Genomic DNA, 55772 nt, shown 5'->3' on the forward strand with positions numbered 1-55772 from the left:
CCTCCTCTCCAAATCGAACCCGCTTGCGCTGGGCTTCGATTTGGTTAGCGGCTTCGCCGCCGCATGCGGGAGAATTTTTTGCAAAGTCCGCTCGGCTCCGTTTCCGCCTAGCGGCGAAAACTACGCCCGCTCCCTTGCTCCTCCTCTCCAAATCGAACCCGCTTGCGCTGGGCTTCGATTTGGTTGGCGGCTTCGCCGCCGCATGCGGGAGAATTTTTTGCAAAGTCCGCTCGGCTCCGTTTCCGCCTGGCGGCGAAAACTACGCCCGCTCCCTTGCTCCTCCTCTCCAAATCGAACCCGCTTGCGCTGGGCTTCGATTTGGCTGGCGGCTTCGCCGCCGTTTGGGAGAAAAACGTCCTGGCTTGGGAAAATTAAAAAGTTGGGACCGTACCGACGCGCAAACGCGCGCCGGTACGGGAGACGCTTACTCGGGAAAAATCAGACCTTCTCCGGCTCGGGGTAGTCCACGCCGAAGGTGTCCACAGTGACCTTCTTCATGCGCTGGGGCTGGCGGGGCTTGTCGTTCCAGTCCCGCTTGGCGGAGACGATGGCGTCGGCCACCTCCATGCCCTCGATGACCTTGCCGAAGGCGGCGTACTGGCCGTCCAGGTGGGGAGCCTTCTCCACCATGACGAAGAACTGGCTGCCGGCGGAGTCGGGGGCCATGGTGCGGGCCATGGACAGCACGCCCCGGTCGTGGACCAGATCGTTCTGGAAGCCGTTCCCGGTGAACTCCCCTTTGATGGAGTAGCCGGGGCCGCCCATGCCGGTGCCGTCGGGACAGCCGCCCTGAATCATGAAGCCGGGGATGACCCGGTGGAAGATCAAACCGTCGTAGTAGCCCTTCTGGACCAGGCTGATGAAATTGTTGACCGTGTTGGGCGCCACATCGGGGTAGAGCTCCGCCTTCATGACGCCGCCGTCCTCCATCTCAATGGTGACGATGGGATTCTGTGCCATGGGAAACACTCCTTTTCTACGGGCGGCCGCGCCGCCCGGCTCAGATTTTCAGTTAATACCGGCTGTTCCGGGACTTCATGGCCCGGTCCATTTCCCGCTTGGCGTCCTTCCGGGCCGCCGTCTCCCGCTTGTCATAGAGCTTCTTGCCCTTGGCCAGGCCGATCTCCAGCTTGACCCGGGGGCCGCGGAAGTAGATGGACAGGGGGATGAGGGAGTACCCGTCCTGCTTGATGCGGGCGAAGAGTTTTAAGATCTCCCGCTTGTGCATCAGGAGCCGCCGCTGGCGCAGAGGGTCCTTGTTGAAGATGTTGCCCTTCTCATAGGGACTGATGTGCATGCCGATGACAGACATCTGCCCGTCCTTGACGATGCAGAAGGAGTCCTTCAGGTTCACATGCCCCTGGCGGATGGACTTGACCTCGGTGCCCGCCAGCTCGATGCCGGCCTCATATTTCTCCTCAATGAAGTAATCGTGGTGGGCCTTGCTGTTCTTGGCCACGATCTTGATGCCCTTGCTCTCAGCCACGGCGGACACCCCCTCTCCTCTGTGCCGTTTTGCGGTATTGTACCCCCATTGGGGTGTTCAGTATAACACAATGCGGGGGAAAAAACAAGGGGGAGGGGGTCACTCCCGGTCCCGTTGGGTGTCCCGGACGAAGTATTCGGAGTTGTCGGTGCCCTCGGTCTTCCAGTCGAAGCGGCCCAGGGCGCGGATCAGCTTGGACAGCTTGGAGAAACCGTAGTTCCGTGGGTCAAAGTCGGGCTGCTTTTTCAGCAGCAGGTTGCCCAGCTTGCCCATGTGGGCGTAGCCGTCCTCTCCGCACACGTCCTCCACCGACTCGGCGATGAGTTCGGCGATGTCGTCGGGGATGCCGGAGTTGTTGGCGGCGCTCTTTTTGCTCTCCTTTTTGGAGGCGTGCTTCTGGGCCTTGGCGTCCGCTTTGGACGGCTCATCCTCGGACTGCTGTGCGGCGGCCTGTTTGGCGGCGGCCCGGATGACCTCGATATAGACGAACTTGTCGCAGGCCACGATGAAGGGCTTGGGGGTTTTCTTTTCCCCCATGCCGTACACCTTCATCCCCGCCTCCCGCAGGCGGATGGCCAGGCGGGTGAAGTCGGAGTCGCTGGACACCAGCACAAAGCCGTCGCAGTTGCCCGAGTATAGGATGTCCATGGCGTCGATGATCATGGCCGAGTCGGTGGAGTTCTTCCCGGTGGTGTAGCCGTACTGCTGGATGGGAGTGAGGGCGCACTCCAGCAGGATGGACTTCCAGGAGGCCATGTTGGGGCTGGTCCAGTCCCCGTAGATGCGCTTGATGGTGGGGGTGCCGTACACGGCCACCTCGGCCATCACATCCTTCATGGCGGTGCGGGAGGCGTTGTCCGCGTCGATGAGGACGGCCAATCGGAGATCGTTTTCGTTCTCAGCCACGGCTCACTCCGCCTTTCCGGAGGATGGCCTCCACCTCCTGGAGCTGTTCCACGGTGTTCACCCCCAGCATCTCGTCGGGGGAGCAGGTGTCGCACAGGCCCACCCGGCCCCCGGCCTCCTTGATGAAGGCGGGCACGTCGGTGAGGTAGAGCTCCCCCTGGGCGTTGTCATTTTTCAGCTTGCCCAGCGAGGAGAGCAGCTCGGGCACGTGGAACACATAGGTGCCCGTGTTCACCTCCCGGATCTGCTTCTGCTCCGGGGTGCAGTCCTTGTCCTCCACAATGGCCCGGAAGGAGCCGTCCGCCTCCCGGAGAATGCGGCCGTAGTTGCCCCCCTCGGGCAGGACGGCGGAGAGCAGGGTGCAGGCGTTGCCCTCCCGCAGGTGGGCGTCCGCCAGGGCCTGGAAGGTCTCTTTCTTCATCAGGGGGGCGTCGCCGCAGCAGATGATCACGTGGCCCTGGAAGCCCTCCAGCAGAGGGGCGGCGCACTGGACGGCGTGGCCGGTGCCGTGCTGTTCGGCCTGGACGGCGTGGGGGTACTGGGGATAGGCCTCCAGTACCGCCTCCTTCTTCCAGCCCACCACCAGGATCACGTCCTCCGGCGGCAGAAAGTCCAGGGCGGAGAGCACATAGTGGAGCAGGGGCTTTCCGTCGGCCAGCCGCATCACCTTGGGCAGGTCGATCCCCTCCGTCTGGAGCCGGGTCCCTTTCCCGGCGGCCAGCACCAGGGCTTTTACGGTATGGTCCATGGTCATTCTCCTTCGTGTTGGATTGGCTCCCGGTTCCACAGCTGGGGCAGCAGGCGGTAGAAGTCCCCCTGCTCCCGCCACATGGCCAGCAGGGCGCCCCTGCGGACGGACACCTGGGCGGGCTGCTCCAGAAACTCGTTGCTGACCCCCAGGGGGAAGTCGGCGGAGATGGTGTGGTCGGTGAGCTCGAATTTCAGATTCCGCAGGGTGACCCCCTCCGCCGTTCCGCTCAGGCAGAAGGCGGACCAGAAGCCGGTGAGGCCGGCGGGGAAGGTCATGGTCTCATCCCGGAGAACGGTGGCCACCGTCCCCTCGCCGGCCAGAACGCCCCGGGCCCCCTGGGTGGTGAGCCAGGAGAGGGCCTGGAGGTTGGCCAGGGTGTGCTCCAGACGGCCCCCCACGCCCCCCAGCAGGACGAAGCGGCGGAAGCCCCGGTCCAGGCCCTCCCGCAGGGCGTACACCATGTCGGTGTCGTCCTTGGCCGAGGGGAGCTGGATCACGTTGGGGTGGCTGGGCCGCCGGCCCAGGGAGTCGAAGTCCCCCACCACCAGGTCGGGGGGCACGCCGTAGGCCTCCAGGGCCTCATATCCCTTGTCGGCGGCAATGACAAAGTCCTGTGCCCCCGGGTGGGGACACAGGGACCAGGACAGGGGCATGGCCCCCACTACATAACAGATCGACCGTTCCAAGAGCGGTCACCCCTTTCAATGGCCGGTCCATAGGCACTCCCGGCCCCAAAATCTCTCTGAGCACCATTATAACACAGGTGGGAGGCGTTGTACCAGTGGGGAGGGAAAAATCCCATTAACTTTCTGTATACGGCAGATGCGCCGCCCCGGGGATGTGCGCAAACAGTCGGGGAGTATCTTGCTCCAAAAAGCTTCTGGAATTTGGGCGGACTGCCTTTGACATGCCTGCCCCCGCGCCTTTTTGGGGGCGGCTCCGCCGCCTTGACTTTCCCCCCGGCGGCGCATACAATAAAAGGTATATTAGGGGGATACGCCCCGCCAGAATCCAAATATCCGAGGTGACGGAGTTTGATCCACTATTTTGACAACGCGGCCACCACTCCCGTGCGGCCCGAGGCCGTCCAGGCGGCGGTGGAGGCCATGACGCAGGGGTGGGGGAACCCATCCTCCCGGTACGCCCTGGGGAGCCAGGCGGCGGAGGCGGTGAAGCGCCACCGGGCCCAGGCGGCCGCCGGCCTGGGGTGCCGGCCCGAGGAGCTCTTCTTTACCTCCTGCGGCACCGAGGGGGACAACTGGGCCATCCAGGGGGCGGTGGAACTGGGCCGCCGCACCGGAAAGCACATCATCACCACCGCCTATGAGCACGCCGCCGTGCTGGAACCCTGCAAGGCCCTGGAGCGGCAGGGGTATGAGGTCACCTATCTCCAGCCTGACCGGGCGGGGAATATCTCCCTGGACGACCTGGAGGGGGCCCTGCGGCCGGACACGGTGCTGGTGTCCATGATGCTGGTGAACAACGAGCTGGGCACCGTCCTGCCCGTGGCCCAGGCGGCCAAACTGGTCCATCAGAAGACCAAGGCCCTCGTCCACTGCGACGCGGTCCAGGGCTTCTTGAAGGTGCCCTTCACCCCCAAAGAGCTGGGGGCGGACCTGCTGACGGTGAGCGGGCACAAGATCCACGCTCCCAAGGGGATTGGAGCCCTGTACATCCGCGGCGGCCTGAAGTTCCCGCCCATGATCCGGGGGGGCGGCCAGGAGAGCGGCCTGCGCTCGGGCACCGAGGCCACCGCTCAGATTGCCGCCTTCGCCGCGGCGGTGGAGGCGGGGGCGGCCTCCCTGGAGGGGGATATGGCCCACATGGCCGCCCTGAAGGAGGAGACCCTCCAGCGGCTCACCGCTCAGATCCCCGGTCTGAAGCGGGTGGGGGAGGGGACCGCCCCCCATATTCTGGCGGTCACCTTGCCGGGCTATAAGAGCGAGGTCATCGTCCGGTTCTTGAGCGACCGGGGGATCTGCCTGTCCTCCGGCTCCGCCTGCCACAAGGGGAAGCCCAGCCATGTGTACGCCGCCCTGAAGCTGCCCAAGAAGGAGTTGGACGGGGTTTTGCGCATCAGCTTCTCCTACGACACCACCCTGGAGGACGTTCAGGCCCTGGCCGAGGGCCTGAAGGCCGCCCAGGAGCAGCTCTTTACCAGCCTGTCCTGAGAACCCCCTTCGAGGGGCGGACGGAACTGAATTTCCCCGCTTGCAACAGATGTGAGAAGAGAGGAGCATCCCCATGAAATTTGTGGTTTTGATGGAAAATACGGCCCCGGAGGGGGCCTGCCTCAGCGCGGAGGCCGGACTGGCCCTTTATATCGAGTACCGGGGGCACAAGCTGCTGCTGGACGCGGGCTCCTCGGGAAAATTTGCGGACAACGCCGCCGTCCTGGGGATCGACCTGAGCCAGGTGGAGCTGGCGGTGCTCTCCCACGGGCACTATGACCACTCCGACGGCCTGCGCCGGTTCTTTGCGGTGAATCAGAGGGCCAAGGTGTACGCCCGCACCACGGCGGGCGGCCCCTATTTCTCCACCTCCCAGGGCTCCCCCCGGTTCATCGGGGTCCACCGGGACATCTGGGAGGGGGAGCGGGACCGCTTTGTCCTCTCAGATGCCCTCTCCCAGCCCGTGGAGGGGGTCTGGCTGGTCCCGGAGACCGTCCACGGCGGTCCCTTTGCCAGCCAGGAGACCAATCTGCTGCGGAAGGTGGGCCAGGACCAGTTTGTCCCCGACGACTTCTCCCATGAGCAGTCCCTGGTGCTGGAGGGGGAGCGGGGGCTGGTGGTCTTTAACTCCTGCTCCCACGGGGGCATCGTGAACATCGTCCAGGGGGTGCGGGACCAGCTTCAAAAGCCGGTGTGCGCCGTGGTGGGCGGTCTGCACATGTTCAGCGCCTCCGCCCCCAGCGGCATGAACTGCACCCCGGAGTACGCCCGCGGGGTGGCAGACGCCCTTCTGGAGCAGGGGGTGGAACGGGTCTATACCGGCCACTGCACCGGTCCGGCCGCCTTTGCTGTGCTCAAGGAGCGCCTGGGGGACCGGCTTTGTCCCCTCTCCGCCGGCCTGTCTTATGATCTTTGAAAGGGCGGGCAGCTGTGTTCTTCGGGTGAAAAGAAAGCCGAGGAGCGTTTCGCCAAGCGTTGCTTCGCCTCTGGGAGGAGGGGACGCAGAGGCCTGCTGCGGAGCCCAAAACGCAAAAAAGAGGAGAACCCCACGGGTTCTCCTCAAAAACGATTCCGGCAGGCCGGGGCAAACGGCTTGAATGTTACCGGCCCAGGACAAAGAGCTGATTGTCTTTGGCGGTAAAGTTCGAGATGCTGTAAAGCACGACAATGGAATCGATTTCATTCTGGGCCGCATACTCCTGTACGCTGTTCAGGTTGTATCTGGGATCAAACAGGTGGATCTCCGAAAAATTCTGGGTCAGGAAGGGGGCCAGACTGTCCGCATAGGAGTCCCGGATGACCAGAACTTTGGGGGCGCCGGTGTGCTCCGTCTCGATGACGCACAGGGGCTTGTTGCCCCCTAGGAAGGAGGAGTACTGGTCCTTGACCTTCAGGTAGCTGTCCACATAGAGGCTGCCCGGCTCCGGCGTTCCGTTGGGGTAGGCGGTGACCGTCACGCCCTCGTCCGAGATATACCGGTCGATGTGGTCGGGAGGCAGCCACCGCACACCGGAGGAGGAGAACAGAGTGCCGTAGAAGTCCTCCGACACTGTGACCTTCTGGCTCTCATCCAGGGGGGCGGCCTCCAGCCCCATGGCGTCCATCAGGGCGGTGTAGCCGTAGTAGGCGCCCAGGCTGGTCCAGTGGTGGTCGGTGCGGTAGTAGAGGTCCTCGTCCTTGTGCTGAGCCAGGGCGGAGTACAGATCCACTGTATGGGTCTGGGCCGCGCTGTACAGGCGGTCAATGATGGCTTTCTCGTCGGCGGTGGGGGCCCCCTCCGGAAGCCGGTCGGACCAGATCTCAGCGGCGGAGGGGATGATGCCGAAATACACCGGCACATCCACATTGTCCACCAGAGCATTGACATATCCGACGCGGGTCTGAAGACCCTGCTGAGCGGGGGTGTCCCCCTGCGCGGGAGTATCCTCCCAGGAGGGGGTGTCCACTCGGCTGATGAGGGTGTTCTCCTTGGCAAAGTAGACCCCGTTGTTCTCCTGCTTGCCGGAGAGGCGCTCGCTCCAGGCCTTCAGGGCCACCCAGAAGTCCCGGCCGATGATCTGGTCGTTTACATAGTCCTCGGCGTCCTCCATAAATTTCCCAGTGTCGATGGCTTCCAGGGAGATCTTGGGGGCCTGTTCCAGATTTCGGTTCTCCAACTGGGAAAATGCACGGTCCGGCAGGATCAGACTGCCCAGGAACATTCCGCCGATAAACAGGCAGAAGAGGACCGTAAGAAGTAGGTTGAAGTTGTGCTGTTTCATGGACGATCCTCCTTCTCAGAATCGGAAATACAGGAAGGGATTGTAGGTTCCGTCCACCAGATATCCGGTGCAGATTACCAGCCCCAGGATCACCAGGGCCGCGCAGACGGCCTGGGAGGTTCTGGGGCTCAACTTTCCGTACAGAACCCGGCCCAGATTGGTGGAGGCCACGGCGGCCGCGCATAGGATGGGCAGGTAGCTAGTAAGGTAGTACCCAAAGGTTCCGTCGGCCAGGGGCACGCCGCCCATACCAAACATGACCTTCAGGTAGGCGCCCAGCTGTCCAAAGTCCTCCAGGGCAAAGATGGCCCAGCTCACCAGCACAAAGAACAGTGTGTACACATGCTGGACCGCTTTGGGAAGCTGGGACAGCAGCCGCCCCAGCCACAGCTTTTCCACCAGAAGAAGGACAAAGAAGTACAGGCCCCAAATCACGTAGTTCCAACTGGCCCCGTGCCAGATGCCGGTGGCCGCCCACACCACGAACAGGTTGAAGACCCAGCGGCCCTTGGAGCACCGGTTGCCGCCCAGGGGGATATACAGGTACTCCCGGAACCAGGTGGACAGGGAGATGTGCCACCGCCGCCAGAACTCGGTGATGCTCCGGGAGATATAGGGGTGGTCGAAGTTGGGCAGGAACTCAAAGCCCAGCATGCGCCCCAGCCCCACCGCCATGTCGGAGTAGCCGGAGAAGTCGAAGTAGATCTGGAAGGTAAAGGCCAGCACGCCCAGCCAGGCCCCGGCTACCGTCAGATCGCTGGCGGCCATGGCCTTATAGCTGTCCCACAGCATCCCCACATTGTTGGCAATGAGGATCTTCTTTCCCAGGCCGATCATAAACATCTGCACCCCGGAGCCAAACTTGTCAATGGAGGTGTCCCGCTGGTCGATCTGATCGCCCAGGTCCTTGTACTTGATGATGGGGCCGGCGATGAGCTGGGGGAACAGGGTGACGAAAGTGCCGAAGTTGATGATGTTCCGCTGGGCCCGGGTATCGCCCCGGTACACGTCGATGGTGTAGCTCATGGTCTGGAAGGTATAGAAGGAGATGCCGATGGGCAGGTGGACGCCCAGCACCGGCATGAAGGTCAGACCCAGCGCCTGGAAGGAGGAGGCCAGAAAGTCCCAGTACTTGAAGAACAGCAGCAGGAGCAGGTTAAAGAACATGGAGGAGGCCACCGCCATTTTGGCGTATTTGAGCTGACCCTTCCCCTTAAAATGTTCCACCAGCAGGCCGTGGGTGAAGTCGATGGCGGTGGACAGGAACATGATAACCACGTAGGTCTGCTCTCCCCAGTAATAGAAGATCAGCGAGGAGATCAGAATGACCACGTTGCGCAGCTTCCGGGGGACCAGGTAGTAGACCAGCAGGGTCAGGACCAGAAAATAGAATAGAAAAACCGGGGTGGAAAAGACCATGGGGCGTCCTCCTTGTGTGGATGCAAATTTGCGGGAAAAGGCGGCAGGCTGGACTCAGGCCTGCCGCCTTTTCCCGATCCAGTATTCCTTAAAACAGGGCGTTGAAGTCGCTGACGATGGAGTCGCAGCTCTCGTGGACTACCATCATGATATAGTTGCCGTTGGACACGATGCGGGAGTTGTTCTGCCAGGCGTCGATGGCGCTGGGATACCAGGCGCCGCCCTCCACCTGAGCGTCAATGCGGCTCTGGAGGATGGACTTCACCTTGTCCACGTCGCTGCTGTTGGTGACCTGCACCAGGACGATCTCGCTGGTATTCATGGTCATCATGTTGATGTAGGGCAGGCACTGCTCCGTGGCGATGTCAAACAGTCCGGGGTAGACATTGGCGGCCAGCTCCGCATCGGCCAGCGTAACCATGCCGAACTCATATTTGCCGCTCTCCGTGGTATAAAAAGCGGAAAGATCCACCTGAGCGGGAGCGGGGGTCTCCGGCGTCTCCGGGGTGCTGGAGCTGCCGCTGTTCCCGCCGCTGGAGCTGGAGCCGCCGCCGTTGGAGGGCTTGCTGTCCTCCCAGCGGCACCGGACGATGCAGGTGGCGGTCAGGTCGCCGGCGGTGACCGTGATCTTGGCGGTGCCGGGGGCCACAGCGGTCACCTTGCCGTTCTGGTCCACGGTGGCCACCTTCTCATTGCCGGAGGTGAAGGTGACCTTCTGGCCGGAGGGCTGGACAGTGGCTTTCAGGGTGTGGCTGGAGCCAGCGGAGAACAGGGTGAAGTCGTTGGTGTCCAGGGACAGAGAGGCCTCGGCCTGGGGCTCATCTGTCACCGCATCGCCGGGGGCCTCCTGGGAGGTGCTGCCGTCGGGGGCGGGCTGCTGAGAAGTGGAGCCGTCGGGCAGGGAGGTGTCCGGGGTGGAGGCGTCCGGCTCGGACTGGTCCTCCGTCTGGCTGGAGGAGACGCCTCCGTTGGACTGAGAGGAACTGCTGTCCGACCCGCTTCCCCCAGCGCAGGAGGTCAGCAGGGAGGCGGACAGAGCCAGGGCCAGCAGCAGGGCATAGGTACGACGTTTCATAATTCAAAAACTCCTTTTGTTCCGTGTGTCAAATTCACCGTTTGAATGGGTTTCTGCATGCTTGGACGGCAGAAAACCGGAAAAGTTCCCTCAACTCGGCGAAAAATTTCACCCGGCGGAGCACTTTGGAGCAACCCATAAAAATGTGAAGGCATTCTCCGCAAAATCTGCATTATTATACCAGGATTTTCGGGAAAATACTACCCAGACTTCCACTTAAAATTCTTAAAACTTTTTTACGATTTGGCCTTGACACCGGTACGCATTGGGAGTAGTATTATCTCACAACATATGAACACTTATTCATATATAAAAGTTTGGAGGGAGACCATGAATCAGGACCGCGCACTGTGCTGTGAGGAGACCGAAGTGCATGAGGACGCTGTGGAGCAGGTCCGCAGCCAGCTGCCCCAGGACGAGGTGCTCTACGACCTGGCGGAGCTGTTTAAAATCTTCGGGGACAGCACCCGGGTAAAAATTCTGTACGCTCTGCTGGAGGCGGAGCTGTGCGTGTGCGACATCGCCAAGCTGATGGATGTGAGCCAGTCCGCCGTTTCCCACCAGCTGCGGGTGCTCAAGGGCAGCAAGCTGGTGAAATTCCGCCGGGAGGGCAAGACCCTCTACTACTCTTTGGCCGACGAACACGTCTTTCGTATTTTGAGCCAGGGCATGGAGCATATTCTGGAAGGTCCGGAGACCCCCTGAGCGGGGCCACCGTTTCTTCGACATACATCCGTACAAAGATTCAGTACTTTGAAAAAGGAGCGATTGTGATGAAAAAGACCTTTAAGATGATTGACCTGGACTGCGCCAACTGTGCCGCCAAAATGGAGGCCGCCATCAAGAAAATCGACGGGGTGCAGGACGCCGCGGTCAGCTTTATGACCCAGAAGCTGACCATTCAGGCAGACGACGCCCGCTTTGACGCCGTCGTGCAGGAGGCGGTGAAGGTCTGCAAAAAGGTGGAGCCCGACTGCGAGATCGTGCTGAAATAAGATTTTGCAAAAGACGGGGCCCCCCGTCTTTTTGCGCTCTAAGGAGGAGTGCTCCCATGACAAAGAAGCAAAAAAAGACCCGGACGCGTATTGTAACGGCGCTGGTCCTGTTTTTGGCGCTGGAGCTGGCGGAGCATCTGGCCCCGGATGTTCTCCCCGGCCTGGCGTGGCCGGTGCTGTATCTGATCCCCTATGGGATCGTCGGCTGGGATGTGCTGTGGCGGGCCGTCCGGAACATCAAAAACGGCCAGGTGTTTGACGAGAACTTCCTCATGGCCGTGGCCACGGTGGGGGCCTTCGGCTGCGGGGAGTACCCCGAGGCGGTGGCCGTCATGCTGTTCTACCAGGTGGGCGAGCTGTTTCAGAGCGTGGCGGTGGACCGCAGCCGCAAGTCCATCTCCGCCCTCATGGACATCCGCCCGGACTACGCCAACATAGAGCGGAATGGAGAATTGGTCCAGGTGGACCCGGAGGAGGTCTCGGTGGGCGACGTGATCGTAGTTAAGGCCGGCGAACGGGTCCCCCTGGACGGCACGGTGCTGGAGGGGACCTCCTCTCTGGACACCGCCGCCCTCACCGGCGAGTCCCTGCCCCGGGACGTGCAGGCAGGGGACGAGGTAATCAGCGGCTGCGTCAACCTCACCGGGGTGCTCCATGTGAAGGTGAATAAACCCTTTGGGGAGTCCACCGTGGCAAAGATTCTGGACCTGGTGGAGAACTCCAGCAGCAAGAAGGCCAAGGCGGAGAATTTTATTACCAAATTTGCCCGGTACTACACCCCTGCGGTGGTTTTCGCCGCCCTGGCCCTGGCGGTGCTGCCTCCCCTGCTGGGGATGGGGCCCTGGCTCATGTGGGTACAGCGGGCCCTGAACTTCCTGGTGGTCTCCTGCCCCTGCGCCCTGGTCATCTCCATCCCTCTGTCCTTCTTCGGGGGCATCGGCGGGGCCAGCAAGCAGGGCATTCTGGTGAAGGGCGGCAACTACCTGGAGGCTCTGGCGCAGGCCGGCATTGTGGTCTTTGACAAGACGGGCACCCTCACCAGGGGCACCTTCGAGGTGACCGCCGTACACCCCCAGCAGGTGGGCGAGGGGGAGCTGCTGGAACTGGCCGCCCTGGCGGAGCGGTTCAGCGACCATCCCATCTCCCGGTCCATCCAGGCGGCCTGCCAGCCCGCCCCCGACCCGGCCCGGGTCACCGACGCCAAGGAGATCGCCGGCCACGGCGTCCAGGCGGTGGTGGACGGAAAGGCCGTCCTGGCGGGCAATCAGAAGCTCATGGACCAGTTCCGTATTTCCTTTGAGGATACCTGCCACCATGTGGGCACCATCATCCACGTGGCGGTGGACGGGGTCTATATGGGCCACATCGTCATCTCCGACCAGGTGAAAGAGGGGGCGGAGGAAGCACTCCGGGACCTGAAGGCGGCCGGGGTGCGGAAGACCGTCATGCTTACCGGCGACTCCCAGGCGGTGGGTCAGGCGGTGGCCGGGCAGCTGGGCCTGGACGAGGTCCACGCGGAGCTCCTCCCCGGGGACAAGGTGGACCAGGTGGAGGGGCTTCTCCAGAACAAGGGGCCCAAGGAGCAGCTGGTCTTTGTGGGGGACGGCATCAACGACGCCCCGGTCCTCTCCCGGGCGGACATCGGCGTGGCCATGGGGGCCATGGGCTCCGACGCGGCCATCGAGGCGGCGGACATCGTCCTCATGGACGACGATTTGAAGAAGCTGCCGGTGGCGGTGCGCATCGCCCGCAAGACGTTGCGCATCGTGCGGGAGAACATCGTCTTTGCCCTGGCGGTAAAATTCCTGGTGCTGATCCTGTCGGCGGTGGGCGTGGCCAACATGTGGTGGGCCGTCTTCGCCGACGTGGGCGTGTCCGTCATCGCCATCCTGAACTCCATGCGCATGCTCAACGCCAAATAACCTACTTTCTTTGAAAAAGAAAGTAGGCAAAGAAATTTTGTGCGAAACTGCGTTTCACCTCTGCGTTTTAAGGGACAGGTCCAAGACCTGTCCCTTCAGCTTGTCGAAAAACCTCTGTTCAGATGAATCCGCCCGAGAGTTGGCGGGGGAGCTCGAGGGGGCGGCAGCCCGCCTCGAGTGGGATCGAATGCCCTGAATGCCTTGCAAGGCAAGGCGTTCAGCGAGCGCAGCGAGGACTTTCCCGCCGCACAGCGGCGGGAAAGTAACGGCATTCTTTCAGTCTGTCGGAAAAGTCCTTAGACTTTTTCGACAGACTGAAGGGACAGGTCCAAGACCTGTCCCTTTCTGTATATAAAAGGGGGGAGAAACCCGCAGGTTTCTCCCTCAAAAAATGGCCTTGGCAGGCTTTTGTTAGACCGGCCCCGAAAACAGCAAAAAGAAACCGCCGGAAACCCTTGGCGCGCAAGGCTTCCCGGCGGTAGACCCGGTAGACATTTGGTAGACTCTATGGATTTATTCCTTCTCAAAGCGATATCCCACGCCGCGCAGGGTTACGATGCGGTCGCTATATGGAGCGATTGCATGGCGGACTTGCTTGATATGGGTGTCGAGGGTGCGCGTATCTTCTGGAAGCTCGCCTCCCCAAACAACATCTAAGATCTTTTTGCGGGAAAACACTACATCTGGGTGACCGGCCAACAGAGCCAGCAGATCAAATTCTTTGGGGGTCAGATTGACGGCCTGTCCGTCAACTGTCACGCGCCGGGCGGTGAGGTCAATGGAAATCCCGTTTCGATTTATATACTGAGGACGCATGGAATCCAGAACAGGGCCGCGCTTTAGAATCACTGCAATCCTCAGCATCAGCTCTCTGGGAGAAAATGGTTTGACCATATAATCATCAGCGCCAAGCTCCAGTCCGCGGATTCGATCGGTTTCATCGCCGCACTCCGACAAAATCAGGATCGGAACCTGAGAAAAGCTGCGTATTGTTTGACAAACTGAAAACCCATCCAACTCTGGCAATAAAATTGCCAGAATCACAAAATCAAAGGCATTCTGCCGGCAGAGGGCGACCGCAGTATAGCCATCGCTGGCTTCCGCAACCTCGTATCCCTCCAGACGGGCATGACGGCCGATCTGGCTCCGTACAGCCATGTCACTATCAACAACCAGGATACGCTTCATGGAAGTACCTCCTATCTGTTTTGAGGGGTTGCCCGCCTACGCCTGCTCCAGAGCTGAACGAAGTTTTTGCCGGTAGGCCTCAACTGCCCGGGCGGGGGCCGTCAGAGTGACGTCCGGCTCCAATGCAAAGAGCCACCCGAAAAACTGAGGACTCAGAACCAGAGGAATGCTGACCGTAAAGTGGTCTGAGCCGTCCGGGACCAGAATGACGTCCAGCCCAAAGCGGTCCAATACCACGCTGGCCATGGAACTCTTTGCCCTCAGAGTGACGGTCATCTCCTCTCCGCTGTACATTCCAAAGTGTTTCTGACCATAGGCGGCGATGTCAAAGGCCGGATATTCATCTGTTCCCTCCCGAGGCAGGCGTGTAACGGTGATTTCTGCCATTTTGTCCACGCGGTAGTGGCGCATTTGGCAATGCTCGCTGTCATAAGCCACCAAATAGTAGTTATCATTGTTCCAGATCAATCCATAGGGAGAGACGGTGTACCGGCTGCCGTTTCGCCGAAATACCTTCTGCCGGTACATGTTGTAGTCAAAATATTGAAAGGTGATGGCGCGTTTGGAGGCAATGGCGGCGTGGAGCTTATCCACGTTATAATAGATGCTCTCATTCATGACCTTGACCCGGCCGCTGACAAAGACCTGCCGCTGAAGCTGGCGGGCCTGATGCACGCTGGCCAATCGCTCCAGCTTTCGGATCAGCGCGTTGCTCTTACGGCGGGTGATGAACCGGGAGGACTGAACCGCATCCACCAGCAGCTTCAGTTCCGGGAGCTCAAAGTCCCGGCTGCCCACAAACCAACCCGGGGAGCGTCCCTTCCGGCACTGAACGTCTACTCCGAATCGTGCCAAGGCGCCCAAATCGTCATAAATACTCTTTCGCTCCGCCTGGATGCCGTACCGCGCCAGCTGGGCAATCAGCTCCTGGACAGACAGCGGATGTTCTTCATCTGTCTGCTCCATCAGAATCCGGCACAGATACAGGAGCTTCAGCTTTTGATTGGCGCTTCGTGCCATGGGGACTGCCTCCTTCCGCCTGCCGTCAACCCGATGACCCGCTCACTGCGAGAGCGGAGGAAAACCAGTTTACTCAGGACCAGGTTTCCCAGATCTGAGGACAGTAGCCCACAGTCGCCTGCTTTCCATTGCGGACGATGGGGGCGATGAGAAGTGAGGGGTCTTCAAACAGGTGGTCCAGCTTGGCCTGGTCGGAGGCCAAATAGGAGAGCATCACCGCGTCCGGATGCTTGGGGTCGATCATCGCCTCCAGGCCCACAGCCTGACGGACGCTGGCCAGTTCTCCCCGGCTCATGCCGTACCGCCTGACATCCACTGATTGGAACTTGATGCGGCGCTCTTTGAACCAGCGCTCGGCTTTTTTGGTATCAAAGCTCTTCGAGGTTCCAAAAATTTGAATATTCATGCCATTGCCCGTTGGAAGAAACCCGGCGGGAGGGCGGTGGCGAAATCTGCCGGCTGGCTCCAACAGCCCGCATTTCAACAGACAGCGGCTGAAATTGCCGCGCAGGATTGTGCTCTTCCATGGGACTCCCTCCCTTCAATCCGTATTTTTCCATAAAAAGTATACCATATTTTGCATGTGGGGACAAGAGGTGATTCAAGAATATGTGTATTTCTATGGAACCCCGGTTTGATGGACAAACTTTTGCAGTTTCCTATGAAAAGGTATACAGACAAAGAAAACTGTGGTATAATACCATTGATTTGATATCCAGAAGCGGCGGATAGACTCTGCCGTACAATTGGATTTATACGCGGGATGCCGGGCGGGACAAGCCCCTCCGCGTTTAAATAGCCGCACAGATCTCAACCGGTAGAAAAACAGACCGGAACGGAGGTGCGGGGCACAGTACAAGAGGACACCGGAGGGCGAAAAGCCGCTACCGACCCACAGCGAGGCAGGGCTGCGGGCAGGGGCCTTTTCGCCTGGTTGTCGTGCGGCCGCACGGCGTCTTGTCTCGTGTTTTCTGGTACGAAATGAATTATGATTGAGAAAATAGACTGAGAAAGGAAACAGATATGGCAGAAAAATTGAAAATCATATCGCTGGGAGGCCTGAATGAGATCGGGAAAAACCTGACCGTCTATGAGTACGGGAACGACATCGTGGTCGTGGACTGCGGAATGGGGTTCCCGGATGACGATATGTACGGCATCGACGTGGTCATTCCGGATGTGAGCTATCTGATCAAAAACCAGAGCAAGATCCGGGGCATCTTTATCACCCACGGCCACGAGGACCACATCGGAGCCATCCCCTATGTGCTGCGGTCCATCAACGCCCCCATTTACGCCACCCGCATGAGCGCGGGCCTGATCCAGCTGAAGCTGGAGGAGCACCACCTGGTGTCCAAGACCAAGATGATCACCTGCGAAGCGGGGGATGTGATCCAGGCGGGCAAGTTCTCCGTGGAGTTCATCCACGTGAACCACTCTATCGCCGACGCGGTGGCCTTTGCCATCAAGTGTCCGGTGGGCACCATCGTCCACACCGGAGACTTCAAGATCGACACCACCCCCATCCAGGGCGGGATGATCGACCTGGCCCGCTTCGGCGCCCTGGGACAGGAGGGGGTGCTGGCTCTGCTGGCCGACTCCACCAACGTGGAGCGCCCGGGCTACACCCGCAGCGAGAGCAGCGTGGGCAACTCCTTCGACGCCCTGTTCAAGGGCTGCCAAGACCGGATCATCGTCACCACCTTCGCCTCCAACGTGGACCGGCTGCAGCAGATCATCAACGTAGCCGCCCGGTACGGCCGCAAGGTGGCGGTCACCGGCCGGTCCATGGAGAACGCCATGAAGGTGTCCACCGAGCTGGGCTATATGAAGATTCCCGACGGGGTGCTCATGGACCTGACCCAGATCAAGTCCCTGCCCAAGCATAAAGTTTGTATTATCACCACCGGCAGCCAGGGGGAGACCATGTCGGCGCTCTCCCGGATGGCCTTCTCCACCCACCGGCAGGTGGACATCCAGCCGGGGGACAAGGTCATCATCTCCGCCTCCACCATTCCCGGCAACGAGAACGCCATGGGCAACGTGATCAACGAGCTCTACCGGAAGGGAGCCGAGGTGGTCAATGAACGGACTTTGCCCCTCCATGTGTCCGGTCACGCCTGCCAGGAGGAGCTGAAGATCATCCACGGCCTGGTGAAGCCCAAGTTCTTCATCCCCGTCCACGGGGAACAGCGCCATCTGAAGATCCACGCCAAGCTGGCCCAGGAGATGGGGATGGCCCCCAACCACATCATCATCAGCGACATCGGCCGGGTGATCGAGCTCACCCCCAAGACCTGCAAGCTGGGGGGCACCGTCACTGCGGGCAAGGTGTTCGTGGACGGCTCCGGCGTGGGCGACGTGGGCAGCGTGGTGCTGCGGGACCGCCGCCACCTGGCCCAGGACGGCATGGTGGTCGTGGTGGTCTCCATGTCCGGGGAGGACGGGGCTTTGGTCTCCGGCCCGGACATCATCACCCGGGGCTTTGTGTACGTGAAGGAGTCCGAGGGCCTGATGGACGAGCTGCGCCAGGTGGCGCTGGACGCCATTCTGGACGTGGACACCCGGTACGCCACCGACTGGTCCGCCATCAAGCAGTCCATCAAAGGCGATTTGTCCAACTACCTGTATAAAAAGACCAAGCGCTCCCCCATGATTCTCCCGGTCATTATGGAAGTGTAAGGGAAAACCGTTGCTTCTCTGATTTAATGTGCCGCAGGGCGTGACAGACAGGAAAGGAACGTTTTTTGGCTCGGTTCCAATTTTTGGGCATTGGCCGGTCTTGATTATCATTTAGCCCCAAATCAGAGGAAACCGCCGCTTGTCAGAGCGGCGGTTTCCGTATGTTATGAGGAGCGCTGCCGGAAAGGCTCCGGGGTACAGAGCAATGCGTACTCGTTTGGCCACGTTTTCAGAGAAGCAAAGCCAATGCCGCCTTGACATGAGACGGCGTGTTTTGTAAGGAGCGCCCCGCCGTCTGCGAGCACACACGGCGCATCCCCGCACCGTATTCGCAGACGGTTGGGCCTATACGAAAGGGAACAGGACTGATAATACAGGGGAGAAGCGCGGGTTCAGACAAAGCGCCTTTCCCTGCGCTTCTTCCTGGAAAAGCAAGCGGCCCCGGCAGTGAGCCGGGGCCGCTTGCTTCAGCTTGTCAAAAACCTTTGTTGAGATGAATCCGCTCAAGTTGGGGCGGGGGAGCTCGAGGGGGGCAGCAGCCCGCCTCGAGTGGGATCAAATGCCCCGGAATCCTTGCTATGCAAGGATTCCGGCAAGCGAAGCGCGGACTTTTGCGCCGCGGTGCGGCGTAAAAGTAACGGCATTTTTCAGGCTGTCGGAAAAGTCCAAGGACTTTTCCGACAGCCGAAAGCAAGCGGCCCCGGCAGTGAGCCGGGGCCGCTTGCTTGTGTGTGTTGTAAAGGAGAGGGAGAAATGGGAGATATCGATTTCTTCTGGGTACGGTCTTATCATAACCGGAAAATAAGGCAAAACCGTGTCCGTATTATGAACTTTCTGTAAATCATCTCTCATTTTTGCCCCATCTTTCCCGCAAAAAATCGATGAAACGGGCCGCTTTTCGAACTTTAATGAAATATTAAAACTTTTTTCAGCTTTTCTTAAGATGCTTTCGAAAAGCATCTGCGGCAATACTTGACGGAACAAAGGGAGGCGTGCCATAATAAAATGATATGAAAATGAAAATCTTGGGGCCGGACCATCCGGCCCAACAGGGGAGGAACTTACCTTTGATCCAAGCATTGATCCAGCGGTGGCTGGCCGGTCAGGACCCCAGCGCGCCGGAGGCGCGGCAGAAATGCGGCGCCCGGGCGGGAATGGTAGGCATTCTGCTCAACACCCTGCTGTGTCTGGGCAAGTTGGCCGCCGGGATGCTCACCGGTTCGGTGGCCATCGTGGCGGACGCTCTGAACAACCTGTCGGATGCGGCCTCATCGGTGATTACGCTGGTGGGATTCCGGCTGGCGGGACAGGCCGCCGACGAGGAGCACCCCTTCGGCCACGGGCGAATGGAGTACCTGACCGGGCTCGTGGTGTCCATGGCCATTCTGCTCATGGGCTTTGAACTGGGAAAGAGCTCCGTGGAAAAGCTGATCCACCCGGAGGAACTGGACTTCTCCTGGCTGGCCGCGGCCATTCTGGCGGCGGCCGTCCTGGTCAAGCTGTGGATGTACCACTTCAACCGTGCCGTCGGCCGGGCCATCTCCTCCCAGGCGGTGGAGGCCACCGCCGCTGACAGCCTCTCTGACGCGGCCGCTACGGCAGTTGTGCTGGCGGCCACCCTCATCGGCCACTTTTTTCATCTGCAGATCGACGGCCTTGCGGGGCTGCTGGTAGCGGCCTTCATTTTAAAGACCGGCTGGGAGGCCGCCAAGGATACCCTGGACCCCCTCCTGGGCCGCCCCATGGACCCGGAACTGGCCCGGGACATCGACAAGCTGGTGGTCTCCCACCCCAACATCCTGGGCATCCACGACCTGGTGTACCACGACTACGGCCCTGGCCGGGCCATGATGTCCTTCCACGCGGAGGTGCCTGCCGACGCGGACCTGCTGGAGATGCACGACATCATCGACCACATCGAGCGGGAGCTGAAGGAGAAGCACCACATTGAGACGGTGATCCACATGGACCCGGTGGTCAACGACGAGCGCACCGCCGCCCTGCGGGCCCAGGTGGAGCAGCTGGCCCACGAGATTGACCCGGTGCTGTCCATCCACGACCTGCGCATCACCGCCGGCCCCCGCCACACCAATGTGCTCTTTGACGTGATGGTGCCCTACGGCTTCCGCCTCACCGACAGCCAGGTAAGGGGCGAGCTGAGCCGGGGCGTGAAGAAGCTCTCGGAGAAATACACCGCGGTCATCGAGGTGGACCACTCCTATGTGGAGCAGCGGGAGCACTCCTGACGCGGATATTTACAAATTATTCACCCCACCCGGGCATAGGACCGGTATAATAACAATTAAGAAACGCTTTACGAAACGGAGGGGTTTTTATGGCCCAGAAGGTACTGATCGTAGAGGACGACGGAAATATCGCCGAACTGCTCCACCTCTACCTGGAAAAAGAGGGCTTTGAGACCAAGGTGGCCAAGGACGGCGGCAAGGGCGTGGAGTATTTCCGCTCCTTTCAGCCCGATCTGGTGCTGCTGGACATTATGCTGCCCATCATGGACGGCTGGACGGTCCTGAAAAAAATCCGGGAGGAGGGCAGCACCCCGGTTATCATGCTCACCGCCAAGGGGGAGACCGAGGACAAGGTCACCGGCCTGGAGGGGGGCGCCGACGACTATATTGTCAAGCCCTTTGAGATGAAGGAGGTCCTGGCCCGCATCCATGCAGTGCTCCGCCGCACCGGCCAGGAGGAGGAGCAGGGGGAGAAGAAGCTGTCCTTTGACAAGCTGGTCATCAATCTGGACTCCTACGAGCTGCTGGTGGACGGCAAGCGGGTGGACACGCCCCCCAAGGAACTGGAGCTGCTCTACCATCTGGCCGCCTCCCCCAACCGGGTCTTCACCCGCAACCAGCTGCTGGACGAGGTGTGGGGCTTTGACTACTTCGGGGACTCCCGCACGGTGGACGTACACATCAAGCGCCTGCGGGAGAAGCTGGAGGGCGTCAGCGACCAGTGGAGGCTGAAGACGGTGTGGGGCGTGGGCTATAAATTCGAGGTCTCCCCCGCCAATGGCGCAGGCTGACCGCATTGGGAGGTGTTCCCGTGAAAAGTCTGTATAAACGGGAGCTGGCCATGATGGTGGGGATCGTGACCCTGTCCTTTACCCTGCTGTCCACGGCATTCATGCTGCTTTCCTACCGCTATATCATCTCCGAGACCCGGGACCGTCTGGAGCGGAACGCGGGCTATATCGCCTCCGCCACCGGGAACTATCTCCAGAATTTCAACAGCTGGAATATATTTGACAGTCGTGCGGACACCTGGATTCTCTATCAGACAACTATGGAGACGGTGTCCTCTGTCTCCGACGCCTCGGTCATTGTAGCCAGTACCCAGGGTGAGATCCTGTACGCCAGCGACGAGGGGATGTACAGCAAACAGATCCCCCAGCAGATTGTGGACCAGATTTTGGAGGCGGGGAACTATGCCGGCCTCACCAATTTAAACGGCATCTATGGGAGCAACCGGTATATTGCCGGTCTTCCGGTCCAGGTTCAGCTGGACAACCCCAACTTATTGGTCAATGTCGGGGTGGTTCTGGTTTCAGGCGATACCAGCGGACTGTCTGAGATGTGGCGCTCCACGGCTACCATTTTCTTCTTCGCCGCGGTGGTTGTCCTGCTCATTGCCGTCATCGCCAGTTCCATTACCTCCGCCCACCAGACCCGCCCCCTCACCGAGATGGCGGAGGCCGCCCGGAAATTCGGGCGGGGCGAGTTCGACGTGCGGGTGAACAACTACAAGGACCGGTGCGACGAGATCGGGGAGCTGGCCGAGGCCTTCAACTCCATGGCCAACTCCCTGGCCAAGGTGGAGAGCCAGCGGGCGGAGTTTATTGCCAACGTCTCCCACGAGCTGAAAACCCCCATGACCACCATCGCCGGTTTTGCAGAGGGCATTCTGGACGGGACGATTCCGCCGGAGAAGGAGCGGGACGCTCTGAACGTGGTGGTGTCCGAGACCCGGCGTCTCTCCCGCCTGGTGCGGCGGATGCTGGACCTGTCCCGGCTCAATGCCCTGACAGAGACGGTCACCGCCCAGGAACAGTTCGATATTATCGAAATCATGTCCCGGGTGCTGATCAGCCTGGAGGGACGGATCAACGACCGCGGCCTGGATGTGGACGCCCAGTTCCCGGAGGACCCGGTGATGGTCTGGGGCGATCCGGACGCGGTGACACAGGTGTGCTACAACCTGCTGGATAACGCGGCAAAGTTCGCCGCCCAGGGGACGGCCATTACGGTCCAGATCACCAAAAAGGACGGCAAAGCCTATATCGCCGTGCGGAATCTGGGCGCTACCATCCCCTCGGATGAACTGCCTCTGCTGTTCGAACGATTCCACAAGGCGGACTCCTCCCGCAGCGTGGACCGGGACGGCGTGGGGCTTGGCCTGTATATTGTCAAGACGATCCTGGGCAACCTGAAAGAGAATATCACGGTCACAAGCGAGGATGGCGTGACGCAGTTCACCTTCACCCTGACCTTGGCCTGATTGAATTTCCGTCCGGTCCGCCGGACAGAAGGGAGTGCGCTATGCGCGAACCGTCAAACGACCTTTGGACCGGCGGTCCCTGGGAACAGCCGTCCCCCTCGTTTCCAACGCCGCCCGCGGTGGTCATTCCATCCCGCCGCGCTCCGCTTCTGCGGCCCAAACGCCGCTGGAAGCGCAGAAGGCGGCCGCTCTTTCCCTTTCTAACCCTGTTCGTACTGGTGGTGAGCCTGACGGTTGGGACAGTGGCGGTGCGCTACCTGTGGCCCCAGGAATCAGAGACAGATCCCGGAATCATTGCCACCAGCAGCCAGCAGGACCCCTTTGCCGCACTGGAGCGGGCGGAGACGGGAACCGGCGTGACCGTAACCATCTCTCCCGCGCCGGAGGAGACGCTGACTGCAACGGAGATCTATCAGAAGTGCGTTCCCTCCATCGTCTCTCTCTGGGCGGAAGGTGACGGCACCTCCAGTACCGGAACCGGAATCGTCATGAGCGCGGACGGCTATCTGCTCACAAATGCCCATGTGGTGGCTAACAGCCTGCGGGTCTACGCCGCCTTTCACGATGACACCATTCTGGAGGCCAAGCTGGTGGGGGCGGACGCAGACGCCGATGTAGCGGTGCTGAAGGTGGACGCTCATGGCCTGAGCCCCGCAGAATTCGGCGACTCGGACCAGCTTCTGTGCGGAGACATGGTGGTGGCCATCGGAGACCCGCTGGGCTACCGGACTTCCATCACCCAGGGCATCGTCTCCGCGCTGAATCGGATCGTCAATGTGGACGGCGTCGATATGGAAGTCATTCAGACCAGCGCGCCCATCAACTTCGGCAACTCCGGCGGCGCCCTTATCAACGACCACGGCCAGGTGGTGGGCATCACCACCATGAAAATTGTGGCCGAAGATAACACTGTGGAGGGGCTTGGATTTGCCATCCCCATGACCAATGTCAAGGAGACGGCGGATTGGCTCATCGCAGGGCAGCCCGCTCTGGGCTTTACCGTGGACTCCAGCGACGGCACGCTCCGGGTGTCCCAGGTGGAGCAAAACAGCAACGCCTATGCCGCCGGCCTCCGCATTGACGACCGGGTAACCGCTTTGAACGGCACTGAAGTCAGCACCATTGCGGAGCTGAAACAGGCCAAAGCTGATGTACTCCCGGGAGATATTGTCTCTCTCCAGATCCTGCGCGGCGGCGAGACGCTTACCATCTCTTTTGAGGTACAAACTGAATCGGACTTTCCAAACCGGGAGCGGTAAAGGCTCAATTCCCCTCCTCTTTCTTCCACAGACGGCCAAATGCATGCCAGGATCACTTTTCGTGGGGGAAAACCTGCGGTTTTCTCCCCCCTGCCTCTTTTTTGCTTTGGACCGTTCCGGCAAAACCGAACAGAGACAAAATCCCCCCTGATGCAGGAAATAAGACTACATCAGGGGGGACTCCATTTGTATTGCCCTGAAAAAGCGGAGTACAGGCTTGCAGAAAGCGCGGGCCCTCCGGAAGGCCCCGCCAAAGGGGGGAGGGGTGGAATGACCTCAGAATGCGGCCGAAATTTCTATTATGTCTGAATTTGACGCATTTTCTCCAGATTTTGTTCAGAAGCAGGGGAAAATATAAAAAATATTTCAAAAACCGGAAGCACACACCCTGGAATTTTTCTCCATTTACGGATAAGATTTTTGTCGAATTTTGTTTTGTAAAGGAGGAAAACATATGACAAGCGCAAGCCGCAATGCTATGAGGAAGTATGTATCAAAAGAGCTGGGCACCCTGCGAAGGGAATTGAACTGTACCATGGAGGAGATGGCCTCCTGTCTGAATATCTCCCCGCGGAGCTACTACGCGCTGGAAAAAGGGGTGAGCCAGTGCAGCGCGCCGGTGCTGATCCGGCTGGTGAATCTGATCCCAGACCCGGAACACAGGCTCCGATTCATGAGCCTGCTGCAAACGCAGATGGATCGATATGAAAACGCCGCACAGCTGTGAGGAGGGGAGACAGACGCCCGATTACCGCCGGGTCTGCCACCTGCTGCGGCGGATGGGAGTGACGCCCAACTATACCGGTTTCCATCAGGCGGCCCGGGCGGCCTGTGAGGCGGCGCGGCGGCCGGAACTGATGTTGTCCCTGTCCAAGTGGCTCTATCCGCTGGTGGCCCGGGAAATGAACACCACAGGGGCCGCAGTGGAACGAAATATCCGCACGGTAATCCTTCGGGCCTGGAGACAAAATCCGGAGCTGCTGCGGCAGTGTGCTAGATTTCCGCTCAAAAAAAGACCTACCTGCGGGGAGTTCCTGGACATGCTGGCCGCCTGTCTGGAGGGGCCGCAGGCATAAAAAAGCCGGACCCGCAGGTCCAGCTTTTGCACTATTCCTTCTCAATATCCATCATCAGGCCCACCCGGCGGGCGTGGCGGCCGCCCTCAAACTGAGTGTTCAGAAATACGTCTACAATGCGCTCGGCCATGTTGGGACCGATGATCCCGGCACCCATGGCCAGCATGTTGGCGTCGTTATGGCGGCGGGTCATCTCGGCGGAGTAGGGATCGCCGCACAGGGCGCACCGGACCCCCTTCACCTTGTTGGCAGAGATAGAGATGCCGATGCCGGTGGTGCAGATGACAATGCCCTTCTCGCACCGGCCGTCCGCCACGGCCTGGGCCGCTGCCTTGCCGAAAACGGGGTAGTCGCAGCTCTCCTCGCTGTCACAGCCGCAGTCCAGAACGCTGAGGCCCTTGGCGGTAAGATAGGCCTTGATGTGCTCTTTCAAACGGTAACCGCCGTGATCCGACGCAATGGAAATCATATGCTATTCCTCCTCCACAAAACAAAACGGGGATCGTGTTCCACTTCATTTTATTTCATTTTTCCCCATTTTGCAAGGGGTTCCGAGAAAATGTCCGCCGCCTCCGGCGGCGGAGCATATCTGTAAACGGCTATTTTGCAAGGGGACGAGACCAGCCGCCTCCGGCGGCGGAGCATATCTGTAAACGGCTATTTTGCAAGGGGATGAGACCAGCCGCCTCCGGCGGCGGAACACGCCTGTAAACGGCTTTTTGCAGGGGGACGGGGACCAGCCGCTTCTGGCGGCGGAACATACCTGCAAGTGAAGCCGCCCCCCTGAAAACGCAGGGAAAAGAAGGCCCGCCGCACGGTGCGCGGCGGGCCTTTGTGTTACAGACGGGTGGGCACGTGCCAAATATCGCTGGCGTAGTCCCGGATGGACCGGTCGGCGGCAAAGATGCCGGAACGGGCGATGTTGATGAGGGACATCTGATTCCAGAGCTTGCGGTCGGCGTAGGTCTCGATGGCCCGGCGGTGGGCCTGGCAGTAGCTGTCAAAGTCGGCCAGGAGCAGGTACTCGTCGGCCGGGCTGCCGCCCGCGCCGATCAGAAGCCGGTCGGCAATGTCGTTGTAGTCTACACCGTCGCCAAAGCCGGCGCGGATCTGATCCAGCACCCGCTTGATGGCCGGGTTGCTGTTGTAGTAGTTGGCGGGGATATAGCCCTGGTTCTTCAGCTGGACCACCTGGTCGGCGGTAAGGCCGAAGAGGAAGATATTCTCGTCGCCCAGCTGCTGGTGCATCTCCACGTTGGCGCCGTCCAGGGTGCCGATGGTCAGTGCGCCGTTCATCATGAACTTCATGTTGCCGGTGCCGCTGGCCTCCTTGCCGGCGGTGGAGATCTGCTCGCTGATCTCAGAGGCGGGCATGAGCTTCTCCGCCAGGGAGACCCGGTAGTTCTCCAAAAAGACCACCTGGAGCTTATCCTTGCAGATGGGGTCGGCGTTGATTTGGGCGGACAGGGAGTTGATGAGCTGGATGATCTTCTTGGCCACGTGGTAGCCGGGGGCCGCCTTGGCGCCGAAGAGGAAGGTCTGGGGGGTGAACTCCATGTTGGGGTTATCCCGCAGCTGGTTGTACAGGTGGATGATGTGCAGCACGTTCAGCAGCTGCCGCTTGTACTCGTGGAGGCGCTTCACCTGCACGTCAAAGACCGCGTCGGTGTTCAGCACCACACCGGACTCCCGGGCCACATAGGCGGCAAAGCGGCGCTTGTTCTCCTTCTTGATGGCCTCCAGCTGGGAGAGGACGCTCTGGTCGTCCTTGTACTTCTCCAGGCCGCGGATGGCCTCCGGGTGGAGCAGGTAGTCGTCCCCGCCGGTGCACTCCTTCACCAGAGCGTCCAGCTTGGGGTTGATCTGGGACAGCCAGCGGCGGTGGTCCACACCGTTGGTCACGTTCTTGAACTGCTCCGGACGCATGGTGTAGGCGTCGTGGAACACGTCCTGCTTCAAAATCTCCGAGTGGAGGGCGGACACGCCGTTCACCGCGTAGCAGGCGCACACGCACAGGTTGGCCATGCGCACCTCGCCGTTCCAGATAATGGCCATCTTGGAGACCTTGCTCTGGTCGCCGTGGAAGTGCTGCTCCAGCGTGCGCTGGTAGCGGGCGGCGATCTCCTTCAAAATCTGCCAGATACGGGGCAGGAGGTTCTCGATGAGCCCCTGGGGCCAGCGCTCCAGAGCCTCGGCCAGGACGGTGTGGTTGGTATAGGCCACCGTGTGGGTGACGATGTTCCAGGCGTCGTTCCAGCTGTACCCCTCCACATCCAGGAGAATCCGCATGAGCTCGGGGATCACCAGGGTGGGGTGGGTGTCGTTGATCTGGATGACATGCTTCTCATGGAAGTTCCGCAGGGTGCCGTACTGGGCCCGGTGCTGGCGCACGATGGACTGGACGGTGGCGGAGACGAAGAAGTACTGCTGCTTGAGACGCAGGGACTTGCCCTCGTAGTGGTTGTCGTCGGGGTAGAGCACCTTGGCGATGACCTCGGCCATGGCCTGCTGCTCCACCGCCTTCAGATACTCGCCCCGGGAGTAGTAGCTCATGTCCACGGGGACAGGGCTCTTGGCGTCCCACAGGCGCAGAGTGTTGGTGTGGCGGGTCTTATAGCCGGCAATCTCCATGTCCCGGGGGATGGCCAGGACAGTGGTGTAGCCCACATGCTCCGGATGGTTGACCCCCCGCTCGTCCCAGTGGTCCACCACCTTGCCGCCGAAGCGGACCTCCTCGGTCTCATCCACTTTGGGGATGAGCCAGGCGTCGCCCAGGCCCAGCCAGTTGTCAGCCTGCTCCACCTGCTTACCGTCCACGATCTTCTGCTTGAAGATACCCAGCTCATAGCAGATGGTGTAGCCGGTGGCGGGGATCTCCAGGGTGGTCATGGAGTCCAGGTAGCAGGCGGCCAGGCGGCCCAGACCGCCGTTGCCCAGACCGGCGTCCGGCTCCTTCTCAAACAGATCGGAAGCGGAGAAACCCAGGTCCTCCAGAGCGTCCTTCAAGGTATCCAGAAGGCCCAGATTGTAGGCGTTCTTTTCCAGAGATCGGCCCATCAGAAATTCCAGGGACAGGTAGTGGACCTGGCGCTGCTGGCCCTCCCACACCTGATTGCCTGTCTCCATCTGGTGGCTGGACATGATGTCACGGAGCACCAGCGCACAGGCCTTGAACATATGGTTGGGGGTGGCGTCATCCACGTCGCGCCCAAAGTTGCGGCGGAGCTTGCCGACGATCATCTCGGTAAGCTGGGCCTTGGTATATTCAGCCATTCGGAATGCCTCCCGTTTCATAAAATCAAATCAAAAGGGATTGGAAAGATTTTTCCCTACCCGGTGATATTGTATCAGATTTTCCAGGGAGCGTCAATGTACAGAAGAGTGCAAAAGCGGGAGGGATTTTCCCGGTTCCATGCTGTTTTGACAAGGACTCCCAGCTGTAAAATAAGGAAGCCCTCCGCCGAAGCGGAGGGCGTTTGAGACCGGCCTCAGCCGGAGATGCGCTGGTAAATATCAATGTATTCCTGGGCGGAGTGGTCCCAGCTGAAGTCGGCGGTCATGCCTTCCTTCTGCAGGCCGCGCCAGGCCTCCTTGTTGTTGTGGTACAGGTCCACAGCCTCCCGGATGACCCAGAGCATATCCCCGGCGTTGATATCCGAGAAGGTGAAGCCGCGGCCGGTGCCCTCGAACTTGTTGTAGGGCAGGACGGTGTCCTTCAGGCCGCCGGTCTCCCGGACCACGGGCACAGTGCCGAAGCGCATGGCGATCATCTGGCTCAGGCCGCAGGGCTCGCTGATGGAGGGCATGAGGAAGATGTCGGCGCCGGCGTAGATCATGTCGGAGAGGGGGGCGGAGTAGGTGATCTGAGCGGAGAAGCGGCCGGGATACTGGCGCTGGGCGTTGCGGAAGGCCTCCTCATACTGCCAGTCGCCGGTACCCAGCACCACCATCTGCACATTCATCTCCATGATCTGGTGGAGCACGTCGGTGACCAGAGAGAAGCCCTTGTGGCCCACCAAGCGGGAGACGCAGGCGATAATGGGGGCGGATTCGTCCTCACGCAGGCCCACCGCCTTCTGGAGGGCCAGCTTGCAGGCGGTCTTGCCCTTGGCGGGGTTCTTGGCGGTGAAGTTGGCCGCCAGGCCGGGCTTCTTGGCCGGGTCATAGAGGGCCATGTCGATGCCGTTGAGGATGCCCTGGAGCTTGCCGCTCTGCTGGTTGATAACCGCGTCCATGCCGTGGGCATAGAAGGGCATGCGCAGCTCCTGAGCGTAGGTGGGCGACACGGTGGTGACATAGGTGGAGGCCATGATGGCGCCCTTCATCAGGTTCACGTCCCCGTGGAAGGCCAGCATCCCCTCGTTGAAGTAGTTGCGGCCCAGGCCGATGACATCCTCCAGCACCTGGTCGCCGTAGCGGCCCTGATACTCGATGTTGTGGATGGTGAACACGCTCTTGGCATTGCCCAGCTGGGGGATGCGGTACTTGTCCTCCAGCAGGTAGACGGGTACCAGAGCGGTCTGCCAGTCGTTGCAGTGGATGACGTCGGGCCACCAGTCCAGCTGTCCCGGCGTCTCGATGACGGCCCGGGAGAAGTAGGCGAACCGCTCGCAGTCGTCGAAGTGGCCGTACATCTGCCAGCGCTTGAAGTAGTACTCGTTGTCCACAAACCAGTAGGTGACCCCGTCCCGCTCCAGCTGGAAGATGCCGCAGTACACCTGCCGCCAGGACAGCGTGACGTTGAAATACTTCAGGAAGGTCATCTGGCTGCGCCACTCCCCGCTGACGCCCTCGTACAGGGGGAGAATGACCTTGACCTCATGGCCGGCCTGGGCCAGAGCTTTGGGCAGGGAGCCGGCCACATCGGCCAGGCCGCCGGTTTTGATGAAGGGCACCGCTTCCGAGGCGGCAAACAGGATTTTCATAGTAAGACCCCTTTCTCCAGACAAATTCACAGACGAGACCGCCGGGGGGACAGGGCAGGAACTGCACCGCCTCCCCGGCGGGAACAAGGTAGGATTACACCACGGAGCCCTTGGCAATGGCCAGAGGATAGGTGAGATGGCCCATCAGCATGCGGTCCTGGTTGACGGTGACGTCCTTGTCGGTGATCACATAGGACAGAGAGGCGCCGCTCTTGACTACGGTGCCCTGCATCAGCACGCAGTTGGACACCTTGGCCCCCTTCTCAATGACCACATGCCGGGAGACGATGGAGTTCTCCACCTCGCCCTCAATGAGGCAGCCGTCGGCCACCAGCGAGTGGATGGACTTGGCGTCGGGGCCGTAGTAGGTGGAGGGGCTGGAGCGGTCCTTGGTGCGGATGGGCCGGGCGGGGTTGAACAGGTCGTCCCGTACGGCGGGGTCCAGCAGGTCCATGGAGCGCTCGAAGTAGCCGCTCACCGACTGGAAGCGGGCCACATAGCCCTGGTGCACATAGGACATGAGCTTCAGGGTCTTGAGCCGGGGCTGGAGCACGCCGCGGCTGAAGTTGATGATGTCATGGGCGGCGCAGTAGTCCACCATGTCCAGCAGCAGCTTCTTGGAGAGGATATAGACCTCCAGGCTCTCCAGCGTCTTGTCCGCGGCCACCGGGTGGACGGACAGGTCGGTGACCCGGCCCTCCTCATCCACCTCCACGTACTCGGAGAAGCGGGGGGCGCCCTTCAGGGTGGGAGTGCACACCATGGTCACATCGGCACCGGTGTCGATGTGCTGCTGGAGCACCTCGGCCACCGGCAGGTTCACCGCCATGTCGCCCCAGGCCAGAATCACATACTCCTGGCGGATGTTTTCCAGATAGTCGGCCACGCCGGCCAGGGCGTCCATGTTGCCCCGGTACTCGCCGCCCCGCTCCGCATAGCCGAAGGGGGGCAGGATGCGCAGGCCGCCGTGGCGGCGGGACAGCTCCCAATCCTTACCGGAGCCCACGTGGTCCAGCAGGGACTGATAGCTCTGATGTACAATGATGCCCACGTCGGTAATGCCGGCGTTGACATAGTTGGAGAGCATGAAGTCCACCAGGCGGTACCGCCCGCCGAAGGGCAGGGAGCAGGTGTTCCGGGGACGGGTCAGCTCCCCCAGGTTGGCGTCGGACCGGTACGCAAAAATGATGCCGTGCAGGTCGTTCATGCCTGCTCACCTCCTTTCACATCTTCCCGGATCATGGCGCTTGGCTTCACAACCGCCTTATCTCCGATGGTAACGCCGCCGCCTACCACGGCGATGCCCCAGTCCGGGTCCTCGCTGGGGGGCGCGCCGATGGTGGCCTCCTCCCCGATGACGGCGTTCTCCGCCACAATGGCGTAGGCCACAACGGCCCCCTTCTTCACCACCGCGCCGGGCATGAGGATGGAGTACTGGACGTCAGCGCCCTCCTCCACCGTGACCGAGTGGAAGAGCACCGAGTTCTCCACCGAGCCGTCCACCTGGCAGCCGCCGGTGACCAGAGAGTGGGAGATCTGGGCGTTGGGGCCGGTGACATGGGGGGGCTTGATGGGGCTGCGGGCGTAGATGGGCCAACTGGAGTCATACAGGTCGATGCCGCTGTGGGGGGCCAGCATGTCCATGTTGGCGTCCCACAGGGAGTTGATGGTGCCCACATCCTTCCAGTAGCCGGAGAAGCGGTAAGTCATCAGCTTCTCGCCGGCGGCGAGCATGTTGGGGATGATGTTCTTGCCGAAGTCGTTGGAGGAGTTGGGGTCGGCCTCGTCGTCGATGAGGTACTGACGCAGCTTGGACCAGGTGAAGACATAGATGCCCATGGAGGCCAGGGTGCTCTTGGGATGCTGAGGCTTCTCCTCAAACTCGTAGACCTGGCCGTCCTCGTTGGCGTTCATAATGCCGAAGCGCTTGGCCTCCTCCAAAGTCACCTCCAGCACGGAGATGGTGCAGGCGGCCTCGGTCTTCTTGTGCTGGGCCACCATGTCGGAGTAGTCCATCTTATAGATGTGGTCGCCGGAGAGGATGACCACATAGTCCGGGTCGTACAGGTCCAGGAAGCCGATGTTCTGATAGATGGCGTTGGCGGTGCCCTTGTACCAGGTGCCCTGATCTCCCTCCCGCATGTAGGGGGGCAGGATGTGCACGCCGCCGTCGGACCGGTCCAGATCCCAGGGCTGGCCGGAGCCGATGTAGCTGTTCAGCTCCAGGGGGCGGTACTGGGTGAGCACGCCCACGGTGTCGATGCCGGAGTTGACGCAGTTGGACAGGGGAAAGTCAATGATGCGGTACTTCCCGCCGAATGGGACGGCGGGCTTGGCCACCTGGCTGGTGAGGGCGTAGAGCCGGCTGCCCTGTCCGCCCGCCAACAGCATGGCCACAACTTCTTTTTTCATATGTCGTTCACCTCTGATGTAGTGTAAACTCCCCCAGATGGGAGGTGCACGCTGGATTCAGGTTTCCGATTTGGCCTTGGGTCCGGGCCGGGCCGCGGCCTTGGACTTCCGAGCGGCCGTTTTGGCGGCGGCGGATTTTCCGCCCTCCCCCGCCTTTTTGGCCTTGGAGGCGGTCTTTTTTTCGGCGGCCTCCTTGCTGGAGTCCTTCTTTTTCCGCACAGGGCTGCGGCGGGTGCAGCGGTAGATGACCGCCGACATGGGGGGCAGGTCGATGGACAGGGCCTGCTCCTGGTCGTGGCAGGGGGTGTTCACCGTCTTGAGGGGGGCGGTGTCCCCCAGGCCGCTGCCGCCGAACTCCTCGGCGTCGGTATTGAAGATCAGGGACCAGGTGCCCGCGAAGGGGGCGCCCACATAGTAGCCCTTCCGGTGGACGGGGGAGAAGTTGCACACCACGATGAGCGGTTTACCCTCCCGGTCCCAGCGCAGGAAGGCCACGGTATCGGCCTTGTTGTCGTCGGCACACAGCCACTGGAAGCCCTGCCAGGAGTCATCCTGCTCCCACAGGGGGGACTCGGCCAGATAGAGGGCATTGGCCGCCTTGAAGAAGGCGTGGAGCTTCTTGTGGGGCTCGTACTGGAGCAGGTGCCAGTCCAGAGAGTACTCATAGTGCCACTCGTTCCACTGGCCGATCTCCGCCCCCATGAAGGAGAGCTTCTTGCCGGGATGGGTGAGCATATAGGTGTAGAAGGCCCGGACGCCGGCGAACTTCTCCGGGTTGTCCCCGGGCATCTTGCCCAGGAAGGAGCCCTTCATGTGGACCACCTCGTCGTGGGACAGAGGCAGGATATAGTTCTCCGAAAAGGCGTACATGAGGGAGAAGGTGATGTCCCGGTGGTTGAACTGCCGGAAGTAGGGGTCCAGCTTGATGTAGTGGCAGATGTCGTTCATCCAGCCCATGTTCCACTTGAAGTTGAAGCCCAGGCCGCCGTCGTCCACCGGGTAGGTCACCTTGGGCCAGGCGGTGGACTCCTCGGCGATCATCAGCACGTCCGGGTGGGCGGCGAAGATGGTGGTGTTCAGCTTCTGGAAGAACTCGATGGCCTCCAGGTTCTCCTTGCCGCCGTGGATGTTGGGCATCCAGGCCCCGTCCTGCCGGCCGTAGTCCAGATAGAGCATGGAGGACACCGCGTCCACCCGCAGGCCGTCGGCGTGGTACTCCTCCAGCCAAAACATGGCGTTGGAGAACAGGAAGGAGCGCACCTCGTTCCGGCCCAGATCAAAGACCTGGGTGCCCCAGTCGGGGTGCTCCCCCTTCCGGGGATCGGAGTACTCATAGGTGGGGGTGCCGTCGAAGTGGTACAGGCCGAAGGCGTCCCGGGGGAAGTGGGCGGGGACCCAGTCCAGAATCACGCCCACGCCCGCCTGGTGCAGCTGGTCGATCAGGTATTTGAGATCGTCGGGGGTGCCGAACCGGCTGGTGGCGGCAAAGTAGCCGGTGACCTGGTATCCCCAGGAGGCGTCCAGGGGGTGCTCCATCACGGGGAGCAGCTCCACGTGGGTGTAGCCCATCTCCTTCACATAGGGGACCAGATAGTGGGCGGTGTCCCGGTAGGAGAGGAACTCCCCCTCGCCGGTGCGCCGCCAGGAGCCCAGGTGGCACTCATAGATATTCATGGGCCGGCGGTACGGGGGATTTTTGGCCCGGTACTCCAGCCAGTTCTTGTCCCCCCAGGGGTACTCGTCCAACTCGTAGATCTTGGAGGCGTTGCCCGGACGGGTCTCCGCGTGGAAGGCGTAGGGGTCGGCCTTGGCCACCACCTTGCCGTCGGGGCCCTGGATGGCATACTTATAGGTATCATAGCGCTTCAGGCCGGGAATGAATCCCTGCCAGATCCCGCCCTCCACCTTTTCCAGGGGAGCGGCGGTCTCATCCCATCCGTTGAAATCTCCGAAGACGCACACCTGCTTGGCGTTGGGCGCCCACACCCGGAAGGTGCAGCCGCTCTGGCCGTCCACCTCGTCGGCGTGGGCCCCAAAACACCGCCATGCGTGGCAGCTGCGCCCCTCCGAGAAGGCTTCCAACTCTAAAAACAGGTCATATTCGGATAGTTTTCCATGATAATTGACCAATGAGATCACCTCATTCCTATCAGATCAGCCGATTTTGCGTCTAAAATGACAAGTGCACAAAACCGAGATCGCTGATATTTATATAAATTATACAACACACGTTTCACACCGTCAAGTCAAAAGGGTGTGAAATGGAATTTTATAGGGCTGAATATACAGGGCAATGTCCCGCCGCGGGGTATTCCTTTGGAAAACAGCGCGGCGGGACATATTTCATTTTGACTTATCCGGCCATGAGCATCTGTTCCAGAAGGCGGGAGAAAATTTTGGGGACGGTGAGCCGCTCCACCCCCTGGGCGGAGAGAATGGGGACAGTGTCCCGCACCTGGCCGTCCACGGAGACCTCCATCTCCCCCACGGTCTGGCCCTGCTCCACCGGGGCGGCCAGATCCTGGGCCAGGGTGACCCTGGTGGTGATCTGACCCTCCTGACCCTTGCGGACCAGCAGGCGGCACTCCCGCGCCAGCTGGGGCTGGACCTGTCCCTGCTCGCCCAGCAGCACCGGGATTGGGGCCAGGGGGGAGTCCGGGTACACGCTGACCAGAGAGTAGGAGGCGAAGCCGTAGTCCAGCAGGGCCTTGGCGTCCTCAAAGCGGTCGGCGGAGGTGGGAGATTTCATCACCACGGCAATGAGCTCCATGCCGTCCCGCTCCGCCGTGGCCGACATGCAGTAGAGGGCGGAGTCGGTGGAGCCCGTCTTCAGGCCGGTGGCACCCTGGTAGAAGCGGACTAAGCGGTTGGTGTTGGTCAGGCCGAAGGCTCCGTCCCGGATGGAGTCCATCCAGATGGTGGTGTACTCCCGGACGCCGGGGTGGTGGAGCACCAGCTCCCGGGACATGAGGGCGATGTCATGGGCGGAAGTCACATGGCCCTGGGCGGGCAGGCCGGTGCAGTTGAGAAAGGTGGTGTCCCCCATCCCCAGTTCCTTGGCCCGCCGGTTCATCTGCTCCACAAAGGCGGTCTCGCTCCCCGCCAGGTACTCCGCCATGGCCACGGCGGCGTCGTTGCCCGAGACCACGGTGATGCACTTCACCAGCTCGCCCACCGTCATCTGCTCCCCCTCTTTCAGGTAGACCTGGGAGCCGCCCATGCCGGCGGCGTAGGCGGAGACGGTGACCACATCCTCCTTGGCGACGCGGCCGCTGTCCAGGGCCTCGAAGATGAGCAGCAGAGTCATCACCTTGGTGACGCTGGCCGGTTCCAGCTTTTCATGGGACGCCTTTTCGTAAAGGAGGGTCCCGGTCTCCTTTTCCATCAGCACCGCGGAGGCGGCGGAGAGGTCCAGGGCCGGCTGGGCCGCCTCCGCCGTCTCCCCGGCCGCCGCCGCGGGGCCGGTGAGCAGAGCCGCCGTCAGCAGCAGGGCACAAATTCGCTTCATGGAACAAACGCCTCCCGTTTCTTGGTCTTGTGGATTCAGGATGTGGAGGCGGGGAACCTTCTATACCCGGCGGGCGGCCGGTAAATTTTTGCTTTCCGGCATCACACGTCCTTTACCATAATCCAGGATGTGCGAGTTTTTTGTAAAATCCCGCCGGGGCGGAAGAAAAAATTTTCTTATTGGGACGAAAACGTACAACTTTCTTCTCCTGCCCGCCCGGGGTGAGGAGGGATATGGTGAAGAAAGACAAGAGCCCTTTGGACCGGGAGGCCCTGCTGGAGCAGATGGGAAGGTTGGCCTGCGCCAAGGTCAACGACGCGGTCAAGCTGGCCTACCTTCCGGAGGAGGAGCGGGACGCCATCGGGCGGCTGGATCTGTCCGCCCTGACGGAGTTCCGGCGCAGCGGGGCGGGGACGGTGGAGATGAAATTCACCGACCGGATGCGGGCTTTGGAGCGGCTGCTGGAGCTGAGCGGGCCCAGCGGGGAGGAGCAGCTGGAGCGGTTTTTGCAGAGAATGGAGGAGCCGGAGGCGTGAGACCCCTGAAGTTTTCCAAAAAACAGCGGCGGGTGCTCACCTGGTGGCGGCCCTCCTCCCCGGACAGCGGCTATGACGCCATCTTGTGCGAGGGGGCGGTGCGCAGCGGCAAGACGTTATGCACCGGGTTGTCCTTCTTCTGCTGGGCTATGACCTGCTTCTCTCAAAAGAGCTTCGCCCTGTGCGGCAAGTCCGTGCCGGCGGTGCGGCGGAATCTGTGGCAGGAGCTGAGGCCCATTCTTCGGGAGATGGGGTTCCAGATTCGGGAGCGGCTGTCCCAGAACCGGATCGACGTGTCTCTGGGGCGGCGGCGGAATACCTTCTATCTGTTCGGCGGGCTGGACGAGCGGTCCGCCGCCCTGGTCCAGGGGATCACCCTGGCGGGGGCCCTGCTGGACGAGGCGGCGCTGATGCCCCGCTCCTTTGTGGAGCAGGTGTGCGCCCGGTGTTCGGTGGAGGGGAGCCGGCTGTGGTTCTCCTGCAACCCGGAGAGCCCCGCCCACTGGTTCTATCAGGAGTGGGTTCAGAAGGCACAGGAGAAGAATGTGCTGCGGCTGTCCTTTACCATGAGGGACAACCCCGGACTGTCCCGGGAGACCATCCGGCGGTACGAGGCCATGTTTCAGGGGGCCTTCTACCGCCGGTTTATTCTGGGGGAGTGGGCCCAGGCGGAGGGCCTCATCTACGACTTCTTCGGGCCGGAGCTGGTGCGGGAGGCGCCGGAGGGGCTGGGCGGGCCCTGGTACATCTCCTGTGACTACGGGACGGTGAACCCCACCTCCATGGGGCTTTGGGGCAGAAAAGACGGGATCTGGTACCGGGCGGCGGAGTTTTACTACGACTCCCGGAGGGAGCGGCGGCAGAAGACCGACGGGGAGTACGCCCAGGACTTGGCCGCGCTGGCGGGGGGACGGAACATCCAGGGCGTGGTGGTGGACCCCTCCGCCGCCAGCTTTCTGGAGCTGCTCCGGAGGCAGGGGTGGCCGGTGGTCCGGGCCAAAAACGACGTGCTCTCCGGCATCCGCACCACGGCGGAGCTGCTGCGGGCGGGAAAAATCGTCATCTGCTCCCCCTGCCGGGACGCCATCCGGGAATTCGGGCTGTACTGCTGGGATACCTCCGGCACCGGCGGCGACCGGGTGGTCAAATCCAATGACCACGCCATGGACGACATCCGGTACTTCGCCGCCACGGTGGCGGCGAAGAATGGCGGAAGTTTCTTTGCCGGGAGTGTAGAGCGGGCTTCCATTTAACGAAGATCCGGGAGAGGGAGGAAATTTGATGTGAAGTGGTTTGTGAAGAAAAAACCGGCGGCCCGGGCGCCCCAGGTCCAGCTGCGGGACGTGGAGCACCACCCCTTTGGGATGCTGGACCGGTACGTCCCCCTGCGCCGGGGGGAACTGGACCTGTACCGCTCCATCCGGGAGGCGGTGCCCATTGTGGACGCCGCCCTTTTGAAGCTGGTGCGGCTGTGCGGGGGCGTCATTGTCCGGTGCCCGGACCCGGAGGGCCAGAGAGGGCTGGAGCAGTTTTTGGCACAGGTGGACACCGGGCGGGGCCAGAGGGGCATCCAGTCCTTTCTGGACCAGTATCTGGACTCCATGTTCACCTGCGGCCAGGGGGTGGGAGAGATCGTCCTCTCCCCCGGCGGGCAAGACATTGCCGCCCTGCTGTGCGCCGACCCGGGACAGGTGGAGATCAAGGAGGGGGACACGCCCCTGGACTTCCGGCTGTGCACCCGGGACGGGAGCGGACAGCTGGAGGAGCTGCCCTGGCAGGAGCTGCTGCTGTTCACCCCCTTTCAGCCGGGGACGGACAGCCCCTACGGGGTATCTCTGCTGCGGTCCATGCCCTTTTTGAGCGGAATCCTTCTGAAAATTTACCAGGCCGTCGGCCAGAACTGGGAGCGGGTGGGCAACCTGCGCTTCGCCGTGGTATGTAAGCCCGGCGAGGGGGACGGCCTGTCCGCCCAGGAGCGGGGGGAGATGGTGGCCAGCGAGTGGTCCGCCGCCATGCGCTCCACCCGCCAGGGGGCGGTGCGGGACTTTGTGGCGGTGGGCGACGTGGACATCAAGGTCATCGGCGCGGACAACCAGATTTTGGACAGCGAGGCGCCGGTGCGGCAGATTCTGGAGCAGCTCATCGCCCGGACTGGGATTCCGCCCTTTCTGCTGGGGCTGTCCTGGTCCTCCACCGAGCGCATGAGCGTCCAGCAGGCCGATCTGCTCACCAGTGAGATCACCGCCATCCGCCGGGGGGTGGAGCCGGTGGTCCGGAGGGTGTGCCAGCTGTGGCTGCGCCTCCACGGGATCGCCGGGCCGGTGGAGGTGGACTGGGAGGACATCAACTTGCAGGATCTGGTGGAGGAGGCCAAGGCCGGGCTCTATCAGGCCCAGACGGAACAGATCAGGAGGGAGACAACGTGAAGATCATCAAAACATCCCAGGAGCCCCAGGCGGTCCTTCAGCCGGGGCACCTGGAGGACATCAACCGCCTCAGCCGCACGCCCCTGACGGAGGCGGAGGTGTACGCCTTCTCGGTGCGCCTGTGCGACAACGAGGTGGACCGGGACGGGGAGCGGTTTGCCCCCAGAACTCTGGAGCAGCTGGCTCCCCTGTTTGTGGGCAAGAGCGGCATCTTTGACCACAACTGGAGCGCCCAGGGCCAGGCGGCCCGGCTCTACCGCACCGAGGTGGTGGCGGAGCCCGGGCGGCTCACCCAGGCGGGGGACCCCTACTGCTGGCTGAAGGGGTACGCCTATATGGTGCGCACCCCGGACAACCAGAGCCTCATCGCAGAGATCGAGGGGGGCATCAAGAAGGAGGTCAGCGTGGCCTGCTCGGTGGAGAAGGCGGTGTGCTCCATCTGCGGCGCGCCCCGGGGAGAGGGCTGCGGCCACAAGCCCGGGGAGGTGTACGACGGGAAGCTGTGCTGCATCAGTCTGGAGGAGGCCAGCGACGCGTACGAATTCTCCTTCGTGGCGGTGCCCGCCCAGCCCCATGCCGGGGTGGTCAAAGGATTTTCCAGCCGAAGGGAGGCGGCCTCCCTGAAGGAGCTGGTCCAGGGGAATGCCGGATGCGCCCGGGAGCTGGAGACGCTGGAGCACGAGGCGGCGCTGGGCAGGAAGTGGATCTCCTCCCTCCGCGCCGACGTGGTGCGGCTGGGCGGACTGGCCGACCCCAAGCTGGATCTGAAGGTGCTGAAAGCCATCACCGAAAAGCTGGAGGAGGGGGAGCTCCAGGAGCTGAAGCGGGCCTATGAGGCCCGGGCTCAGGAGCGGTACCCCCTGTCGGTGCAGCTGGGGTACGGAAAGGAGCCGGAGCGGCGTCCCGAGGAGGACGGAGCGTTCCTGATCTGACCGGCAAGTCCGGGTTGGATTCTGAATCTTTGAAAAAATAAAGGAGGAACACACAGTGAGTAAGGTTTCGTTTGAGGACATCGGGGCGGTTATCGCCACCTTTGCCGCCCAGGACAGCGTGAAGCCCGGCCAGGTGGTGAAAATCGCCGCCAACGGCCAGGTGGGGGCGTGCAGCGCCAAGGACGCCTTCGCCGGACAGGCCCAGTCAGTTCGGGGCGGCTTTGCCGGAGTGCAGGTGAAGGGGTTTCTGACCGTATCCACCACCGGCACGGTGAATCTGGGGCGGGTCAGTCTGGAGGCCGACGGCACCGGCGGTGTGCAGGCGGCCACCACCGGCGGCGTGACCGCCCTGGTGGTCAGCGTGGATTCTGCCGCCAAGACTGCGGTCATCTGTCTGTAAGAAAAAGGAGGATTTTGCTATGGCAAATCAGTTTGACACCATCCGCCTGGAGAAGGGGATGTACCAGGAGGCGGGCCGCTCCTTTACCCAGGTGCTGGAGGGGCTGGACCCCTCGGAGCAGTACAAGGGCACCCGACTGGAGGGGCTGGACGCCTTCCAGCGGCAGCTCAAGCGCTTTGACATCAAGGTGAAGGGGGCGGGCTCCGACCCGGTGGAGAAGTTCTTCCGCACCGCCGACTCGGCGGTGCTGTTCCCCGAGTACATCGCCCGCTCGGTGCGCCAGGGCATGGAGGAGGCCAACCTGCTCCCCGCCATCACCGCCGCCACCACCCGCTTTGAGGGGATGGACTACCGCTCCATCACCGCCGAGGCCGGGGGCGACGAGAAGGAACTGAAGGCGGTGGACGAGGGTGCGGCCATCCCCGCCACCACCATCAAGGTCCAGGCCAACCTGGTGAAGCTCCACAAGCGGGGACGCATGCTGGTGGCCTCCTATGAGGCGGTGCGGTACCAGAAGCTGGACCTGTTCTCCGTCACCCTGCGGCAGATCGGCGCACATATCGCCCGGATGCTGCTCTCCGACGGTGTGGATGTGCTGATGAACGGGGACGGCAACGACAACGAGGCGGAAGCGGACGAGACGACCGCCGCCTCCACCCTCACCTATGACGATCTGGTGACCTTCTGGGGCAAATTCGATCCCTATGAGATGAACACCCTGCTGGTGAGCCCCGACGTGATGCTGAAGATGCTAAAGCTCTCTGAGTTCAAGGACCCCCTCACCGGCCTCAACTTCCAGGGCACCGGCAAGCTGACCACTCCCCTGGGCGCCACCCTGCTGCGCACCTCGGCGGTGCCCGCCGATACGGTCATCGGCCTGGACCACCGGTACGCCCTGGAGCTGGTCCAGGGCAGCGACGTGATGGTGGAGTACGACAAGCTCATCGACCGGCAGCTGGAGCGGGCGGCCATCACCACCCTGTGCGGCTTTGCCAAGCTGTTCCCCGACGCCTCCCGGGTGCTGAAGGTCAAAGCGGCGGAAGAGGACTGACGATGACGGAGAAGGTTCTGAAGCTGCTGGCCGCCATGGGGGCGGACACCAGCCAGGAGGAGCTGCTCACCCCCCTGTGTCAGGCGGTGCAGGACTCCCTCGCCCGGCGGCTGAGACCGGGGGTGACGGCGGAGGACTGTGAGAGCGCCTTTATCACCGCCGCGGCCTGGATGGTGCTGGCGGGGCTGCGCACCGGGGACGGTGGGGAGGGCGTCACCGCCTTTACCGCCGGGGATGTGACCATCCGCCGGGAGGGCGGCCGGGAGACGGCCTCCCTCCTGGAGCAGGCGGAGCGGCTGATGGCCCCCTATGTGGTGGACGGCGGCTTCTTTGTCCAGGGGGTGAGGGGATGATGGAGCGGGAGTGGTCCGCCCTGCTGGAGCGGTACGGCCAGCGTGTGGTGCTGCACCGGGGAGAGCGGGAGACCGCCGGGAAAGCGTTTTTGCAGCCCATCCGGGAGACCGGACAGGAGCAGCAGGTCCCCAGCCCCCTGGGATTCCGCCGGGAGGACCGGCTTTTATATCTGGGGGTCCCGGACTGTCCCCTGGGGCAGGAGGACTGGGTGGAGTGGAACGGCGGCGCCTATGAGGTGTGGTCTACCCACCCGGTCCACGCGGGGCAGGAGGTTTTATACACCTGGGCGGTGCTCCGGCCCAGGGATCTGGAGGCGGAGGCGGCGCTATGAGCGATGGACTGGACAAGATCCGGGAGCGGATGGCGGACTATTTGAACGCCCAAGGGGTGGCCGCGGTCACCGCCTGGCCGGCAGAGGAGCGCCTGAGGCGGGAGGGGGCGGTGGCGGCGGTCACCCTGAGAGCCTGTCAGGCGGGACCGGCCGGCTTTCAGTCCTACCTGGGAGAGCGGTATAACCAGGAGACGGAGCAGTGGGAGGAGATCTATGGCCGGAAGGTCCGGCTGACCTTCGGCCTGGACCTGTACGCCCTGCCCCAGGCTGGGGAGGCGGCCCTCCAGACGGCGCTGGATATTCTGACCCAGGCCTGCGCTGGAGCGGGGCCGGAGGGGCTTGCCATCCAGGAGTTTTCCAGCGGAGAGACCGCCTATGACGGGGACAGCCGCCTGCTGCGCAAGCCGGCTCAGGCGGTGTGTACCGCATATCTGTACGCCATTACGGAGGCGGACGGCACGTTCCTGGACTTTGAAATCAGAGGGGAGAGGATTCCATGAGCATTACCACACACGAGCGCCCGGGGGTGTACTCCTCCTACGGCGCGTCATCCCTGATCCGCGGAAGCGGCGGGAGAAAGACCGTGGGACTGGTGGCGGTCAACACCAAGGCCACCGCCAAGACGGTCTACACCATCACCAGCTATGAGGAGGCGGTGACCACCTTCGGCAGCGCCGGCGGCCAGGATATGGCGGAGCTGATCCGGGTGATCCTGCTCAACGGGGCGGCGGCGGTGGCGGCGGTCCCCATCGCCGCCAGCACCGACTATGAGGCCGGGTTTGCGGTCCTGGAGGGGCAGGAGAACGTGAGCGTGGTGGTGTGCGACAGCACCACCCAGACCGACCAGCAGGATCTGCGGGACAGCGTGGCCGCCGCCTCCGCCGCCCGGCGGGAGCGGATCGCCGTGGTGGGCGGGGCGGCCAGCGAGACGGTGACCAATCTCATTTCCAGAGCCGCCGCTCTGAACAGCGAGCGGGTGGTTCTGGTGGCCCCCGGCGGAACCGATGAGGACGGGACCGCACTGTCCGGCATCACCGCCGCGGCGGCGGTGGCCGGGGCCATTGCCGCCCAGAGCGACCCGGCCCTGCCCCTGAGCGGGGCGGAGCTGACGGGCCTGCACGGCCTCTCCCAGCAGTATAACGACAACGACATCGACCTGCTGGTGCGGGGCGGGGTCACCCCCCTGGAGAGCGTGGCGGGGGTGGCCTCCGTGGTTCGGGGCGTCACCACCCGTACCACCTCCGGAGAGTCGCCGGACACAACCTGGCGGGAGCTGTCCACCATTTTGATCGTGGACGACGTGATCCCCGCCATCCGGGAGAGCCTGCGGGCGAAGTTCCGCCGGGCCAAGAATACCGAGCAGAGCCGGGGGGCCATCCGCTCCCAGGTGATTCTGGAGCTGGAGAGCAAGCTGAGCCGGGAGATCATCACCGGCTATGAGCATGTGACCGTGTCGGCGGACACGGAGAACCCCACGGTGTGTCTGGTGGAGTTCTCCTTCACTGTGGCCCACGGCCTCAACCAGATCTGGCTGACGGCCAGCATTACCATTTAAATCTGGGCCGCCCGCGAACAGAAGCAGGCGGCCCCATCCAAATAAAGGAGGGAGCAACCCTTGAGCATCGCAGGATTTCCCACCAGCAGCGACATCTATCTGGAGGTAGACGGCACCAAGGTGGCGGTGGTTCAGAGCTACACCGCCAAGGCGGCCAAGACCAGCCGGGCCGTGGAGGCCTTTGGGGAGGAGGAGCCGGTGGCCACCGTCCCCGGTCAGATCAACCATGTACTGGAGCTCACCCGGCTGTACGCCACCGACGAGGCCATCCGGGACGGCATTGACTTTTACAGCCTCAGCGACTTCTCCCTGGTCATCTGTAAGCCGGACCGGAAGGTCATCTACTCCAACTGCCAGTGGAGCGGCATTCAGGAGACGGGCACCCTGGGGGACATGGTGCTGGAAAAGGTGACCATTGTGGCCGGGAAGCGGCTGGAAACGGAGGTGTAAGCCGGTGGGCGCGTCGATTTTAGCGGGCCGGGACCGGATGGACCTGGACAACGGCATGAGCCTGCGGCTGCTGTCCGCCCTGGAGGTGCTCCAGGCCCGGCGGGAGGCGGAAGAGCTGGCCCAGTCCGAGCGGGAGCGGGCCCTGTGCTCCAACGCCTGCCTGCTCTCCCGGGCTCTGGAGACCCAGGAGGGGGAGCCGGTCTTTTCCAGCGGCCGGGAGGTGCTCTCCGGGCTGCGGGTGGAGGAGATCGCCGCCCTGGCGGGCACCTGGAGCCGCTTTAACCGGGAGGAGAACCCCGGCCTCACCATGGAGGCGGAGCAGGTGGAAGACGTAAAAAAAAACTAGCCCAGGACGGGGCGGAGCGGCTGCGGTGGAGGGTGCTGAGAGCCTTCGGAGCCCTGCCCACCGAGGAGCGGTCCAGGGCCATGCGGGACCGGGACTATGTGTGGTGCCTGACCCACATGGCCCTGGATCAGGAGGAGGAGCTCTCCAGGCTGTGCCCCGGCTGCCGTCTCCAGGCGGAGGAGGAGCGGTGCCCGGTGTGCGGCCGCCCGGCGGAACGCTGGGAGGGGGCGCTCAATCCATCCTTCGACCAGGAGCGCTATGAGCGGCTGAGGAGAGGGGAACAGCCATGAGAGACTATCTGGAGGAACTGCTGGACCTTCTGACCCAGGAGGATGAGGAAGCCGCTGAGGGCTGGGGGGCACAGGCGGCCTCTCTCCTTTTGGACAAGCCTCTGGAGGCGGGGGCACCGGCAGATGCGGCTGGGGAAGAATCGGGCTCCGGCGAAAGTAGGAAGCGGCCTTGGATGGAGCGGGGACCGATGGCAAAAAACGCCCTGGAATTTGAAAAAGCAGAAATTGACCTGGAGCTGGACGCCGCCCTGGACCAGAAGACGGCGGTTCCGGATTTCCCGAAGGAGACGGACGGGGTGTTTACTTCCGGCGGGGGGCGGTCTGTTACAAGGGAGAGCGGACCGGCGCAGGCCGGCGCAGTTCTGCTGGAACAGGTCAGGAGCCGGAAACGGCCCGTTCTGCTCCAGCAGGCGCAGGAGCTGGAGCGGCAGGCGGGCCAGGCGCAGGCCCTGGCGCAGGACCGTCAGAGCCGCTCCCTGGCGCCGGCTCTGACCCGCCCTTCACGGGGGCAGGCCTCTTTTTCCTCCCAGACAGGGGAGGGGAGCGGCGGCGGGCAAAATTCCGGTGGAGCGGTCTGGACGGGCGGAGAGGAGCAGGCCCGTCTGATCGACCGGGCCTTTCAGCGGGACAGCCGCCGGTACGACCGGGGATTTTCCCTGTACTAAAAGGAGGAATGCAGGTTGATCTTGACGCCCATGCGGTATAAAAACTACACCTGGCCCCACAACCCCAGGGTGTACTCCATCGACTACGAGCGGAAGATGGCGGTACACAAGGTGCCCTTTGGCTACTACTACCTCCAGGATCTGGGCCGGACCCGGCGGGTCATGGAGGGCGAGGGGGAGTTTGTGGGCGAGGGGGCTTACAGCCAGTTCGGGCAACTGGCCAACGTCTTTTATGAGGAGGGGCCCGGCCTGCTGATCCACCCTGTGTGGCAGGCGGCCAGCGCCTACTTTGTCTCCCTGCGCCTGGAGCAGGAGCCCCTGCCCGACTATGTGCGCTACTCCTTCACCTTCTGGGAGGACGCGGATTACTACAACGGAGCGGTGCGGGTGGAGACGTCCGCCGGAGCGGCGGGGACCGGCTCGGGCGGTACCGGGGGCGCGGCCTCCTCCGGCTCCTCCAGCCGGTACCAGGTGGTCCAAGGGGACACCCTGTGGGGGATCGCCCAGAAGTTCGGCGTGTCCCTGGAGACCCTGGTCGCCCTGAATCCCCAGATCAAAAACCCCAATCTGATCCGGCCGGGAGACGAGGTGAGGGTGGCGTGACCGGCTATGTGTTTACAGCGGGAGGGGTGTCCACCCGGCTGCCCGCCCCGGTGTCCTGGACCTTTCAGTACACCGCCGGGGTGCCCTGCGACAGCTTTCAGCTGCGGTGCATCTGGGAGGGGGAGAACGCGGTGCGGCCGGCGGAGTGGGCCACCTTTCAGGCGCTGGAAGGCAATGAGGTGAAGTTTACCGGGGTGGTGGATGAGTGTGAGACGGTGCGCACCGCTGAGGGCTCCTACTTCGAGGTGAGCGGCCGGGGGATGGCCGCCCGGCTGCTGGACAATGAGGCCCTGAGCCAGGACTATGAGATCGCCACTCTGGCGGACATTCTGCGGGACCATGTGACCCCGTACGGCGTGGCCGTGGGGGCGCAGGACGCCATGGGGGCGGTGTCCCAGTTCTCGGTGGCCGCGGGCAGCAGCGAGTGGTCGGTACTCTATGACTTTGCCCGGTACTACAACGGGATCTACCCCCGGTTTGACCAGCTGGGGCGGCTGATTCTGACCCCCTGGAGCAATGAGGCCCGGGTGGCGCTGGACAGCACGGTGCCGGTCACCCGGCTGGTGTGCCGGGACCGGCGGTACGGGGTGCTCTCCCAGGTGGTGGTGCGGGACCGGTACCAGAACTGGACGGAGACGGTGAATAACCCCTCCTTCCAGGCGCTGGGCGGACAGCGGCGGCAGGTCATTACCATGCCGGGCAAGGGGCAGTACCAGGCCATGCGGTACAGCGGACAGTTCCAGCTGGAGCAGTCGGCGGCGGAACAGCTGCGCCTGGAGGTGGAGGTGCCCAAACTGTTTTTCGCCAAGCCGGGAGACCTGGTCCAGCTGGCTCAGCCGGACTGGGGGCGCAACGGACAGTACCGGGTGGCCCAGGCTCAGGTGGGCCAGGACGAGCGGGGGGCGTGGACCGTTTTGGAGCTGGCGCCCCCGGATATGGTGTTGTGAGGTGACGGATATGTGGACAGCAAATCGAAAACGGGAGGGGCGCACCGAGGAGTGCGCCGCCGACCAGGGGATCGTGACCCTGGGGGGCGACCCGGCCGCCGTCTATCTGGGGGGTGAGCGGCGCTGGGTCTCTCTCTATACCCCCGGCGGCTATCAGTGGCGGCCCAAGGCCGGGGACAAGGTGCTGGTGGTCAAGGCGGGGGACCACCGGGAGCTCCCCTGTCTGGTGGGGAAGCGGCCGGACGCTCTGTCGGAGGAGGATGAGCTCCCACCCGGCTCGGTGCGCATCCACAGCGGCGCTGGAGTGGTGCTGCTGGACGAGGAGGGGGTAACCGTGAAGGGGGGCAAGGTGGCCCTGAAGGGAGACATCCGCATCAACGGCCAGGAGCTGGAGGCATATATTCAGGACATTGTATATCAGGTGCTGTCCTCTATACTGGGATAGGAGGGAGCAATCATGGAACTGAAATTGGAACAGGGAGACTATGTTCCAGATGGAACGGGAGGATTCGAGTCGCTGGAAGGGGCACAGGCTCTGCTGGCCCGAGTGCTGTTCCGCCTCACCGCCAGAAGAGGGAAGTTCCCCTTCCTGCCGGATATGGGCAGCCGGCTGTACCTGCTGGGACGGGAGAAACCCTCGGCGCGGGAGGCCCTGGCCATGCAGTACGTCACTGAGGCCCTGGCTCAGGAGGCGGACCTGGCGGTGCTGGGGACGGAACTCCGGGAGGACGGAACCGGAGCGGCGGTCCTGACGGCAACTCTGGAGTGGCGGGGGACGCCCCTGGCTGTCCAGGTAGACGTGACACTGTAAAGGAGGGATGGACGTGAAAACGGTGGATGAGATTTTTGAGGAGATGCTCGCCTGCTTCGGGGAAAAGACCGGTGTGGAACTGGAGGCGGGCTGTGACCTGGCGGTGCGGCTGTACGCGGCGGCGGCCCAGGTATACGCGCTGTACGTCCAGGCGGACTGGGTGGCCCGGCAGGCCTTCCCCCAGACGGCGGAGGGGGAGTATCTGGACCTCCACGCCCAGCTGCGCAGCCTGGAGCGCAAGGAGGCCACCCGGGCGGTGGGCGCCCTGCGCTTCACCGCCGGGGAGGCCAGCGAGAACGACCGGGCCATCCCCCTGGGAACGGTGTGTATGACCGCCGGGCTGGTGCGCTTTGAGACCACCCAGGCGGCGGTGCTCTCGGCCGGAGCCACTCAGGTGGACGTGCCCGCCCAGGCGGTCCAGCCCGGAAGCGCGGGCAACGTGTCGGCCGACGCCGTCGTCTCCATGGCGGTGGCCCCCGTGGGCATCCAGAGCTGCGGCAACCCCAGTCCATTTCTGGGGGGCAGCGACGGGGAGAGCGACCAGGAGCTGCGGGCGCGGGTGATGGACACCTTCCAGCGCCTGCCCAACGGAGCAAACGCCGCATTCTATGAGCAGGGGGCCCTGTCCTTTGACGAGGTGGCCGCCGCCTCCGTCCTCCCCCGGAACCGGGGCGTGGGGACGGTGGATGTGGTGGTGGCTGCCGGAAGCGGACAGCCCGACGAGGAGCTGCTGGAGGAGTTGGAGGACTACTTCCAGACGCGGCGGGAGATCGCGGTGGACGTGCAGGTGCTGGCCCCGGAGGAGGTGGGCGTCACCCTGTCCGTCCAGGTGAAGGCCAAGGACGGCTGGGACAGCTCAGAGGTCCGCACCGGGGTGAAGAACGCCTTGCAGTCCTGGTTCTCCGGGGAGCGGCTGGCGCAGGACGTACTGCTGGCCCAGCTGGGTAGCCTGATCTACGGCTGTGAAGGTGTGGCCAACTATAAGATCGTCTCCCCTGCCGCCGACGTGGCCATTGGGGCGGACCAGCTGCCGGTGCTCTCTTCAATCAGTGTGGAGGCGATGACATGAGCTATGCCCAGTATTTGAGGCAGCTGCTGGCCCCGCTGGGGGTCTATCAGCTCAATGCTCCCTTTCAGGGGGGAGAGCTGGAGGCCCTGGGAGACGCCTTTGACCAGGTGGAGGGGGCGCTGGAGGAGCTGAACCGGGAGGCATGTCTGGCCACAGCGGAGGACTGGGGGCTGGAGCAGGCAGCCTCCCTCTTTCGCCGCCGCCCCCCCGCCACGACGGTCAAGACCATGCGGGAGGCCCTGGCAGCCCTGCTGCGCATCGGCGGGGACAGCTTTACCCTGGCGGCCATCAACGACACCATCTCCGGGTGCGGCGTGAACGCCCGGGTGGAGGAGACCGAGCAGGCCGGAACCGTGGAGGTCTCCTTTCCCCAGGTGCCGGGCATCCCGCCCAACTTTGAGGAGATTCGGATCATCATCGAGGACATCATCCCCGCCCACCTGATCATCCAGTACCACTACTGGTACCTGACCTGGCAGCAGCTGGAGCAGAAATTCTCCTGCTGGCAGGACATTGAGGACAAGAACCTGACCTGGTACGGACTGGAGACCTATGTGGAGCCGGAGGACGAGACATAAAATGCCGGAGCGGAACTTGATAGGTTCCGCTCCGGCATTTTTTATAGATCACCGGGCCACCAGGTTCCGAAGGGGTTCTCCGGTCTGATAGCGCCTCAAATTGTCCAGGGCCAGGCCGATGCAGTTCTTCCGGGTGACCTCCAGGCGCATGCCTCCCGCCACGTGGGGGGTGATGAGCAGGCGGGGCACCTCCCACAGGGGGCTGTCCGCCGGAAGGGGCTCCGGCTCGGTCACATCCAGCGCGGCCCCCCACAGCTTGCCCCCCCGCATCAGCTCCGCCAGGGCGTCCTGGTCCAGAACACTGCCCCGGCCCGCGCTGAGGAGGACGGCGTCGTCCTTCAACAGACCCAGGCGCCGGCGGTCCATAAACCGGACGGTGGAGGGGGCGTGGGGCAGCACCAGGGCCGCCACATCTGCCTGTGGGAGCAGTTCGTCGGTGCGCTCCATGGGGAATACCTCGTCAAAGCCGGGGACGGGGCCGCCCACCGTCCGCTTCAGCCCGATGGTGCGCGCGGCCCCCAGGGCCTTGCACAGCTGGGCGAAGGCGGAGCCCACATGGCCCGCGCCCGCCACCAGCACTGTGGCCCCGGCCAGGGACTTCATATCGCCCACGTCGATCCAGGCGTGATCGCGCTGCTGGTCCCGGCACTGGGGGATCTTCCGGTACAGGGACAGGAGGCTGGCCAGCATGTGCTCCGCCACCGACTGGCTGTTGGTGCCGGCGGAGGAGGTCATCAGCACTGAGGGCGGCACCGCGTCGGTGTATTGATCCGTCCCCGCCCACATGCAGTGGAACCAGCGGAGCCGGGGGGCCTGGGCGAGCATCTCCGCCCTGGGCCAGCCCATGACAATGGTGGCCTGGGCAAACTGCTCCGGGGTGGCGGTGCGGCGGCCCGCGTACAGGTGGACCGCGTCTGGAGCGGCGGCCTCAAAGGCGGCTTTTTCCTCCTCGCGGACCGGAAGAAGATTCAAAATCACGTCAGGCATCGAAAACGACCTCCTTACGATATAGTTTTATAGAATGTGTATTTGAGCCCTGTGGGCTGGACTTCAGGATACCACATTCCGGGAGCGGTTTCAACTCTGCGGGGGAGTTCGACGCCTCCCGTCCCTTTACCATGAAAAAAACTTGTGCTACAATAGTGGCTGCTGAACAAACCGCAAAGCGGTTGATTCCCGCGGCACAGACGGCAGAGAGGAGGCGGAGCCCATGGAGATCACGCTGAATACCCCCCTCACGGAGTTTCCCGGCGTGGGCGAAGTGCGGGCCAAGAAGCTGGAGAAGCTTGGCCTGGTCCGGTGCGCCGACCTGATTTCCTACTTTCCAAGGGACTATGAGGACCGGCGGCAGGTGTACTCCATCCGCTCCGCTCCCCTGGGACAGAAGGTGTGCATCTCCGCCATGGCGGCGGAGCACCCCCGCCTCTCCCGCATCCGCAAGGGGCTGGACCTGGTGAAGCTGAAAGTGGTGGACCAGGCGGGGGCCCTGCACATCACCTTCTTCAACCAGGGCTATGTGGAGCGGGCCCTCCGGGCCGGAGAGGAATATATCTTTTACGGCGTGGTGGAGGAGCAGGGCAGCCGCCGCACCATGGTCAACCCCATCTTCGAGCGGGTGGGAAAGCAGAACTTCACCGGCTGCATCGTCCCCGTCTACCCCCTGACGGCGGGGATCACCAACCACCTGCTGTGCACCCTCACCCAGCAGGCGGTGGCCGCCTGTGCCCAGGATATGCCCGAGACCCTGCCCCGGGGGGTGCGGCTGGACCACGAGCTGGCCCAGGCAGAGTTCTCCTATCGGAACATCCACTTCCCAGAGTCCTTCCAGGCTCTGGAGCTGGCCCGGCGGCGGCTGACCTTCGAGGAGCTCTTCTACCTGTCCGCCGGTCTGGCCATGCTGAAGGGGCGGCGGGGAGACGTGCTGGGCTGCGCCATCCCGTCCCGGCCCATGGAGGAATTTCTCGCCCGCCTCCCCTTTCCCCTCACCGGGGCCCAGCGGCGGGTGATGGAGGAGATTTCAAGAGATATGGCCTCGGGCCGGCCCATGAACCGGCTGGTCCAGGGGGACGTGGGCTCCGGCAAGACGGTGGTGGCCGCCTATGCCGCCTGGCTGGCGGCGGGGGCGGGATACCAGTCCGCCCTCATGGCGCCCACGGAGGTACTGGCGGAGCAGCACTTCCGCTCCCTGTCCGCCCTGCTGGAGCCGGCGGGGGTGCGGGTGGGGCTGCTCACCGGCTCCATCACCCCGGCGGGCAAGAAAAAAGTCCGGCAGGCCCTGGCCGCCGGGGAGATCGACCTGATCATCGGCACCCACGCCCTCCTCTCCCAGGGGGTGGAGTTCGCCAAGCTGGGCCTGATGGTGGCCGACGAACAGCACCGGTTCGGAGTGGCCCAGCGGGCCGCCCTGGCCGCCAAGGGGGACTCCCCCCACGTGCTGGTCATGTCCGCCACCCCCATCCCCCGGACCCTGGCCCTTATCATCTACGGGGACCTGGACGTGTCCGTCATCGACGAGCTGCCTCCGGGCCGCACTCCGGTGGAGACCTATGTGGTGCGGGAGGACAAGCGGGCCCGGATGTACAACTTTGTCCGCCGCCTGGTGGGAGAGGGCCGGCAGGTCTACATCATCTGTCCCGCGGTGGAGGAAAATACAGAAGGCACAATGCAGAATGTGGAGTGGGAGGGGGACGGCCCCGCTCTCGATTTGAAGGCGGTGACCACCTACGCCAAAAAGCTCCAGACGGAGGTGTTCCCCGATCTGAGGGTGGACTTTCTCCACGGGAAGATGAAGCCCCGGGAGAAGGAGGCGGTGATGGCCGCCTTCGCCGCCGGGGAGACCCAGGTGCTGGTGTCCACCACCGTCATCGAGGTGGGGGTGGACGTGCCCAACGCCGCCCTCATCATTATTGAGAACGCGGAGCGCTTCGGCCTCAGCCAGCTCCACCAGCTCCGGGGCCGGGTGGGCCGGGGGAAGCACCAGTCCTACTGTGTGCTCATCACCAATACCCGCAGCGTGGAGGCCATGCAGCGGCTCAGGACCCTGGCCTCCACCGCCGACGGCTTCAAGATCTCCGAGGAGGATCTGAAACTCCGGGGGCCGGGGGACTTCTTCGGCAGCCGCCAGCACGGCCTGCCCCAGATGAAGCTGGCCGACCTGGCCGGGGACATGCGCCTGCTCAGCGAGGCCCAGGAGTCCGCCCGGCGGCTGCTGATGGCCGACCCCACCCTCTCCCAGCCGGAGAACCGGCCGGTGCTGGAGCGGGTGCGGACCCTGTTTGCTGACACGCCGGATATTTTTAACTGATGCCGATAAACCATGAGGAGGAATTTACCATGACTCGTTTGGAAGAAGTACAGTATTTGCGCACCGAACCGGACGGCCGCCACTACAACTGCGCCCAGTCCCTGCTGGTCCCCTTCGCTTCAGAGGTGGGGTTCACCAAGGAGCAGGCGGACGCCCTGGGGGCCAACTTTGGTGCCGGAATGAAGATGGGGTCCACCTGCGGCGTACTCACCAGCGCCCTGATGCTGCTGGGGATGAAGGGCTGCACCCCCCAGCAGGCCGCCCAGCTGGTCCAGCGCTTCCGGGAGAAGCACCAGGACACCAACTGCGCCGCCCTGCTCTCCAAGGCCAAGGAGGAGGGGATTCCCAGGAAGGCGCACTGCGACAGTCTGGTGCTGGAGATGGCCAAGATCCTGGACGAGGAGTTTTTCGCCCCGGAGCAGTAACAGTTCCGGAGGCTTCGCCGCTGGTTCCACAAATGCCAAAAGGGGAAGCCCCGCCGGGCTTCCCCTTTTGACTGTTTTGTGAGAAGGAAGGAATGGAAAATCGAGTCGCAAAGGTTATTCGCGAGGAGGCCGGTAAGAGCGGCTGCCGGTCAGCTCGTTAATTTTTTAACCTTTTGCTGGAACCAACTTTACCACCAAACACGCTAAAATACTATCCCCAAATTCATTATGAGCTGCATAAGTAAAAAGCTATAAAACTCTCAGTCTCCCTTGCCCCCGCTGCGGGGATGGGATATAATGAGGTTCCAAAGGCCGGACCCGAATCCGGCGAATGAATTGCACAAGGAGAACACTATGGACGAACTGGAACAGCTCCCCATTCCCCTGCTGGTGTGGTACCGGGAGAACGCCCGGGTGCTGCCCTGGCGGACCCACCCCACCCCCTACCGGGTGTGGGTGTCGGAGATCATGCTCCAGCAGACCCGGGTGGCGGCGGTTTTGGACTACTACCGCCGCTTTCTGGAGTCGGCTCCCACGGTGGCTGATTTGGCTGCGCTGCCGGAGGACGCTCTGATGAAGCTGTGGCAGGGGCTGGGCTATTACAGCCGGGCCCGGAACCTGCAGAAGGCGGCCCGGCAGATCATGGAGCAGTTCGGCGGGGTATTTCCAAACACTTATGAGGACATCCGCTCCCTGGCGGGTGTGGGGGACTACACCGCTGGGGCCATCGCCTCCATTGCCTTCGGCATTCCGGTGCCGGCGGTGGATGGGAATGTGCTGCGGGTGGCGGCCCGGATCACCGGGGACAGCGGGGACATCACCTCTCCCGCCATGAAGAAGAAGGTGACCGCCGCCCTCCAGGCGGTCATTCCCGCAGGGGAGCCGGGGAACTTCAACCAGGCCATGATGGAGCTGGGGGCCACCGTCTGCCTGCCCAACGGCGCGCCCCAGTGTGACAAGTGCCCGGCGGCCTCCTTCTGCCGGGCCCTCGTGGAGGACCGCATCGGGGAGCTGCCGGTGAAGGCCCCCAAGAAGGCGCGCCGCATGGAGGAGCGCCGGGTGTATCTGATTTTCTCCGACGACGGCGTGGCCCTGCGGCGGCGGCCGGGAAAGGGCCTGCTGGCCGGGCTTTGGGAGTACCCCAACGAGCTGGCCGGGGAGGAGACGATTCCCGACGCCCTGGGGCTGTCTCCGGCGGATTTGGAGCTGGTGGGGACGGGCAGGCACATCTTCACCCACATTGAGTGGCGCATGACCGCCTATACCGCCCGGACGGAGGGGCTGGCCCTTCCGGAGGGCTGGGTGTGGGCGGACCGGGAGGCCCTGGCCCGGGAGTACGCTGTGCCCAATGCCTTTCAGGCATTCTCGGAGTATGTCAAAGGGAAGCTGGGGTATTTTTCTTAGGGGGGATTTCGCCGCCCCGGCGGCGAGTGACTTTCTCAGTGATGAGAAAGTCACCAAAGAATCACCGGGGGACGCCGCAGAGGCGAACTTCGTTCGCCAATGACGGCTTTCCCCCGGACCCCCATTACGGGAGAGCTTTTCTGAAAAATGTTGCAGCATTTTCGGCGCGCAAAATCTGAGTGGCGTTTATCAGTTCAATCCGGCCCACTGGGGCCTGGGGTTGCAAAAATTGCCGTTGTTGCGGTTCCGCAACTGCGCCTGGCTTTGCCGAACCAACACCCCTGCTCCATTTCATGCCGTAGGGGCGACCCTTGCGGTCGCCCGAAAGCCTTCCCCTGGGGGAAGGTGGTCCAGTACGCACACTGGACCGGATGAGGGGAACGCCTCTGATTATGCCGCTGTTTCGTTCTGCCCGTAGGGGCGGCACACCGGGCCGCCCGTCCGGCCCTCCCCTAGATAAATGGAAGGCACCCCAGTGCGTACACTGAGGCGGATGAAGGGGCAGGGTCCCATGCCCGGTCTCCTCTGCGGTGCGAATTGTACGGCCCAGCCAAGACCGGACTTCTATGGTAAATACAATTGAGAGGCGGGAATTATTATGGATGCGGAAGATAGAGAAATCATAGCGACTGCGAAACAGTATCTGAAAACCCATAAAGTGGAACTCATTTTAATAGGATTAGGGGCCATTGCCGGCGCAGGAATTGGGTATCACTGGTGGCTGATTGATTTTATTTGACAAAGGAGAGATAGAAAATGCTCTGCAATCTCTGTCCCCGGCGATGCAATGCCCTGCGCACAGATATGGTGGGCGAGGGCTATTGCCGCATGCCCGCCGCGCCGGTGGCGGCCCGGGCCGCCCTCCACATGTGGGAGGAGCCCCCCATCTCCGGCGCCCGTGGGTCCGGGACCATCTTCTTCTCCGGCTGCTCCCTGGGGTGTGTGTTCTGTCAGAATGAGAAGATCAGCCATCAGGACTTCGGCAGGCCGGTCACGGTGGAGCGCCTGCGGGAGATCTGCCTGGAGCTCGTCGCCCAGGGGGCCCATAACATCAACTTTGTCAACCCCACCCACTACGCCCATGTGGTGCGCCAGGTACTGGAGGAGCCCCTCCCGGTGCCGGCGGTGTGGAACTCCGGGGGCTACGACCGGGTGGAGACCCTGAGGGCCCTGGAGGGCCGGGTGTCCATCTACCTCCCGGATTTCAAGTACCTGGACCCAAAGACGGCGGAGCGCTACTCCGCCGCCCCGGACTATCCCCAGGCGGCCCGGGCCGCCATTCGGGAGATGGTCCGGCAGACAGGCCCCTGCCGGTTTGACGAGAGCGGCCTGCTCCTCCAGGGGACGGTGATCCGCCACCTGATCCTCCCGGGGCAGGTGAACCAGGCCAAGGCGGTCATGGACTGGGTTTCCGAGGAATTTCCCCGGGGAACCGTGCTCTTCTCCCTCATGAGCCAGTACACCCCCTGGGGCGATCTGTCCCGCACCCCGGAGCTGAACCGCCGCCTGCGCCGGGGGGAGATGGAGAGCGCCATCGCCTACATGCAGAATCTGGGGCTGCCCGGCTTCTGTCAGGAGCGGACCAGCGCCAGGGAGGAGTACACCCCTCCCTTTGATCTCACAGGCCTGTAAATTGGGCGGTTGGACAAAATCTGTTCACAAACCCGGGAACTGTTTGCAAAAAGTTCATAGGCCCGTCACGAAATTGCCTTAATTATCGGTTACTATAT

57 protein-coding genes and 1 pseudogene are annotated in these 55772 nt (G+C 62.7%); 37 read left to right on the top strand and 21 right to left on the bottom strand.

Annotated elements, in window-relative coordinates:
- Positions 1-438: 438 nt before the first annotated feature.
- From B5F19_RS08050 to B5F19_RS08070, 5 genes are all read right to left on the bottom strand, one after another.
- Positions 439-960, bottom strand: coding sequence for a peptidylprolyl isomerase (locus B5F19_RS08050; RefSeq protein ID WP_087289588.1), 522 nt, complete (start codon positions 958-960; stop codon positions 439-441).
- Between the two features lie 52 nt (positions 961-1012).
- Complete coding sequence (gene smpB, locus B5F19_RS08055) at positions 1013-1486, bottom strand: SsrA-binding protein SmpB (protein WP_087289640.1); 474 nt, start codon at positions 1484-1486, stop codon at positions 1013-1015.
- A 99-nt stretch (positions 1487-1585) separates the two neighbouring features.
- Positions 1586-2392, bottom strand: coding sequence for an NYN domain-containing protein (locus B5F19_RS08060; RefSeq protein ID WP_087289589.1), 807 nt, complete (start codon positions 2390-2392; stop codon positions 1586-1588).
- Complete coding sequence (locus tag B5F19_RS08065; RefSeq protein WP_087289590.1) at positions 2385-3140, bottom strand: NTP transferase domain-containing protein; 756 nt, start codon at positions 3138-3140, stop codon at positions 2385-2387. The genes B5F19_RS08060 and B5F19_RS08065 overlap by 8 nt, the downstream gene beginning before the upstream one ends.
- A gap of 2 nt (positions 3141-3142) precedes the next feature.
- Complete coding sequence (locus B5F19_RS08070; RefSeq protein WP_242972739.1) at positions 3143-3829, bottom strand: thiamine diphosphokinase; 687 nt, start codon at positions 3827-3829, stop codon at positions 3143-3145.
- A 348-nt stretch (positions 3830-4177) separates the two neighbouring features.
- Between B5F19_RS08070 and B5F19_RS08075 the strand changes: the two genes are divergently transcribed.
- Together B5F19_RS08075 and B5F19_RS08080 are read left to right on the top strand one after the other, a co-directional pair.
- The gene (locus tag B5F19_RS08075; RefSeq protein WP_242972740.1) at positions 4178-5314 is read left to right on the top strand and encodes a cysteine desulfurase family protein; all 1137 of its coding nucleotides are present in this window, start codon (positions 4178-4180) and stop codon (positions 5312-5314) included.
- A gap of 73 nt (positions 5315-5387) precedes the next feature.
- A complete protein-coding gene (locus B5F19_RS08080) occupies positions 5388-6230 on the top strand; it encodes an MBL fold metallo-hydrolase (protein WP_087289592.1) in 843 nt (280 codons plus the stop codon).
- A 184-nt stretch (positions 6231-6414) separates the two neighbouring features.
- Here B5F19_RS08080 and B5F19_RS08085 read toward each other — a convergent pair whose 3' ends face one another.
- The 3 genes from B5F19_RS08085 to B5F19_RS08095 form a co-directional block, all read right to left on the bottom strand.
- Entirely contained in the window at positions 6415-7575 is a 1161-nt protein-coding gene (locus B5F19_RS08085) for a DHHW family protein (protein ID WP_087289593.1), read from the bottom strand.
- A 15-nt stretch (positions 7576-7590) separates the two neighbouring features.
- Entirely contained in the window at positions 7591-8994 is a 1404-nt protein-coding gene (locus tag B5F19_RS08090) for an MBOAT family O-acyltransferase (RefSeq protein ID WP_087289594.1), read from the bottom strand.
- Positions 8995-9082: 88 nt separating this feature from the next.
- Positions 9083-10069 carry an Ig-like domain-containing protein gene (locus tag B5F19_RS08095; protein ID WP_087289595.1) on the bottom strand — a complete coding sequence of 329 codons (987 nt, stop codon included), beginning with the start codon at positions 10067-10069 and terminating at the stop codon, positions 9083-9085.
- 330 nt (positions 10070-10399) lie between these two features.
- Here B5F19_RS08095 and B5F19_RS08100 point away from each other — a divergent pair, with 330 nt between their 5' ends.
- The 3 genes from B5F19_RS08100 (at position 10400) to B5F19_RS08110 (ending at position 12986) form a co-directional block, all read left to right on the top strand.
- Positions 10400-10774, top strand: coding sequence for a metalloregulator ArsR/SmtB family transcription factor (locus tag B5F19_RS08100; protein WP_140394187.1), 375 nt, complete (start codon positions 10400-10402; stop codon positions 10772-10774).
- A 68-nt stretch (positions 10775-10842) separates the two neighbouring features.
- Entirely contained in the window at positions 10843-11064 is a 222-nt protein-coding gene (locus B5F19_RS08105; protein WP_087289597.1) for a cation transporter, read from the top strand.
- A 56-nt stretch (positions 11065-11120) separates the two neighbouring features.
- Positions 11121-12986 carry a heavy metal translocating P-type ATPase gene (locus B5F19_RS08110; protein WP_087289598.1) on the top strand — a complete coding sequence of 622 codons (1866 nt, stop codon included), beginning with the start codon at positions 11121-11123 and terminating at the stop codon, positions 12984-12986.
- A 513-nt stretch (positions 12987-13499) separates the two neighbouring features.
- Here the strand turns inward: B5F19_RS08110 and B5F19_RS08115 are convergent.
- The 4 genes from B5F19_RS08115 to B5F19_RS17475 all read right to left on the bottom strand — a co-directional run bounded on the left by B5F19_RS08115 (position 13500) and on the right by B5F19_RS17475 (position 15721).
- The gene (locus B5F19_RS08115) at positions 13500-14174 is read right to left on the bottom strand and encodes a response regulator transcription factor (protein ID WP_087289599.1); all 675 of its coding nucleotides are present in this window, start codon (positions 14172-14174) and stop codon (positions 13500-13502) included.
- Between the two features lie 36 nt (positions 14175-14210).
- Positions 14211-15194, bottom strand: coding sequence for a WYL domain-containing protein (locus B5F19_RS08120; RefSeq protein WP_087289600.1), 984 nt, complete (start codon positions 15192-15194; stop codon positions 14211-14213).
- A 73-nt stretch (positions 15195-15267) separates the two neighbouring features.
- Positions 15268-15600 carry an ArsC family transcriptional regulator gene (locus B5F19_RS08125; protein WP_087289601.1) on the bottom strand — a complete coding sequence of 111 codons (333 nt, stop codon included), beginning with the start codon at positions 15598-15600 and terminating at the stop codon, positions 15268-15270.
- Positions 15563-15721 carry a hypothetical protein gene (locus tag B5F19_RS17475; protein WP_162612546.1) on the bottom strand — a complete coding sequence of 53 codons (159 nt, stop codon included), beginning with the start codon at positions 15719-15721 and terminating at the stop codon, positions 15563-15565. The genes B5F19_RS08125 and B5F19_RS17475 overlap by 38 nt, the downstream gene beginning before the upstream one ends.
- Positions 15722-16217: 496 nt before the next feature.
- Here B5F19_RS17475 and B5F19_RS08130 point away from each other — a divergent pair, with 496 nt between their 5' ends.
- On the top strand, positions 16218-17876 hold the full coding sequence (locus tag B5F19_RS08130) for a ribonuclease J (RefSeq protein ID WP_087289602.1): 1659 nt from the start codon (positions 16218-16220) through the stop codon (positions 17874-17876).
- Between the two features lie 576 nt (positions 17877-18452).
- Here the strand turns inward: B5F19_RS08130 and B5F19_RS17120 are convergent.
- A complete protein-coding gene (locus B5F19_RS17120; RefSeq protein ID WP_140394188.1) occupies positions 18453-18860 on the bottom strand; it encodes a hypothetical protein in 408 nt (135 codons plus the stop codon).
- An 83-nt stretch (positions 18861-18943) separates the two neighbouring features.
- Here B5F19_RS17120 and B5F19_RS08135 point away from each other — a divergent pair, with 83 nt between their 5' ends.
- The 6 genes from B5F19_RS08135 (at position 18944) to B5F19_RS08160 (ending at position 24720) form a co-directional block, all read left to right on the top strand.
- Complete coding sequence (locus tag B5F19_RS08135) at positions 18944-20122, top strand: cation diffusion facilitator family transporter (RefSeq protein ID WP_204248308.1); 1179 nt, start codon at positions 18944-18946, stop codon at positions 20120-20122.
- An 89-nt stretch (positions 20123-20211) separates the two neighbouring features.
- Positions 20212-20913, top strand: a complete 702-nt coding sequence (locus tag B5F19_RS08140) for a response regulator transcription factor (RefSeq protein ID WP_087289603.1) — start codon at positions 20212-20214, stop codon at positions 20911-20913.
- Between the two features lie 20 nt (positions 20914-20933).
- A complete protein-coding gene (locus B5F19_RS08145; RefSeq protein WP_087289604.1) occupies positions 20934-22385 on the top strand; it encodes a HAMP domain-containing sensor histidine kinase in 1452 nt (483 codons plus the stop codon).
- Between the two features lie 41 nt (positions 22386-22426).
- Entirely contained in the window at positions 22427-23644 is a 1218-nt protein-coding gene (locus tag B5F19_RS08150; protein ID WP_087289605.1) for a trypsin-like peptidase domain-containing protein, read from the top strand.
- Positions 23645-24098: 454 nt separating this feature from the next.
- Positions 24099-24371: a helix-turn-helix transcriptional regulator gene (locus B5F19_RS08155; protein ID WP_140394189.1), complete on the top strand. Its 273-nt coding sequence runs from the start codon at positions 24099-24101 to the stop codon at positions 24369-24371.
- Positions 24349-24720 carry a sporulation initiation factor Spo0A C-terminal domain-containing protein gene (locus B5F19_RS08160; RefSeq protein ID WP_087289607.1) on the top strand — a complete coding sequence of 124 codons (372 nt, stop codon included), beginning with the start codon at positions 24349-24351 and terminating at the stop codon, positions 24718-24720. Before B5F19_RS08155 ends, B5F19_RS08160 begins: the two co-directional genes overlap by 23 nt.
- A gap of 31 nt (positions 24721-24751) precedes the next feature.
- Here the strand turns inward: B5F19_RS08160 and rpiB are convergent, their stop codons facing one another.
- The 7 genes from rpiB to B5F19_RS08195 form a co-directional block, all read right to left on the bottom strand.
- Positions 24752-25189, bottom strand: coding sequence for a ribose 5-phosphate isomerase B (gene rpiB, locus B5F19_RS08165; RefSeq protein WP_087289608.1), 438 nt, complete (start codon positions 25187-25189; stop codon positions 24752-24754).
- A 368-nt stretch (positions 25190-25557) separates the two neighbouring features.
- Positions 25558-27993, bottom strand: a complete 2436-nt coding sequence (locus tag B5F19_RS08170; RefSeq protein WP_087289609.1) for a glycogen/starch/alpha-glucan phosphorylase — start codon at positions 27991-27993, stop codon at positions 25558-25560.
- Positions 27994-28208: 215 nt separating this feature from the next.
- On the bottom strand, positions 28209-29645 hold the full coding sequence (gene glgA, locus B5F19_RS08175; protein ID WP_087289610.1) for a glycogen synthase GlgA: 1437 nt from the start codon (positions 29643-29645) through the stop codon (positions 28209-28211).
- A 94-nt stretch (positions 29646-29739) separates the two neighbouring features.
- Positions 29740-30852, bottom strand: a complete 1113-nt coding sequence (gene glgD / locus B5F19_RS08180) for a glucose-1-phosphate adenylyltransferase subunit GlgD (protein WP_087289611.1) — start codon at positions 30850-30852, stop codon at positions 29740-29742.
- Complete coding sequence (locus B5F19_RS08185; protein ID WP_087289612.1) at positions 30849-32057, bottom strand: glucose-1-phosphate adenylyltransferase; 1209 nt, start codon at positions 32055-32057, stop codon at positions 30849-30851. Before B5F19_RS08185 ends, glgD begins: the two co-directional genes overlap by 4 nt.
- A 57-nt stretch (positions 32058-32114) precedes the next feature.
- The gene (glgB, locus tag B5F19_RS08190; protein ID WP_242972741.1) at positions 32115-34187 is read right to left on the bottom strand and encodes a 1,4-alpha-glucan branching protein GlgB; all 2073 of its coding nucleotides are present in this window, start codon (positions 34185-34187) and stop codon (positions 32115-32117) included.
- A gap of 223 nt (positions 34188-34410) precedes the next feature.
- Complete coding sequence (locus tag B5F19_RS08195) at positions 34411-35565, bottom strand: D-alanyl-D-alanine carboxypeptidase family protein (RefSeq protein ID WP_087289613.1); 1155 nt, start codon at positions 35563-35565, stop codon at positions 34411-34413.
- 236 nt (positions 35566-35801) lie between these two features.
- Between B5F19_RS08195 and B5F19_RS08200 the strand changes: the two genes are divergently transcribed.
- Genes B5F19_RS08200 through B5F19_RS08295 form a run of 20 tightly spaced genes read left to right on the top strand, consistent with a single transcriptional unit; the run spans position 35802 to position 48909 of the window.
- The gene (locus B5F19_RS08200; protein WP_242972742.1) at positions 35802-36101 is read left to right on the top strand and encodes an XRE family transcriptional regulator; all 300 of its coding nucleotides are present in this window, start codon (positions 35802-35804) and stop codon (positions 36099-36101) included.
- Positions 36098-37354 (top strand): PBSX family phage terminase large subunit, encoded by a 1257-nt coding sequence (locus B5F19_RS08205; protein ID WP_087289615.1) that lies wholly within the window; start codon positions 36098-36100, stop codon positions 37352-37354. Before B5F19_RS08200 ends, B5F19_RS08205 begins: the two co-directional genes overlap by 4 nt.
- Positions 37355-37384: 30 nt before the next feature.
- Positions 37385-38527, top strand: coding sequence for a serine/threonine protein phosphatase (locus tag B5F19_RS08210; RefSeq protein ID WP_087289616.1), 1143 nt, complete (start codon positions 37385-37387; stop codon positions 38525-38527).
- Positions 38524-39459, top strand: coding sequence for a hypothetical protein (locus tag B5F19_RS08215; RefSeq protein WP_087289617.1), 936 nt, complete (start codon positions 38524-38526; stop codon positions 39457-39459). The genes B5F19_RS08210 and B5F19_RS08215 overlap by 4 nt, the downstream gene beginning before the upstream one ends.
- A 55-nt stretch (positions 39460-39514) precedes the next feature.
- Positions 39515-39859, top strand: a complete 345-nt coding sequence (locus B5F19_RS08220; RefSeq protein WP_087289618.1) for a hypothetical protein — start codon at positions 39515-39517, stop codon at positions 39857-39859.
- Between the two features lie 19 nt (positions 39860-39878).
- The gene (locus tag B5F19_RS08225) at positions 39879-40910 is read left to right on the top strand and encodes a hypothetical protein (protein WP_087289619.1); all 1032 of its coding nucleotides are present in this window, start codon (positions 39879-39881) and stop codon (positions 40908-40910) included.
- A gap of 2 nt (positions 40911-40912) precedes the next feature.
- A complete protein-coding gene (locus tag B5F19_RS08230; RefSeq protein ID WP_087289620.1) occupies positions 40913-41263 on the top strand; it encodes a hypothetical protein in 351 nt (116 codons plus the stop codon).
- Positions 41260-41595, top strand: a complete 336-nt coding sequence (locus tag B5F19_RS08235; RefSeq protein WP_087289621.1) for a hypothetical protein — start codon at positions 41260-41262, stop codon at positions 41593-41595. Before B5F19_RS08230 ends, B5F19_RS08235 begins: the two co-directional genes overlap by 4 nt.
- Entirely contained in the window at positions 41592-42095 is a 504-nt protein-coding gene (locus tag B5F19_RS08240) for a hypothetical protein (RefSeq protein ID WP_087289622.1), read from the top strand. Before B5F19_RS08235 ends, B5F19_RS08240 begins: the two co-directional genes overlap by 4 nt.
- A complete protein-coding gene (locus tag B5F19_RS08245) occupies positions 42092-43150 on the top strand; it encodes a phage tail sheath subtilisin-like domain-containing protein (protein WP_087289623.1) in 1059 nt (352 codons plus the stop codon). The genes B5F19_RS08240 and B5F19_RS08245 overlap by 4 nt, the downstream gene beginning before the upstream one ends.
- A 60-nt stretch (positions 43151-43210) precedes the next feature.
- Positions 43211-43600: a hypothetical protein gene (locus tag B5F19_RS08250; protein ID WP_087289624.1), complete on the top strand. Its 390-nt coding sequence runs from the start codon at positions 43211-43213 to the stop codon at positions 43598-43600.
- Positions 43601-43604: 4 nt separating this feature from the next.
- Positions 43605-43946 (top strand): hypothetical protein, encoded by a 342-nt coding sequence (locus B5F19_RS08255; RefSeq protein WP_087289625.1) that lies wholly within the window; start codon positions 43605-43607, stop codon positions 43944-43946.
- Between the two features lie 32 nt (positions 43947-43978).
- A complete protein-coding gene (locus B5F19_RS08260) occupies positions 43979-44236 on the top strand; it encodes a molybdopterin oxidoreductase (protein WP_242972743.1) in 258 nt (85 codons plus the stop codon).
- Positions 44233-44901 (top strand): hypothetical protein, encoded by a 669-nt coding sequence (locus tag B5F19_RS08265; protein WP_087289626.1) that lies wholly within the window; start codon positions 44233-44235, stop codon positions 44899-44901. The genes B5F19_RS08260 and B5F19_RS08265 overlap by 4 nt, the downstream gene beginning before the upstream one ends.
- Before the next feature lie 15 nt (positions 44902-44916).
- Positions 44917-45504 carry a LysM peptidoglycan-binding domain-containing protein gene (locus B5F19_RS08270; protein ID WP_242972744.1) on the top strand — a complete coding sequence of 196 codons (588 nt, stop codon included), beginning with the start codon at positions 44917-44919 and terminating at the stop codon, positions 45502-45504.
- Positions 45501-46451 (top strand): hypothetical protein, encoded by a 951-nt coding sequence (locus B5F19_RS08275; protein WP_087289628.1) that lies wholly within the window; start codon positions 45501-45503, stop codon positions 46449-46451. Before B5F19_RS08270 ends, B5F19_RS08275 begins: the two co-directional genes overlap by 4 nt.
- A gap of 10 nt (positions 46452-46461) precedes the next feature.
- The gene (locus B5F19_RS08280) at positions 46462-46896 is read left to right on the top strand and encodes a hypothetical protein (protein ID WP_087289629.1); all 435 of its coding nucleotides are present in this window, start codon (positions 46462-46464) and stop codon (positions 46894-46896) included.
- Between the two features lie 12 nt (positions 46897-46908).
- Complete coding sequence (locus tag B5F19_RS08285) at positions 46909-47262, top strand: hypothetical protein (protein ID WP_087289630.1); 354 nt, start codon at positions 46909-46911, stop codon at positions 47260-47262.
- 13 nt (positions 47263-47275) lie between these two features.
- Entirely contained in the window at positions 47276-48331 is a 1056-nt protein-coding gene (locus B5F19_RS08290; RefSeq protein ID WP_087289645.1) for a baseplate J/gp47 family protein, read from the top strand.
- Positions 48328-48909, top strand: coding sequence for a DUF2313 domain-containing protein (locus B5F19_RS08295; RefSeq protein ID WP_087289631.1), 582 nt, complete (start codon positions 48328-48330; stop codon positions 48907-48909). The genes B5F19_RS08290 and B5F19_RS08295 overlap by 4 nt, the downstream gene beginning before the upstream one ends.
- A gap of 48 nt (positions 48910-48957) precedes the next feature.
- On the opposite strand, the gene B5F19_RS08300 is transcribed toward B5F19_RS08295, so the two are convergent.
- On the bottom strand, positions 48958-49896 hold the full coding sequence (locus B5F19_RS08300; RefSeq protein ID WP_087289632.1) for a D-2-hydroxyacid dehydrogenase: 939 nt from the start codon (positions 49894-49896) through the stop codon (positions 48958-48960).
- Positions 49897-50116: 220 nt separating this feature from the next.
- Between B5F19_RS08300 and recG the strand changes: the two are divergent.
- The 5 genes and pseudogenes from recG to B5F19_RS08320 all read left to right on the top strand — a co-directional run.
- Positions 50117-52213 (top strand): annotated as a pseudogene (gene recG, locus B5F19_RS08305) (ATP-dependent DNA helicase RecG); the annotation flags it as partial.
- 29 nt (positions 52214-52242) lie between these two features.
- Entirely contained in the window at positions 52243-52638 is a 396-nt protein-coding gene (locus B5F19_RS08310; RefSeq protein WP_087289634.1) for a C-GCAxxG-C-C family protein, read from the top strand.
- A 354-nt stretch (positions 52639-52992) separates the two neighbouring features.
- The gene (gene mutY / locus B5F19_RS08315) at positions 52993-54042 is read left to right on the top strand and encodes an A/G-specific adenine glycosylase (protein WP_087289635.1); all 1050 of its coding nucleotides are present in this window, start codon (positions 52993-52995) and stop codon (positions 54040-54042) included.
- A gap of 598 nt (positions 54043-54640) precedes the next feature.
- Entirely contained in the window at positions 54641-54781 is a 141-nt protein-coding gene (locus tag B5F19_RS17480; RefSeq protein ID WP_162612547.1) for a hypothetical protein, read from the top strand.
- 17 nt (positions 54782-54798) lie between these two features.
- Positions 54799-55674 (top strand): 4Fe-4S cluster-binding domain-containing protein, encoded by an 876-nt coding sequence (locus B5F19_RS08320; RefSeq protein ID WP_087289636.1) that lies wholly within the window; start codon positions 54799-54801, stop codon positions 55672-55674.
- Positions 55675-55772 lie beyond the last annotated feature (98 nt).

The organism is Pseudoflavonifractor sp. An184 (assembly GCF_002160305.1).
Taxonomy (GTDB): Bacteria; Bacillota; Clostridia; order Oscillospirales; family Oscillospiraceae; genus Lawsonibacter; species Lawsonibacter pullicola.

What these genes read in the sequence shown, in the direction of transcription:
- B5F19_RS08050 (WP_087289588.1), bottom strand. Translation starts at nt 960, where the DNA reads ATGGCACAGAATCCCATCGTCACCATTGAGATGGAGGACGGCGGCGTC.
- B5F19_RS08065 (WP_087289590.1), bottom strand. Translation starts at nt 3,140, where the DNA reads ATGGACCATACCGTAAAAGCCCTGGTGCTGGCCGCCGGGAAAGGGACC.
- B5F19_RS08080 (WP_087289592.1), top strand. Translation starts at nt 5,388, where the DNA reads ATGAAATTTGTGGTTTTGATGGAAAATACGGCCCCGGAGGGGGCCTGC.
- B5F19_RS08085 (WP_087289593.1), bottom strand. Translation starts at nt 7,575, where the DNA reads ATGAAACAGCACAACTTCAACCTACTTCTTACGGTCCTCTTCTGCCTG.
- B5F19_RS08090 (WP_087289594.1), bottom strand. Translation starts at nt 8,994, where the DNA reads ATGGTCTTTTCCACCCCGGTTTTTCTATTCTATTTTCTGGTCCTGACC.
- B5F19_RS08095 (WP_087289595.1), bottom strand. Translation starts at nt 10,069, where the DNA reads ATGAAACGTCGTACCTATGCCCTGCTGCTGGCCCTGGCTCTGTCCGCC.
- B5F19_RS08100 (WP_140394187.1), top strand. Translation starts at nt 10,400, where the DNA reads ATGAATCAGGACCGCGCACTGTGCTGTGAGGAGACCGAAGTGCATGAG.
- B5F19_RS08105 (WP_087289597.1), top strand. Translation starts at nt 10,843, where the DNA reads ATGAAAAAGACCTTTAAGATGATTGACCTGGACTGCGCCAACTGTGCC.
- B5F19_RS08110 (WP_087289598.1), top strand. Translation starts at nt 11,121, where the DNA reads ATGACAAAGAAGCAAAAAAAGACCCGGACGCGTATTGTAACGGCGCTG.
- B5F19_RS08115 (WP_087289599.1), bottom strand. Translation starts at nt 14,174, where the DNA reads ATGAAGCGTATCCTGGTTGTTGATAGTGACATGGCTGTACGGAGCCAG.
- B5F19_RS08120 (WP_087289600.1), bottom strand. Translation starts at nt 15,194, where the DNA reads ATGGCACGAAGCGCCAATCAAAAGCTGAAGCTCCTGTATCTGTGCCGG.
- B5F19_RS08125 (WP_087289601.1), bottom strand. Translation starts at nt 15,600, where the DNA reads ATGAATATTCAAATTTTTGGAACCTCGAAGAGCTTTGATACCAAAAAA.
- B5F19_RS17475 (WP_162612546.1), bottom strand. Translation starts at nt 15,721, where the DNA reads ATGGAAGAGCACAATCCTGCGCGGCAATTTCAGCCGCTGTCTGTTGAA.
- B5F19_RS08130 (WP_087289602.1), top strand. Translation starts at nt 16,218, where the DNA reads ATGGCAGAAAAATTGAAAATCATATCGCTGGGAGGCCTGAATGAGATC.
- B5F19_RS08140 (WP_087289603.1), top strand. Translation starts at nt 20,212, where the DNA reads ATGGCCCAGAAGGTACTGATCGTAGAGGACGACGGAAATATCGCCGAA.
- B5F19_RS08150 (WP_087289605.1), top strand. Translation starts at nt 22,427, where the DNA reads ATGCGCGAACCGTCAAACGACCTTTGGACCGGCGGTCCCTGGGAACAG.
- B5F19_RS08155 (WP_140394189.1), top strand. Translation starts at nt 24,099, where the DNA reads ATGACAAGCGCAAGCCGCAATGCTATGAGGAAGTATGTATCAAAAGAG.
- B5F19_RS08160 (WP_087289607.1), top strand. Translation starts at nt 24,349, where the DNA reads ATGAAAACGCCGCACAGCTGTGAGGAGGGGAGACAGACGCCCGATTAC.
- rpiB (WP_087289608.1), bottom strand. Translation starts at nt 25,189, where the DNA reads ATGATTTCCATTGCGTCGGATCACGGCGGTTACCGTTTGAAAGAGCAC.
- B5F19_RS08170 (WP_087289609.1), bottom strand. Translation starts at nt 27,993, where the DNA reads ATGGCTGAATATACCAAGGCCCAGCTTACCGAGATGATCGTCGGCAAG.
- glgA (WP_087289610.1), bottom strand. Translation starts at nt 29,645, where the DNA reads ATGAAAATCCTGTTTGCCGCCTCGGAAGCGGTGCCCTTCATCAAAACC.
- glgD (WP_087289611.1), bottom strand. Translation starts at nt 30,852, where the DNA reads ATGAACGACCTGCACGGCATCATTTTTGCGTACCGGTCCGACGCCAAC.
- B5F19_RS08185 (WP_087289612.1), bottom strand. Translation starts at nt 32,057, where the DNA reads ATGAAAAAAGAAGTTGTGGCCATGCTGTTGGCGGGCGGACAGGGCAGC.
- B5F19_RS08195 (WP_087289613.1), bottom strand. Translation starts at nt 35,565, where the DNA reads ATGAAGCGAATTTGTGCCCTGCTGCTGACGGCGGCTCTGCTCACCGGC.
- B5F19_RS08225 (WP_087289619.1), top strand. Translation starts at nt 39,879, where the DNA reads ATGGCAAATCAGTTTGACACCATCCGCCTGGAGAAGGGGATGTACCAG.
- B5F19_RS08230 (WP_087289620.1), top strand. Translation starts at nt 40,913, where the DNA reads ATGACGGAGAAGGTTCTGAAGCTGCTGGCCGCCATGGGGGCGGACACC.
- B5F19_RS08235 (WP_087289621.1), top strand. Translation starts at nt 41,260, where the DNA reads ATGATGGAGCGGGAGTGGTCCGCCCTGCTGGAGCGGTACGGCCAGCGT.
- B5F19_RS08240 (WP_087289622.1), top strand. Translation starts at nt 41,592, where the DNA reads ATGAGCGATGGACTGGACAAGATCCGGGAGCGGATGGCGGACTATTTG.
- B5F19_RS08245 (WP_087289623.1), top strand. Translation starts at nt 42,092, where the DNA reads ATGAGCATTACCACACACGAGCGCCCGGGGGTGTACTCCTCCTACGGC.
- B5F19_RS08265 (WP_087289626.1), top strand. Translation starts at nt 44,233, where the DNA reads ATGAGAGACTATCTGGAGGAACTGCTGGACCTTCTGACCCAGGAGGAT.
- B5F19_RS08280 (WP_087289629.1), top strand. Translation starts at nt 46,462, where the DNA reads ATGTGGACAGCAAATCGAAAACGGGAGGGGCGCACCGAGGAGTGCGCC.
- B5F19_RS08285 (WP_087289630.1), top strand. Translation starts at nt 46,909, where the DNA reads ATGGAACTGAAATTGGAACAGGGAGACTATGTTCCAGATGGAACGGGA.
- B5F19_RS08295 (WP_087289631.1), top strand. Translation starts at nt 48,328, where the DNA reads ATGAGCTATGCCCAGTATTTGAGGCAGCTGCTGGCCCCGCTGGGGGTC.
- B5F19_RS08300 (WP_087289632.1), bottom strand. Translation starts at nt 49,896, where the DNA reads ATGCCTGACGTGATTTTGAATCTTCTTCCGGTCCGCGAGGAGGAAAAA.
- B5F19_RS08310 (WP_087289634.1), top strand. Translation starts at nt 52,243, where the DNA reads ATGACTCGTTTGGAAGAAGTACAGTATTTGCGCACCGAACCGGACGGC.
- mutY (WP_087289635.1), top strand. Translation starts at nt 52,993, where the DNA reads ATGGACGAACTGGAACAGCTCCCCATTCCCCTGCTGGTGTGGTACCGG.
- B5F19_RS17480 (WP_162612547.1), top strand. Translation starts at nt 54,641, where the DNA reads ATGGATGCGGAAGATAGAGAAATCATAGCGACTGCGAAACAGTATCTG.
- B5F19_RS08320 (WP_087289636.1), top strand. Translation starts at nt 54,799, where the DNA reads ATGCTCTGCAATCTCTGTCCCCGGCGATGCAATGCCCTGCGCACAGAT.